This is a genomic window from Rhodococcus sp. NJ-530 (assembly GCF_003860625.1).
In the GTDB taxonomy this organism is placed as follows: Bacteria; Actinomycetota; Actinomycetes; order Mycobacteriales; family Mycobacteriaceae; genus Rhodococcus_F; species Rhodococcus_F qingshengii.
The window spans coordinates 1-57,671 of the sequence record NZ_CP034156.1; the positions used below are offsets into that span (position 1 = coordinate 1).

At 62.2% G+C, this 57,671-nt stretch carries 45 protein-coding genes and 8 pseudogenes (1 of these 53 running past the window's edge); 25 read left to right on the plus strand and 28 right to left on the minus strand.

Features of this window, described 5'->3' with window-relative positions; all coding sequences use genetic code 11:
- The 5 genes and pseudogenes from EHW12_RS35610 to EHW12_RS34850 form a co-directional block, all read right to left on the minus strand.
- Positions 1-176: hypothetical protein (locus EHW12_RS35610; RefSeq protein ID WP_241199261.1), on the minus strand; the 176-nt coding region annotated here is incomplete at its 3' end.
- A gap of 103 nt (positions 177-279) precedes the next feature.
- Positions 280-477, minus strand: a pseudogene (locus EHW12_RS36090) (hypothetical protein); the annotation flags it as partial.
- A pseudogene (locus EHW12_RS31580) lies at positions 455-1,508 on the minus strand (IS30 family transposase). The pseudogenes EHW12_RS36090 and EHW12_RS31580, both read right to left, overlap by 23 nt.
- Positions 1,509-1,639: 131 nt before the next feature.
- Positions 1,640-2,011, minus strand: coding sequence for a transposase (locus EHW12_RS31585; protein ID WP_125053162.1), 372 nt, complete (start codon positions 2,009-2,011; stop codon positions 1,640-1,642).
- An 11-nt stretch (positions 2,012-2,022) separates the two neighbouring features.
- Positions 2,023-2,187, minus strand: a complete 165-nt coding sequence (locus tag EHW12_RS34850) for a hypothetical protein (RefSeq protein WP_164490662.1) — start codon at positions 2,185-2,187, stop codon at positions 2,023-2,025.
- A gap of 908 nt (positions 2,188-3,095) precedes the next feature.
- Here EHW12_RS34850 and EHW12_RS31590 point away from each other — a divergent pair.
- Both EHW12_RS31590 and EHW12_RS31595 read left to right on the plus strand, forming a co-directional pair.
- The gene (locus EHW12_RS31590) at positions 3,096-3,683 is read left to right on the plus strand and encodes a hypothetical protein (protein WP_064444952.1); all 588 of its coding nucleotides are present in this window, start codon (positions 3,096-3,098) and stop codon (positions 3,681-3,683) included.
- 68 nt (positions 3,684-3,751) lie between these two features.
- A complete protein-coding gene (locus EHW12_RS31595) occupies positions 3,752-5,035 on the plus strand; it encodes an IS256 family transposase (RefSeq protein WP_075832375.1) in 1,284 nt (427 codons plus the stop codon).
- 118 nt (positions 5,036-5,153) lie between these two features.
- Here the strand turns inward: EHW12_RS31595 and arsA are convergent, their stop codons facing one another.
- From arsA to EHW12_RS31640, 9 genes are all read right to left on the minus strand, one after another.
- Positions 5,154-6,911 (minus strand): arsenical pump-driving ATPase, encoded by a 1,758-nt coding sequence (gene arsA, locus EHW12_RS31600; RefSeq protein ID WP_064444950.1) that lies wholly within the window; start codon positions 6,909-6,911, stop codon positions 5,154-5,156.
- A gap of 16 nt (positions 6,912-6,927) precedes the next feature.
- Complete coding sequence (gene arsD / locus EHW12_RS31605) at positions 6,928-7,335, minus strand: arsenite efflux transporter metallochaperone ArsD (RefSeq protein ID WP_125053164.1); 408 nt, start codon at positions 7,333-7,335, stop codon at positions 6,928-6,930.
- Between the two features lie 60 nt (positions 7,336-7,395).
- A complete protein-coding gene (locus EHW12_RS31610) occupies positions 7,396-7,806 on the minus strand; it encodes a low molecular weight phosphatase family protein (RefSeq protein WP_064444948.1) in 411 nt (136 codons plus the stop codon).
- A gap of 27 nt (positions 7,807-7,833) precedes the next feature.
- Positions 7,834-8,820 carry a thioredoxin-disulfide reductase gene (gene trxB / locus EHW12_RS31615; RefSeq protein ID WP_064444947.1) on the minus strand — a complete coding sequence of 329 codons (987 nt, stop codon included), beginning with the start codon at positions 8,818-8,820 and terminating at the stop codon, positions 7,834-7,836.
- Positions 8,821-8,861: 41 nt separating this feature from the next.
- Positions 8,862-9,278: an arsenate reductase ArsC gene (locus EHW12_RS31620; protein WP_064444946.1), complete on the minus strand. Its 417-nt coding sequence runs from the start codon at positions 9,276-9,278 to the stop codon at positions 8,862-8,864.
- Between the two features lie 41 nt (positions 9,279-9,319).
- On the minus strand, positions 9,320-9,973 hold the full coding sequence (locus EHW12_RS31625; protein WP_064444971.1) for an arsenate reductase ArsC: 654 nt from the start codon (positions 9,971-9,973) through the stop codon (positions 9,320-9,322).
- A 28-nt stretch (positions 9,974-10,001) separates the two neighbouring features.
- On the minus strand, positions 10,002-11,099 hold the full coding sequence (arsB, locus tag EHW12_RS31630) for an ACR3 family arsenite efflux transporter (protein ID WP_125053166.1): 1,098 nt from the start codon (positions 11,097-11,099) through the stop codon (positions 10,002-10,004).
- Complete coding sequence (locus tag EHW12_RS31635; protein ID WP_064444944.1) at positions 11,096-11,482, minus strand: metalloregulator ArsR/SmtB family transcription factor; 387 nt, start codon at positions 11,480-11,482, stop codon at positions 11,096-11,098. Before EHW12_RS31635 ends, arsB begins: the two co-directional genes overlap by 4 nt.
- A 528-nt stretch (positions 11,483-12,010) precedes the next feature.
- A complete protein-coding gene (locus EHW12_RS31640; RefSeq protein WP_064444942.1) occupies positions 12,011-12,469 on the minus strand; it encodes a heavy metal-responsive transcriptional regulator in 459 nt (152 codons plus the stop codon).
- Between the two features lie 302 nt (positions 12,470-12,771).
- Here EHW12_RS31640 and EHW12_RS31645 point away from each other — a divergent pair, with 302 nt between their 5' ends.
- The 6 genes from EHW12_RS31645 to EHW12_RS31670 all read left to right on the plus strand — a co-directional run bounded on the left by EHW12_RS31645 (position 12,772) and on the right by EHW12_RS31670 (position 18,420).
- Positions 12,772-13,152 (plus strand): metalloregulator ArsR/SmtB family transcription factor, encoded by a 381-nt coding sequence (locus EHW12_RS31645; protein ID WP_064444941.1) that lies wholly within the window; start codon positions 12,772-12,774, stop codon positions 13,150-13,152.
- Positions 13,145-15,103 (plus strand): cation-translocating P-type ATPase, encoded by a 1,959-nt coding sequence (locus tag EHW12_RS31650; RefSeq protein WP_064444970.1) that lies wholly within the window; start codon positions 13,145-13,147, stop codon positions 15,101-15,103. The genes EHW12_RS31645 and EHW12_RS31650 overlap by 8 nt, the downstream gene beginning before the upstream one ends.
- Positions 15,100-15,615 (plus strand): signal peptidase II, encoded by a 516-nt coding sequence (locus tag EHW12_RS31655; RefSeq protein ID WP_064444940.1) that lies wholly within the window; start codon positions 15,100-15,102, stop codon positions 15,613-15,615. Before EHW12_RS31650 ends, EHW12_RS31655 begins: the two co-directional genes overlap by 4 nt.
- On the plus strand, positions 15,615-16,049 hold the full coding sequence (locus EHW12_RS31660; protein WP_164490663.1) for a DUF3703 domain-containing protein: 435 nt from the start codon (positions 15,615-15,617) through the stop codon (positions 16,047-16,049). Before EHW12_RS31655 ends, EHW12_RS31660 begins: the two co-directional genes overlap by 1 nt.
- On the plus strand, positions 16,046-16,642 hold the full coding sequence (locus EHW12_RS31665; RefSeq protein ID WP_064444939.1) for a cadmium resistance transporter: 597 nt from the start codon (positions 16,046-16,048) through the stop codon (positions 16,640-16,642). Before EHW12_RS31660 ends, EHW12_RS31665 begins: the two co-directional genes overlap by 4 nt.
- A 752-nt stretch (positions 16,643-17,394) precedes the next feature.
- The gene (locus tag EHW12_RS31670; protein ID WP_064444937.1) at positions 17,395-18,420 is read left to right on the plus strand and encodes a bile acid:sodium symporter; all 1,026 of its coding nucleotides are present in this window, start codon (positions 17,395-17,397) and stop codon (positions 18,418-18,420) included.
- Between the two features lie 15 nt (positions 18,421-18,435).
- On the opposite strand, the gene EHW12_RS31675 is transcribed toward EHW12_RS31670, so the two are convergent.
- Positions 18,436-19,320 (minus strand): metalloregulator ArsR/SmtB family transcription factor, encoded by an 885-nt coding sequence (locus EHW12_RS31675; RefSeq protein ID WP_064444969.1) that lies wholly within the window; start codon positions 19,318-19,320, stop codon positions 18,436-18,438.
- Positions 19,321-19,419: 99 nt separating this feature from the next.
- Between EHW12_RS31675 and EHW12_RS31680 the strand changes: the two genes are divergently transcribed.
- Genes EHW12_RS31680 through EHW12_RS31690 form a run of 3 tightly spaced genes read left to right on the plus strand, consistent with a single transcriptional unit; the run spans position 19,420 to position 23,108 of the window.
- Positions 19,420-20,772 carry an NAD(P)-binding domain-containing protein gene (locus EHW12_RS31680; RefSeq protein WP_125053170.1) on the plus strand — a complete coding sequence of 451 codons (1,353 nt, stop codon included), beginning with the start codon at positions 19,420-19,422 and terminating at the stop codon, positions 20,770-20,772.
- Positions 20,773-20,782: 10 nt separating this feature from the next.
- The gene (locus EHW12_RS31685; protein ID WP_125053172.1) at positions 20,783-22,021 is read left to right on the plus strand and encodes an MFS transporter; all 1,239 of its coding nucleotides are present in this window, start codon (positions 20,783-20,785) and stop codon (positions 22,019-22,021) included.
- Between the two features lie 16 nt (positions 22,022-22,037).
- Positions 22,038-23,108 (plus strand): NAD(P)/FAD-dependent oxidoreductase, encoded by a 1,071-nt coding sequence (locus tag EHW12_RS31690; RefSeq protein WP_125053174.1) that lies wholly within the window; start codon positions 22,038-22,040, stop codon positions 23,106-23,108.
- A 619-nt stretch (positions 23,109-23,727) separates the two neighbouring features.
- On the opposite strand, the gene EHW12_RS31695 is transcribed toward EHW12_RS31690, so the two are convergent.
- Positions 23,728-24,714 (minus strand): DUF2971 domain-containing protein, encoded by a 987-nt coding sequence (locus EHW12_RS31695; RefSeq protein ID WP_125053176.1) that lies wholly within the window; start codon positions 24,712-24,714, stop codon positions 23,728-23,730.
- A 206-nt stretch (positions 24,715-24,920) separates the two neighbouring features.
- Between EHW12_RS31695 and EHW12_RS35620 the strand changes: the two are divergent.
- A pseudogene (locus tag EHW12_RS35620) lies at positions 24,921-25,849 on the plus strand (IS3 family transposase); the annotation flags it as partial.
- Between the two features lie 10 nt (positions 25,850-25,859).
- On the opposite strand, the gene EHW12_RS31710 reads toward EHW12_RS35620, so the two are convergent.
- Positions 25,860-27,209, minus strand: a complete 1,350-nt coding sequence (locus EHW12_RS31710) for an IS30 family transposase (RefSeq protein WP_231783878.1) — start codon at positions 27,207-27,209, stop codon at positions 25,860-25,862.
- 67 nt (positions 27,210-27,276) lie between these two features.
- On the opposite strand from EHW12_RS31710, the gene EHW12_RS31715 reads away from it, so the two are divergent.
- The 4 genes and pseudogenes from EHW12_RS31715 (at position 27,277) to EHW12_RS31730 (ending at position 30,696) form a co-directional block, all read left to right on the plus strand.
- Positions 27,277-27,624 carry a DUF305 domain-containing protein gene (locus tag EHW12_RS31715; RefSeq protein ID WP_082920757.1) on the plus strand — a complete coding sequence of 116 codons (348 nt, stop codon included), beginning with the start codon at positions 27,277-27,279 and terminating at the stop codon, positions 27,622-27,624.
- A 287-nt stretch (positions 27,625-27,911) separates the two neighbouring features.
- Positions 27,912-28,993, plus strand: a pseudogene (locus tag EHW12_RS31720) (Ig-like domain-containing protein).
- A gap of 399 nt (positions 28,994-29,392) precedes the next feature.
- Positions 29,393-29,752: a BlaI/MecI/CopY family transcriptional regulator gene (locus EHW12_RS31725; protein WP_019747377.1), complete on the plus strand. Its 360-nt coding sequence runs from the start codon at positions 29,393-29,395 to the stop codon at positions 29,750-29,752.
- Positions 29,749-30,696 carry a M56 family metallopeptidase gene (locus EHW12_RS31730; RefSeq protein WP_019747376.1) on the plus strand — a complete coding sequence of 316 codons (948 nt, stop codon included), beginning with the start codon at positions 29,749-29,751 and terminating at the stop codon, positions 30,694-30,696. The genes EHW12_RS31725 and EHW12_RS31730 overlap by 4 nt, the downstream gene beginning before the upstream one ends.
- A 239-nt stretch (positions 30,697-30,935) precedes the next feature.
- Here EHW12_RS31730 and EHW12_RS31735 read toward each other — a convergent pair whose 3' ends face one another.
- Positions 30,936-32,165 carry a prolipoprotein diacylglyceryl transferase family protein gene (locus EHW12_RS31735; protein WP_051720982.1) on the minus strand — a complete coding sequence of 410 codons (1,230 nt, stop codon included), beginning with the start codon at positions 32,163-32,165 and terminating at the stop codon, positions 30,936-30,938.
- A gap of 586 nt (positions 32,166-32,751) precedes the next feature.
- On the opposite strand from EHW12_RS31735, the gene EHW12_RS31740 reads away from it, so the two are divergent.
- Positions 32,752-33,516, plus strand: coding sequence for an acyl-ACP thioesterase domain-containing protein (locus EHW12_RS31740; RefSeq protein WP_030537783.1), 765 nt, complete (start codon positions 32,752-32,754; stop codon positions 33,514-33,516).
- A 149-nt stretch (positions 33,517-33,665) separates the two neighbouring features.
- On the opposite strand, the gene EHW12_RS31745 is transcribed toward EHW12_RS31740, so the two are convergent.
- Together EHW12_RS31745 and EHW12_RS31750 are read right to left on the minus strand one after the other, a co-directional pair.
- Positions 33,666-34,847, minus strand: a complete 1,182-nt coding sequence (locus tag EHW12_RS31745; RefSeq protein WP_030537784.1) for an ATP-binding protein — start codon at positions 34,845-34,847, stop codon at positions 33,666-33,668.
- A complete protein-coding gene (locus EHW12_RS31750; RefSeq protein WP_030537785.1) occupies positions 34,844-35,602 on the minus strand; it encodes a response regulator transcription factor in 759 nt (252 codons plus the stop codon). The genes EHW12_RS31745 and EHW12_RS31750 overlap by 4 nt, the downstream gene beginning before the upstream one ends.
- A 140-nt stretch (positions 35,603-35,742) precedes the next feature.
- Between EHW12_RS31750 and EHW12_RS31755 the strand changes: the two genes are divergently transcribed.
- The 6 genes and pseudogenes from EHW12_RS31755 (at position 35,743) to EHW12_RS31780 (ending at position 44,319) form a co-directional block, all read left to right on the plus strand.
- Entirely contained in the window at positions 35,743-36,012 is a 270-nt protein-coding gene (locus tag EHW12_RS31755; RefSeq protein ID WP_030537786.1) for a membrane protein, read from the plus strand.
- An 81-nt stretch (positions 36,013-36,093) separates the two neighbouring features.
- A pseudogene (locus EHW12_RS31760) lies at positions 36,094-37,676 on the plus strand (multicopper oxidase family protein).
- A 514-nt stretch (positions 37,677-38,190) separates the two neighbouring features.
- Positions 38,191-38,418 carry a heavy metal-associated domain-containing protein gene (locus EHW12_RS31765; RefSeq protein ID WP_030537788.1) on the plus strand — a complete coding sequence of 76 codons (228 nt, stop codon included), beginning with the start codon at positions 38,191-38,193 and terminating at the stop codon, positions 38,416-38,418.
- Positions 38,419-38,466: 48 nt separating this feature from the next.
- Entirely contained in the window at positions 38,467-40,770 is a 2,304-nt protein-coding gene (locus EHW12_RS31770) for a heavy metal translocating P-type ATPase (protein ID WP_047270630.1), read from the plus strand.
- Between the two features lie 363 nt (positions 40,771-41,133).
- Positions 41,134-43,599 carry a heavy metal translocating P-type ATPase gene (locus tag EHW12_RS31775; protein WP_064444886.1) on the plus strand — a complete coding sequence of 822 codons (2,466 nt, stop codon included), beginning with the start codon at positions 41,134-41,136 and terminating at the stop codon, positions 43,597-43,599.
- Between the two features lie 195 nt (positions 43,600-43,794).
- A complete protein-coding gene (locus EHW12_RS31780; protein ID WP_306294063.1) occupies positions 43,795-44,319 on the plus strand; it encodes a DUF305 domain-containing protein in 525 nt (174 codons plus the stop codon).
- Positions 44,320-44,917: 598 nt separating this feature from the next.
- Here EHW12_RS31780 and istB read toward each other — a convergent pair.
- From istB to lnt, 6 genes and pseudogenes are all read right to left on the minus strand, one after another.
- Positions 44,918-45,709, minus strand: a complete 792-nt coding sequence (istB, locus tag EHW12_RS31785) for an IS21-like element IS1415 family helper ATPase IstB (protein ID WP_003944771.1) — start codon at positions 45,707-45,709, stop codon at positions 44,918-44,920.
- Positions 45,709-47,250: an IS21-like element IS1415 family transposase gene (gene istA / locus EHW12_RS31790; protein WP_030538069.1), complete on the minus strand. Its 1,542-nt coding sequence runs from the start codon at positions 47,248-47,250 to the stop codon at positions 45,709-45,711. Before istA ends, istB begins: the two co-directional genes overlap by 1 nt.
- Positions 47,251-47,743: 493 nt before the next feature.
- A pseudogene (gene ccsA, locus EHW12_RS31795) lies at positions 47,744-48,191 on the minus strand (cytochrome c biogenesis protein CcsA); the annotation flags it as partial.
- A 194-nt stretch (positions 48,192-48,385) separates the two neighbouring features.
- Positions 48,386-49,027, minus strand: coding sequence for a TlpA disulfide reductase family protein (locus EHW12_RS31800; RefSeq protein ID WP_164490665.1), 642 nt, complete (start codon positions 49,025-49,027; stop codon positions 48,386-48,388).
- Positions 49,028-49,157: 130 nt separating this feature from the next.
- Positions 49,158-49,871 (minus strand): M23 family metallopeptidase, encoded by a 714-nt coding sequence (locus tag EHW12_RS31805; protein ID WP_084326704.1) that lies wholly within the window; start codon positions 49,869-49,871, stop codon positions 49,158-49,160.
- 249 nt (positions 49,872-50,120) lie between these two features.
- A pseudogene (gene lnt, locus EHW12_RS31810) lies at positions 50,121-51,643 on the minus strand (apolipoprotein N-acyltransferase).
- Between the two features lie 368 nt (positions 51,644-52,011).
- Here lnt and EHW12_RS31815 point away from each other — a divergent pair.
- Together EHW12_RS31815 and EHW12_RS31820 are read left to right on the plus strand one after the other, a co-directional pair.
- A pseudogene (locus EHW12_RS31815) lies at positions 52,012-54,184 on the plus strand (MMPL family transporter).
- Positions 54,185-54,313: 129 nt separating this feature from the next.
- Positions 54,314-56,098, plus strand: coding sequence for an N-acetylmuramoyl-L-alanine amidase (locus tag EHW12_RS31820; protein ID WP_125053184.1), 1,785 nt, complete (start codon positions 54,314-54,316; stop codon positions 56,096-56,098).
- Between the two features lie 168 nt (positions 56,099-56,266).
- Here the strand turns inward: EHW12_RS31820 and EHW12_RS31825 are convergent, their stop codons facing one another.
- On the minus strand, positions 56,267-56,743 hold the full coding sequence (locus EHW12_RS31825; RefSeq protein ID WP_125053186.1) for a hypothetical protein: 477 nt from the start codon (positions 56,741-56,743) through the stop codon (positions 56,267-56,269).
- Positions 56,744-57,365: 622 nt separating this feature from the next.
- On the minus strand, positions 57,366-57,671 hold the 3' end of the coding sequence (locus tag EHW12_RS31830) for an IS110 family transposase (protein WP_125053188.1). Its footprint extends 738 nt past the window's final position; only the last 306 of its 1,044 coding nucleotides appear in the window; its start codon lies beyond the right edge, outside the window — the gene reads right to left on this strand; it ends in the stop codon at positions 57,366-57,368.

Below are 57,671 nucleotides of genomic sequence, written 5' to 3' on the forward strand. Positions count from 1 at the left end.
TTCTGGGTCTTCAGTGGGGTAGCCGAGGAAGCTGCCGCCGGGGGTGAGACCGCCGAGTGCGTTGTACTTGTCGCGGAGGGGCCGTTGACGAGTGCGGATCCGACGGCGTTCTGGAAAGCGACGTAAATGACACCGTCTTGGAACTCTTGTCGCCGTCCGCCGTCCGGGAGGACGATCTCGTCGGTGGTCGGTAGTGAAGTCGTCCGGCTTCATAACCGTTGAGGCCCATCGATTCAGGAAGCTGTTCACGACCGGGTGAGCGCCCGTAGCAGCAGACCAATAGATCGGTCCGTTGATGAACTGCGTGCGCTTGCCCGTGTTGCCTGGGTTGGTCAATTCCGCTGTGGTCGGAAACGACAAGAAACCACCGGGGCCGCCGAGGCTGTTGTATTTGTCCCTGATCACACCGCACACCTCGAATCTTGTATTCCAGCAATCGTCGCAACACTCGTGGTTACGAGACTTCCAGTAAAGCACTCAGGCGCTCTGCAGGGGTGTCCCAGTCGAGTGATTTCCGGGGTCGATCGTTAAGCTCCTCCGCGACGGCCAAGAGTTTGTCGACGCTGTGCACTGCCAGGTCGGTTCCGCGCGGAAGTATTGGCGCAGTAGACCGTTGGTGTTCTCGTTGCTGCCGCGCTGCCAGGGAGCGCCCGCGTCTGCGAAGTAGACGTCGAAGTTGGTCGCGGCGGTGAACGCGCGGTGTTCGGCCATCTCGGCGCCTTGGTCCCAGGTCAGTGTTCCCCGCAGTGATGTGGGCAGGTGACGGACGGTGGTGATGAGGAGTCTCGGACGGCTTCGGCAGTCCGCTCGCGGCCGAGGTGGCCGAGCATCACGAAGCGGGAGGAGCGTTCGACTAGTGTCGCGATCGCCGATCCACCCAGCGCGCCGATGATGAGATCACCTTCCCAATGTCCTGGAACTTTTCGCGAGTCGACCTCCGCCGGCCGATTGCTGATGGAGTTCATCGGGTCGACGAACCGCGGCCGGCGGGCATCGGGCTGCTTGTGCGGTTTGCGTGCAATTCGACCGCGGCGCAGTTGCTTTCCGAGTTCCCGTGTGAGTTCGCCTCGGGCGTGGACGTAGATCGCTTGATAAATCGTCTCGGTGCTCGCACGCATCTGCGGAGTGGTCGGAAAGTCCTTGACCAGTCGGTGACTGATCTGTTGCGGCGACCACCTTTTCGCCAGTTTCCCCTGGACGTAGGAACGAAGCTCGGCATTGGCAACCAGCTTCGCCTGCCGCGGCCGGGCCCGATGCTTCACGGACAGCCGATGCGCCGTATGAGGCATATATCCCCTCACCGAGACGGTGTTGCGCTTGAGTTCTCGGCTGATCGTCGACGGTGCGCGTCGCATTTCTGACGCGATCGCCCGGATCGACAACCCTGCGCGCCGTAGATCCTGCAACTGCTCGCGTTCGAGCAGGCTGAGGTATCGGGGATGGATGATCTTCTCGACGACGTTGAGGTCGACGCTTCCGCCGATCGCGCGGGTTCTTCGTTCTGGCACACCGTCATTGTTCTTTACCGGGTACCGCACCACCCGGCCGTCGGGATAGACCCGACCTCGGTTGATGATCGTGATGCCCTTGTCCCAGTCGGTCGCCGATCGGGCATCGGCCCCGACGCGAGCTCTGGCCTCTACGCGCGTGAGTCCCGCCGCTCGCAGACGCAGGAATTCTTCGCGCCGCGGGTTGACTTTGCGTGCCTCGCTGGTTGATATTCCTGCTTTCCGCGCCCATGCATAGGCTGTTGGCCGGTGAATCCCCAGCTCATGAGCGACGGTCGAGATGATTTCTCGCTCGCGAACGAGCCGCAAGAACTCAGCTTTGAGTTCCGCGGGTAGGTGCGCGGCGCGGCCCGCGCCATGGTCAGCCCTGTTTTCCGTAACCAGTTGTAGCCGGCGTTTTCATGAACGCCGACTGCACGCGCTGCGGCGCGGACCGTGCCACCTCTGTCGAGTAATCGGAAGAATTCTTCCTTCTGCTGATCCGTGTACTTTTTGCCAGCCATTGCAACACCTTTCAGTAGGTGTTGCGACGATTGCTGGAATCCAAGAATGGTGAGGGCCAGTACACCTGGCAACCAGCCGTCAGGCGGGCAGTCGAGATCCGAGCTTCCATCGTCTCGGCCTTGTCTGCGTCTGCCTTGGTGAACGGTTCCGGAATTTCTTCTCGGTCTGAACGCATCTGTCCCGGAACGATTGTCGCCTGGGGTTCTCGGTCGGAGACCACTCACCAACGGGCGCCTTCTGCTGCGGAGCCGAGGACGTCGATGCCGTCTCAGAAGCGGGAGCGGAGGTCGTGGTGGTGGTGGGAGCGGTCGTTACGGCCGGGGTCTGCTGCGTCGGCACCGGAGTTGACGAAGGCGCGGGCTTGTCAGCCGATGGTTTACAGGGCACGGAAGTCGCAGTAGCGGCAGAGGTGCTGGTGGGTGTCGTCGTTGCGGTCGTTGTCGCGGTCGCCGTCGATGTGATCGGGTCACACGTGTCATCTGCCTCCGATGGCGAACTGTTGCCCGGTGAGTCCACTGGTTGCGCTACACCCGCAGCAATGGGTGTTGACACCAGAAACAGCGCCGTTGCAGAAATCGCCAGAGCGCGCGTGATGTTTCGTCTTCGAGTGAAACGTGGTGCAGATTTGAAGGCCATTCGTTACCCTCATCTACCTGCCAGTCGGCGCAGCACTAATTGCTCCGCTCAAAGCTGACGGATCGAAACGCCACCCGCACAACGATTCTGGGTAGATCCCGCGAACATCCTGTGAGGGTGGCGAACGCTGCTCACGCTAAAGAGTTACTCATGAGTTTCACAGGTTTCTCCCATATCGCTTTGGTAACGGAACCGCAGAGTTGGTTTAAATGGCTGGTCAGGCAGTTCGACGAAGAGAAAGTTAGTACTTTTGGTGGAGCCCAGCATGATTGGGCATTACGTCCCATATTCGACCCCTGCGTAAGGGACTTGTCCGGAGATGCAAAGATCTGGTCCTTCGAAACCCACGCCCTCCAACACCGCGGAACGGTCTCCAGGTTCCTAGTGCATTCGCGACGAGTGCCAACGGCCGAGACGAACAGCGATCGGCCGTCTAGTCTGCGTGGCATGCACCTGGTTCCGAATCCTGACGACGAAGACGATTACTACTACGACGACACTTTCGATCCGGATGCACCGACGTTGACCCCACGCCAGTCCTACGTTGTTTCGAAGGTAGCGACGGAGCTTGCGGATGCGGTGTTCGCCGACGCCCACCTACTCGGCGATCTTCCTGTCCAACCAGGGTCCGGCCGCGGGGTGCTGGCGGAACTGCCGGCATGCACCTGGACGCAGGATGCGACGTGGCGACGCTCCATGGCTCGCGCGTTCGACGATCTTTCCGCCGATGCGACCGCGACAGTCGATCCCGAACCTCGCTGTACCGGCGAGGAGATGGCGCTGCATTTGATCATCGGGCGCGCCCGCACCGCGATGCTGTCGGACCGATTCGCAGAAGAACTCACCGCTCTTCCCGCGCACGAGGATGACGACAACTGGGACGACCCGCTCGACTACCTGCTCCAAGACCACGATGTGCTGACACTGTTCTGGCCAGAACCCATCCCAGACGGAGTGAACCTCGACCCCGAAGATTGGTTCAACCCCTTCGAAACGGGCCTCCGACGCGACGACGCCCGCGGCTTCCGCAAATAGAGACCCGGCGATCGTCTCTCGCGGGACTGTAAGAACAACGGTGTAACTCTGAAAGGAGATACGCCACTATGACTGACGTGATTGAACGTGAGACAGAGACGAACTCGGCTCAGCCGGGTATCAGCGATGCGCGGCTCAAAGAGCTGGTCGAGCAGGCGCGAGCCGAAGGGCTGCAGTTGACCGGAGATGGTGGATTGCTGTCGAAGCTGACCAAGCTAGTCGTGGAGTCCGCGCTCGAAGGCGAGATGGACGACCACCTCGGATACGGCAAGAGCGACCCGGCAGGGAGGGGCAGCGGCAACTCCCGCAACGGCAGACGAGCCAAGAACGTGTTGACCGAGGCCGGCCCGGTCGAACTCGAGGTGCCCCGTGACCGGGATTCCTCCTTCGAACCGAAGATCGTGGCCAAGCGGCAGCGTCGGCTCTCAGGCGTGGAGGACATGGTGATCTCATTGTCGGCCAAGGGTTTGACGACCGGTGAGATCGCTGCACACCTGGCCGAGGTGTACGGAGCCGATGTGTCCAAGCAGACGATCTCGACGATCACCGAGCGGGTGATGGAAGGCATGGCCGAGTGGCAGAACCGGCCGTTGGATCCTGTGTACCCGGTGTTGTTCATCGACTGCATCCACGTCAAGATCCGCGAGGGCAACGTCGCCAACCGGCCGATCTACGTCGCGATGGGGGTGACTGTCGACGGCACCCGCGACATCCTCGGACTGTGGGTCGGTGAGCACGGCGACGGGGAGGGAGCGAAGTACTGGCTTCGGGTGTTGTCCGAGCTGAAAAACCGTGGTGTGCAAGATGTTCTGATCGTCGTGTGCGACGGTCTCAAGCATCTACCCGACTCGATCGAGCAAGTGTGGCCACAGACCATCGTGCAGACTTGTGTGGTCCATCTTCTCCGTAACACCTACGCCTATGCCTCCCGCAAGGACTGGTCCGAGATCGCCAAGGACCTCAAACCCGTCTACACGGCGCCGTCGGAGCAGGCCGCGCTCGACCGATTCGCAGAGTTCAGTGACAAATGGGAGAAACGCTATCCCGCGATCATCAGGCTCTGGACCAATGCCTGGGCTGAGTTCGTGCCGTTCCTACAATTCGACAACGCCATCCGGCAGGTCATCTACACGACCAACGCCATCGAAAGTGTCAACGCTCGAATCCGCAGGGCTGTCAAGGCCCGTGGACACTTTCCGACCGAGGCCGCGGCCTTGAAATGCGTGTATCTGGCCATCATGAGCCTCGATCCCAAAGGCACCGCCCGCAGGCGCTGGTCCAACCGATGGAAGGCAGCACTGAATGCCTTCGAGATAACGTTCGACGGACGGCTGTCTGCCGGACGAAAGTAGTTAGAAACCAATCAATTACACCGTTTTCTGGACAGACCCTCTCTCGCGTTTCACACCCACGCCCCGCTCGGCAGTTTCACCTTTGACCTGGACAGATGAAAATGCGGACGCAGAGTCGCTATGCCTTGCTCAGGGTTGCCAGGGCGGCTTCGCCGATGGGTTCTTCGGCGAACATCGGAACGACAGCGGTTCGTTGGCTGTATTGGTGTGTGATGGTGTCGATTTCGCTGACTTCACCGGCAGCACGCTGCTGCAGGAGCGGCGAGGTCGGTTCAGCGGCGGTGAGGGAGTTGTTGACCACCCACGCCCAAGGCTCGATTCCGGCTCGTTGCAGGTCGGCTTGCAAACCCACGGCTTCGAGTACGGGTGTGGTTTCAGCGAGGGTCACGAGTAGGACTTTCGTGGCGTCCGGGTCCTGCAGTCGCATGAGCGGGGTGGTGAAGTTCGTGTTCTCACCCATTTGTCGGGCGATTTCCCGGTGGTAGGAGCCTGTGGCGTCGAGCAACAACAAGGTGTGACCGGTCGGGGCCGTGTCCACTACGACGAATTTGCGACTCGATTCGTGAATCACCCGCGAAAACGCCTGAAAGACGGCCACTTCCTCGGTGCAGGGTGATCGGAGGTCTTCGGCGAGGTTCGCGCGTCCGCGGTCGTCGAGGTTCTTGCCTTTGGTGGTCAAGACGCGGGTGCGGTACTGCTCGGTGGCTTCGGCGGGGTCGATTCGGGAGACCTGGAGGTTGTCGAGTTCCCCGTTCAAGGTTTCTGTCAGATGTGCGGCCGGGTCGGTGGTCGTCAGGTGCACCTGGTGGCCGCGTTCGGCGAGGGCGACAGCGATGGCGGCGGCGATGGTGGTCTTGCCGACTCCGCCTTTGCCCATGCACATGATCAGGCCGTGATCGTCGGTGTCGAGTTCGTCGATCAGGGATGAGAGCGGAGAACTGGGCAGCTGCAGGGCCGAGTCCGCTGAGGCGGCGGATACCGGGCCGAGGTCGGGTGTGAAGAGGCTTTCGAGTGCGTCGATGCCGACGATATTGGTCGCTTTGAGCGGGACCTGATCGGTGGGCAGCTGCGCCAATTCGTCGGGCAGGGCGGCGATCGCGGCTTGTTCACGCCGGTAGATCGCGGTCGCGAGCGGATCTGTGTCGTCGGCCGGGTCCGGGAGGACACCATTGATCACGACATGCTGATGGGTCAGTCCGATGTCGGCGAGTTCGCGGTGCGTGCGGGTGATTTCGGTGAGCGTCGAACGCTGGGCGCGCGAGACCAGGACGAGGCGGGTCCGCTGCGGATCTGCGAGCGCGGCAACGGCGTCAGCGTAGACGGTGCGCTGCTTCTCGAGCCCGGACAGCGGCCCCAGGCACGATGCGTCGCCTTTGCCGTCGTCGAGGAACTCGGTCCACGATCCGGGGAGCTGCAGCAGCCGGATGGTGTGCCCGGTCGGAGCGGTGTCGAAGAGGACGTGGTCGAAGGTGGCGGTGATGTCGTCTTGGCCGGAGAGCAGTCCGGTGAACTCGTTGAACGACGCTATTTCGGTGGTGCAGGACCCAGAGAGCTGCTCGGCGATCGCCGCGATCTCCTTCTCGGGGAGCAGTCCGCGCACGGGGCCGATGATCCGCTCGCGATAGGCGGCGGCGGCTAGTTCCGGGTCGATCTCGAGTGCCGACAGCCCCGCCGCGGCGGGGATCGGGGTGATGGTGTTGCCGATGCTCACACCGAAGACCTGCCCGACGTTGGAGGCGGGATCGGTGCTCACGAGCAGCACTTTCTTCCCAGCGCGGGCGAGGGTGATCGCGCTCGCGCACGCGATGGACGTCTTTCCGACACCGCCTTTGCCGGTGAAGAACAGGAATCGGGGCGCATCATTCAGGAACTTCATTGCGTTGTAGGTGCTTTCAGCAGCAGGTGGTGGAGTCGGCGTCGTCGGTGGAGCAGCATGCCGAGGTGTCGGAGAGTCCGAGCATGGTGATCCCGGCCGGCGCCTCAGCCGTTCCGGCTTCGGTGATGCCGGCCCATTTCGCGAGCTGGTTGCGGGTGGGATAGGTGCCGGTCAGGACGGTGACTCCGTCGACGATCGCCAGCGGGAGTCCTTCGGAACCGGAGATTTTGAGGAACGCTGCCACCGTGTCGTTGCCGGCGAAGGCAAGCGGGTCGTTGGCGAGGTTGTGGCGCGTGATGGTGCCGCCGTTGCTCGCGACCCAGTCGAGGTCGGCGGTGAAGGTGATCAGCGCTTGGTCGACGTCGTCGCCGCAGACGCCGGTGTTGCAGCACAGGGCGGGTTCGAATACTTCGATGGTGCTCATGGTGATGTCCTCTTTCTTACTTCGCGGGTCTTTTCGATTGCGCGGCTAGCGGTTCCGATATCAGCGGACCCCTAGACGGGCAGCAAGGGCGTCGACGTGGGAGGCGATGTCGTCGCGGACCAGGCGCATTCGTTCGATTCCGTCGATGCCGCGTTCGGACGGCTCGTCGGTGTCCCAGTTCTCGAAGTCGGTGCCGGCGACGGGATCGACCTTCGCTTCGCTGCCCAGGGTGACGACGAGGTCGACGTCGCGCACCAGTTGCGGATCGATCAACGTCGGAGTCTGTCCGGAGATGTCCACCCCGACTTCGAGGAGGGTTTCGGCGGACAGGGCGTTGACCGCGTCGCCGGGTTTGGTGCCGGCGGAGTACACGTTGACCTGGTCGCCGGCGGCTTTGCGCATGAGGCCGGCGGCCATCTGGGATTTTCCGCCGTTCTTGACGCACACGAACAGCACTGAAGGCTTGCTCATCGAAGTTCCTTTCGCTGGGTGTGGGGGTCAGGCGGCGTCGACGGTGTGGCCGGCTGCGTCGAGCGTGTTGGCGGTGATGTCGCCGCGGTCGGCCAGCCAGCGTTCGGCGTCGATTGCTGCGGAGCATCCGGTGCCGGCAGCGGTGATCGCCTGACGGTACGTGTGATCGACCAGGTCACCGGCAGCGAAGACGCCGTCGACGGAGGTCGCGGTGGAACCGGGAGCGACGCGCACGTATCCGGCGTCGTCGAGATCGACCTGGCCCTTGACGAGTTCACTGCGCGGGTCGTGGCCGATGGCGACGAACATGCCGGTGATCTCGAGTGTGGAAGTTTCACCGGTGACGGTGTCGCGCACCACGAGGCCGGTGACGCTGTTCTCACCGAGCACCTCGACGGGCTCGGCATTGGTCAGGAAGCGGATCTTCTCGTTGGCCTTGGCGCGCTCGAGCATGATCCGTGAGGCGCGGAACTCCTCGCGGCGGTGCACCAGGGTGACCGAGCGAGCGAAGCGGGTGAGGAAGGTTGCTTCTTCCATCGCGGAATCGCCGCCGCCGACCACGACGATGTCCTGGTCACGGAAGAAGAAGCCGTCGCAGGTGGCGCAGGCGCTGACGCCGCGGCCGAGGAGGCGTTCTTCACCGGGAATGCCCAGGTAGCGGGCTGCTGCGCCCATGGCGAGGATGATCGCGTGCGCGGCGTAGGTTTCGCCGTTCGCGACGACGGTCTTGATCGGGCCGCTGAGATCGATCTCCTCGACGTCCTCGGTGCGGATGTCGGTGTCGAAGCGCAGTGCCTGCTCGCGCATCTGTTCCATCAGATCGGGGCCCATGATTCCTTCGCGGAATCCGGGGAAGTTCTCGACCTCGGTGGTGGTCATGAGGGCGCCACCGAACTGGGTTCCCTCGAAGAGCAGGGGCGCGAGCTCAGCGCGCGCGGTGTAGACACCAGCGGTGTAGCCGGCCGGTCCGGAACCGACAATGATGACGTCATGGACCGCGGACGGGATGGTCATAGTGTCTCTTTCACGGGATCGAATACGGGAAGCGTGAGTGGTCAGCGCGATACCGACGGGGCGGTGAGTTCGCTGATCAGGGCTTGGACGCGGGTTTTGATCTCGTCGCGGATCGGGCGAACCGCGTCGATGCCTTGGCCGGCCGGATCGTCGAGGACCCAGTCGCGGTAGCTCTTGCCGGGGAAGATCGGGCAGGTGTCGCCGCAGCCCATCGTGATCACGACATCCGAATCCTGCACGGCGTCGGTGGTGAGGATCTTCGGGGTCTGGGCGGAGATGTCGATTCCGAGCTCTGCCATCGCTTCGACTGCGGCGGAGTTGATGGTCTCCGCGGGTGCGGATCCGGCGGAGCGGACCTCGATGGCATCGCCGGCGAGGTGGCTGAGGAATCCGGCGGCCATCTGCGATCGGCCGGCGTTGTGGACACAGACGAACAGGACGCTGGGCTTGTCGGACATGAGAAAGAAGGTTCCCTTCGAAGACGGAAGTAAGAGGTCGGTCAGACGGCGACGGGTGTGGTCAGTTCGGTGAGCAGTGCGATCACCCGGGCATCGAGGTCGTCGCGGATTGCCCGCACCACCTCGAGGGGTTGCCCGTCCGGGTCGTCGAGAGCCCAGTCGAGGTACCGCTTCCCGAGGTAGACGACGCACGCGTCGCCGCAGCCCATCGAGACGACGCAGTCCGCTGCGGCGACCACGTCATCGGTGAGCGGTTTCGGGAACTCGTCGGCCAGGTCGATCCCGATCTCGGCCATCGCCGCGATGACGGCGGGGTTGATCTCGTGGACCGGCGCGGACCCTGCCGAGCGCACATGAACGCGGCCGCGGGCGTGGTGATCGAGCAGTGCCGCCGCCATCTGCGACCGGCCGGCGTTGTGCACACACACGAACAGAACTTCGGGCACGTCCTTGGCGAGTGCGCCGCTGGACTGGGCCAAAGCGGTGAGGCGGTCGGCGGCGAACCGCGCCGCGAGCGAGGTGAGATGGGTGTGGATCTTCGCGGTCCGGCGCAGCGCCGTGTAGGACTCGAAGACATAGCGTTCGACGGTTTGCGGGGAAAAGACTCCGACATACTTCGCTGCCAGGTCGTGCGCGGTGCGCGAGAGAACGGCCTGCGGTGAGAGGAGATCGGGCTGGGCGCGGTGCTCGTTCATCATGACTCCCGAAGAGTGTGTAGGTGACTTACGTAGCGGTGGGTGCGGGTGAAATCTCTTTGACGGCAAAGCGTTTACGCAGGGCGAGGGAGACGTAGACCAGTCCGACGAGCACCGGTACCTCGATGAGCGGGCCGACTACGCCGGCGAGGGCTTGGCCGGAGGTGGCGCCGTAGGTGGCGATGGCTACGGCGATCGCGAGTTCGAAGTTGTTGCCCGCGGCGGTGAACGCCAGGGTCGTCGTGCGTTCGTAGCCCAATCCGATTGCGGCGCCGAGGATGTAGCCTCCGCCCCACATGAGTGCGAAGTACGCGAACAAGGGCAGCGCGATGCGGACGACGTCCCAGGGCTGGGAGGTGATCTGTTCGCCCTGCATCGAGAAGAGCACGACGATGGTGAAGAGCAGACCGTAGAGCGCCCAAGGGCTGATCTTGGGGATGAACTTGGTGTCGTACCAGTCGCGGTCTTTGGCGCGTTCACCGAAGAAGCGGGACAGAAAACCTGCCAGCAGCGGGATACCGAGGAAGATCAGGACCGATTTCGCAATCTGCCAGGGCGAGGTGTCGATGGTGGTCTGTTCGAGGCCGAGCCACCCGGGCAGGACCGAGAGGTAGAACCAACCGAGCACGGCGAACATGATCACCTGGAACACCGAGTTGATGGCGACCAGCACCGCGGCGGCTTCGCGGTCTCCGCAGGCCAGGTCGTTCCAGATGATCACCATCGCGATGCAGCGAGCGATGCCGACGATGATCAAACCGGTTCGGTATTCCGGCAGGTCAGGCAGAAACAGCCAGGCGAGGGCGAACATCAGCGCCGGGCCGAGAACCCAGTTCAGGAACAGGGAGCCGGCGAGGAGTTTCTTGTCCCCGGTGACAGTGTCGAGGCGGTCGTAGCGGACCTTCGCCAACACCGGGTACATCATGATCAGCAGGCCGAGGGCGATCGGCAGGGAGATGCCGTCGATCTGCACCTTCTCCAGGGCAGTGTTCACGCCGGGGATCCAGCGTCCAACCAGCAGGCCGACGACCATGGCCACGCCGATCCAGACCGCCAGATAGCGGTCGAGGGTGGAGAGTTTTCCGACGACTGCGGGGTGTTCGGTGGTGGCAGCGGTGTTGCTCATGCGGTGACCTCTGCGCATGCGTCCGCTGCGGTCACGGTGGAGCCTTCGACCAGGAGCACGGCCGAGAGTTGCTGCAGCGCAGCCGGAATAACCCAGTAGTACACCCAGGTGCCGCGTCGTTCACAGTCGAGCAACCCGGCCTGACGCAACACCTTGAGATGATGCGAGATCGTCGGCTGGGACAGATCGAAGGTATCCGAGATGTCGCAGACGCAGGCTTCACCGCCCTCATGGCTGGCCACCAGGCTCAGCAGGCGGAGGCGAACCGGATCGCCGAGGGCTTTGAACATCCGGGCCAGGTCGCCGGCCCAATCCTCGGTCAACGGCTCACGCACCAGCGGGGAGCAGCAGGCGCCGGGCTCCGCAACATCTTGATTCGACATACTTCGATATTGACAGTTTTCGAAACAACACGCAACCAACCGGAGATGAACATCCGCCTCCGCGATTGCCGATGCGGCACTGATTCGAAACCCCACAATCGACGATCGGACCGAACGATGGCCAGCAAGCCCGATGTAGAACAGCGCCACCTGACGAGGCTCTCCGCTTTCGTGCTGCGCGCACGGCGGGTCAAAGCGAACTCGCTCTACAAGGAACTTCGAACCGCTCGAACGGATCGGCACCGTGCCTTTCGAGTTCGGGAACAGGGGCAAGTGCACATGGCTCCTGCGGGAACGACAGTTCCAGAATCGCTCAATGGTGACCTCAGCCCCCAGTGGCGGCGCCTGACAATTCCCGCACCCGGAGAATCCGCCGAATCGATGTTCCCGACAGATCCCGACGCCGCTACTTCTGTACCGGACTGATCAATACACCGAGAAACACCACTACCACCGCTTCGCTCAACTCATCACATTGCAGAGCGCCGAACCTGCTGAAACAGGAGGGGTGCACCGCCGCAATCAATTTCACGATTCGGCAACAACTTCCTGAGACTCAGATTCCAGGACCCAGCACACACCGACATCGTCGGTTTCCGGCGGAATCCCACTTTCCGCTCGACCCAGCAGCGCAACAAGGTTTGTTTCGAGGGTGGCAAGTTCGCGGATCTTGCCACGAACCTGGGAGAGATGCTCCGAGAGCATCTCCACGACCTGCTCACAAGGAGCCGCCCCGCGGTCATGGGTGGTGAGGATCTCGCGAATCTCTCGCAAGGTGAGACCTGCAGATTGGGCGCTCCGGACGAACCGCAAACGCGCAAGAGATTCCGGACCGAAATCCCGGTAGCCGTTGGACTTTCGGACCGGGACGGGAATCACCCCACTGTCCTCGTAGAAACGCAGCGTCTTCGGGGCAACGCCACTCCGAGCGGCCAGTTCACCAATTTTCACGAGATCCTTGACCTTCCATCGCACTGGAATGTCCATTATGGATGACGTCCGGGAACCGCAGGTGACTCGGACCGCTCGTCGTCGCGCTGACGGCGAACACTCAGAAGGAGGTGTGAAATGAATCCACTGGAGATGTTGTGCGACTGGCTGTGTCGAGCAATGGGTCCTTGCTGTCCCCCATGTGATGCCGGGGCGAGCAACTCGCAATCTACCGATGTCACTTCGCCGTTCCTGGTGAGGTACGTCGGCCGGCCACCGTTCGGCTGGCGTACCGCATCCACTTACAAGTCCGGTGCATCACCCTTCCTCAAATCGCCCTACATTGCTATCATCGTTTTATGACGATGAATAACGAGTCTGGATGCCTCGCTGCAACCGGCAGCGGGTCGAGTCTGGATGCGGCAGTGGCACTGTTCCACAGTCTCTCGGATGGCACCCGGTTGTCGATCGTGCGCCGTCTCGCCGAAGGAGAAGCGCGGGTTGCGGATTTGATCGGTGAACTCGGCCTCGCCCAGTCGACGGTGTCCGCACATGTCGCATGCCTACGTGATTGCGGCCTGGTCGACGGCAGACCGGAAGGTCGGCAGGTGTTCTACTCGCTGGCCCGACCGGAGTTGATGGACCTACTCGCTTCGGCGGAGACGCTGCTTGCCGCGACAGGGAACGCGGTTGCCCTGTGCCCGAATTACGGCACCGACATCGGAGATGACCGTGAGTGACGCGTGCGGCTGCGGCCACGACGAACCCCGCGCCGAGGGCGAGGAAGAACACGGGCTCGAAAAGTGGTGGCAGGTTACCGAGATCCGGGCGGCTGCAGCGGCGGGCGTGCTGCTGATCGCGGCCCTGACAGTCCGGCTGGCCGGTTGGCCTGATGCTCTCGGGATCGGCTTCGAAGCGGGCGCGCTGATCATTGCCGGCTACACCTTCGTCCCGTCCACTCTCAGACGCCTGGCCAAGGGCAAAATCGGGGTCGGCACCCTGATGACGATCGCGGCCGTCGGCGCGGTATTGCTCGGCGAGGTCGGCGAAGCAGCCATGCTCGCGTTCTTGTTCGCGATCAGCGAGGGACTCGAAGAGTATGCCGTCACCCGCACTCGGCGTGGCTTGCGCGCCCTGCTGTCCCTGGTCCCGGAAACTGCGACAGTTGTGCGCGGCGGCAAGGAGGAAACTGTCCCACCCTCGGACCTCGAGCTCGGTGAGGTCATGATCGTCAAGCCCGGAGAGCGGATCGCCACCGACGGCATCATTCGCGCCGGGCGCACTGCCCTGGATACCTCCGCGATCACCGGAGAGTCGATGCCGGTCGAAGCCGGTCCCGGTGACGAGGTGTTCGCCGGATCGATCAACGGCACCGGCGTCCTCGAAGTCGAGGTCACCGCAGATGCGCAGGACAATTCGTTGGCCAAGATCGTGCGGATCGTCGAGGCCGAGCAGTCTCGCAAGGGCGAGGCGCAACGCCTCGCCGACAAGATCGCCAAGCCGCTGGTTCCAGGCGTGATGATCGTCGCCGCGGCTATCGCCGCGGTCGGCAGCATGCTCGGTGATCCGCTGGTGTGGATCGAACGAGCCCTGGTGGTACTGGTCGCCGCGTCGCCGTGCGCGCTGGCCATCGCGATCCCCGTCACTGTCGTCGCCGCAATCGGCGCAGCATCCAAGCTCGGCGTCCTGGTCAAGGGCGGCGCTGCCCTCGAAGCGCTCGGCCGGATCCGCACCGTCGCGTTGGACAAGACCGGCACCCTTACCCGCAACCAACCTGCCGTGATCGACGTGGCAACCGCGAACGGCGCCGACCGCGAGGACGTTCTCGCGGTGGCCGCAGCGTTGGAAGCGCGTAGCGAGCACCCTCTCGCTCGCGCGATTCTCGCCGCCGTCGAGGACTATGTGCCTGCCGACGACGCGGAAGCGGTCACCGGCGCGGGCTTGACCGGCTACATCGACGGCATACCCGTGCGACTCGGTCGGCCAGGCTGGATCGCCCCGGGGCCATTGGCTGGAGATATCGAGCGAATGCAGCAGGCGGGCGCCACCGGGGTCCTGGTCGAACGCGGCGGAACCGTCATCGGGGCAGTGGCCGTCCGTGACGAGCTCCGTCCGGAAGCACGCGAAGTGGTCACCGAGCTACGCCGCGGCGGCTACACCGTCGCGATGCTCACCGGCGACAACGAACGCACCGCCCGTGCGCTGGCCGCCGATGTCGGTATCGACGACGTGCACGCCGACCTGCGCCCGGAGGACAAGGCGCGGATCGTGGAAACCTTGCGTGCGAGCCGCCCGACCGCGATGGTCGGGGACGGTGTCAACGACGCCCCCGCCCTTGCCACCGCCGACTTGGGTATCGCGATGGGCGCGATGGGTTCCGACGTGGCCATCGAGACCGCCGATGTCGCTCTGATGGGCGAGGACCTGCGGCACCTTCCGCAGGCTCTGCAGCACGCGCGACGATCGCGGTCGATCATGCTGCAGAACGTCGGCCTCTCTTTGGCGATCATCACCGTTCTGATGCCTCTGGCTCTGTTCGGTGTGCTCGGCTTGGCCGCGGTCGTGCTCGTCCACGAGGTCGCCGAGATCGTCGTCATCGGCAACGGGGTGCGCGCCGGGCGTACCCGAAGTCTGGCCGCCGCGCCACAGTCGACGAAGGTGCCCGAGTCGGCCGTGGGAGTACAGCGATGACATCTTCCGGCAGCTCCGGGCCGTCGCCGATAGCCGCCGGAGTGCGGCGCGGCGGGGGCCGGGCTGTTCTCGTCACACTCGTGGGCGCCTTGGTTGCGGTCGCGGTACTCCTCGACCCGGTGGCACGAGGCGCGCTGTCCGGTGGGCGGACGATCGATTTCGGAATTCTGCAACTTCGCTTGGCCTACAACAGCGGCGTCGCATTCAACCTCGGTGACCAGCTCCCAGCAACTGTTATCCTCGCCGGCACCGCGGCCCTGACCACCGCGATCGCGGTGTTCGCCTGGCGCACTGCACCTGAGCGTCCCGTGCTCCAGACCATCGGACTGGCCGCGATCACGGCCGGTGCCGCCGCCAACGTGATCGACCGCTTTCTGGACGGCAAAGTCACCGACTACTTCCATACCGGATGGTGGCCCACCTTCAACCTCGCCGACACCTACATCACCGGCGGCGTTGTCCTCATCATCGGTGCACTACTCCTCGAATCCGCCGGCAAGGAACACAGCTGATGAACCAAATGCCCGCACAGCTGCGCAGCACCAGGCGTTGGCAGTATCTCGAACGCGCACATATCATCTCCCATCCCTATTTATGGCCACGCACCCACAACCTCCTCCCCATGCTCCCCCCTACCCCACGTCAGCGTGACCGCCGCGGAGCACTCGGACAAATCCGTCACATCTCCGCCGCCGCACCACGATCCACCCGGGGCCGCTGCCCGAGAAACAACACCCGCCGAACTCACGCCGAACTCACGACGTCGATCCCAACACCAGCTGTGCCCGACAGCCGCCCTGCCCGATACGAGATCGTCGATCCGCACCTGACTCGGTTACTGGCGTTCTGGGCAGATCGAACCTTCACGGTCAACGAGAACAACTCCTGCCTTGTCCCCATCTATTCGGTGCGAGGCAGCTACGCTGCAGGGGTGCGGGCGGCATGATCGCGTCCTCAGCTCTGCAGGCGATCGGTCTGTTCATTGCTACCAATATCGACGACATCATCGTTCTTTCGCTCTTCTTCGCCCGCGGCGCGGGCCAGCGTGGGACCACCGCCCGCGTCCTCGGTGGCCAATATCTTGGGTTCGCCGGCATCCTCGGCGCTGCTGTACTCGTCTCCCTGGGTTCGGGGGCGTTCTTGCCCCCGGAGGTGATCCCTTACTTCGGACTGATCCCCCTGGGACTGGGGCTGTGGGCGGCGTGGCGGGCCAGGCGTGGAGACGATGACGATGACGACGCGAAGATCGAAGGTAAGAACGTCGCCGTGTGGACCGTAGCCGGAGTAACCTTCGCCAACGGTGGAGACAACATCGGCGTCTACGTTCCGGTCTTTCTCACTCTGGATCCAGGAGCCGTGGTCGCCTACTGCATCGTTTTCCTGGTGCTGATAGCAGGACTGGTTGCCCTGGCCAAGTTCGTCGCCACACGCCGGCCGATCGCTGAGGTCCTGGAACGCTGGGAGCACATCCTGTTCCCGATCGTCCTGATCGGGCTGGGCGTCTTCATCCTGATCAGCGGGGGAGCATTCGGACTCTAATGTCCACGCTATCCTGACGTGTCGGTTCGGGTGCCAACCTCATATATACGTGTGCGGTGAATCGTGCCTCTATCGCCCACGGCATGTGCCGAAGGTTCGTCTAGCGCCAGTCGACGAATCCGAAGGCGGCCTTTCCGATCCTCGTCGGTGATGGCCCTGGATCAGCCTTCGCCGTTTCGAAGCAAAAGCACGACTCTGACACGACTTACGCCGAGATGCTCGTGGAGGCGGCTGCGGTTGGCACACCGCTCGACGCCAGCTCGTCTCCGACGGATCGACCACTCTGCGGAAGGGCACGCCCTCGGACCGGGAGCGCATCCCTGAAGCATTACCGACGAGACCTTCCGCAAGTCGGGCTTACCGGTCTTTATCGCCAAGCTGGTAACCCGGGCAGGCTCTTCCAACTCCGTAAACATATATCCCCTCGATACTCAAGGTGTTTCTTTCGTCTCTCAACGGGAGCGCCGCAATGCAAAGATTATGAGTCACAGCGGTTTACATCCCGAATCCTTCGCGACGAAAAGCCACATGCGACCGGTCGGGAGATCACTCAACCGCCTTCGTGAATTTCGATCCTTCGCGGGCTCTCGCGACACCAGCCCAGAAACCTCCGAGGCCTGCAGACCCCACTGCCCTGCTCGATTTCTCGTCGAGAAGACTGTCGAACTCGGACGCTACTACCGTTGAGCCCTGCGCCGAGTCGATCATGTCGTTGTCCCCGCCGAATCCGACCAATAAGGACGCCGCCACTCATGACAGCCCAACGTGTTACTCGTCTGGTCGAATTCCTCGAACGCCACCAGATCCCGCTCTACCTCCTGGCCCTGCTGATCGGCGGCCTTGTGGGGATCCTTGCGCCCGACACCGCTCCAGGTTTCGAACATGCGATCAACCCCGTTCTGATCACCTTGCTCTACTCCACCTTCCTCGCGGTGCCGTTCTCCTCGATCCGGAAATCGTTGAAGGACGGTCGATTCCTCACTGCACTGCTCGGTGTGAACTTCGTTCTGGTGCCGATCGTCGTGTTCGCTCTCTCGCGTTTCGTCGCCGACGATCAAGCAGTTCTGCTCGGCGCGCTGTTGGTGCTGTTGGCGCCGTGTATCGACTACGTCATCGTCTTCAGCGGGTTGGCCGGCGCCGCATCAGAACGTCTCCTCGCTGCAGCACCTTTGCTGATGTTGCTGCAGATGGCGCTTCTTCCGGTCTACTTGTGGTTGTTCGTCGGGTCCGAACTTGTCGACGTCATCGACGTCGCTCCGTTCGTGGAGGCTTTCCTGCTTCTGATCGTGGTGCCGCTAGTTCTCGCGGCCCTCACCCAAGCCGCCGCTCGACGCCATGCGGCCGGTCGCATCGTGATGGAGGTGATGGCCTCGATCATGGTTCCGGTGATGATGGCGACCCTCGCGGTGGTCGTCGCCTCCCAGATCGAATCCGTCCGCACACAACTGAGTTCGCTGATCGTAGTGATTCCGATTTTCGCCGCGTTCCTGGTGATCATGGCATTCGTCGGTCAAGGTGTCGGCAAGGCAGCACGCCTGGAACCAGCCGCGACGAGAGCGCTGATATTTTCCGGTGCCACCCGCAATTCCCTCGTCGTATTGCCGCTCGCACTGGCACTTCCGCCCGCGTTGTCACTGGCTGCCGTGGTCGTGGTGACCCAGACCCTCGTCGAGCTCGTCGGCATGGTGATCTACGTCCGCCTGATCCCTCGGCTCGTCCCCATGCCCATCACTGAGATCACGAGCGATTCGGCCGCGAAAACCGAGCCCGCAACCTGACATCACCGCGCAATCTCATGCAGGTGTTGTCGCCGAGCGCCGTTCCAGGAGAACGGTGTCGCGCCACACTCCGTCGAGTTGGGCGATCTTCTCTCGGATGCCGATGGTGCGAAAACCTGCCGAATGGTGCAAGGAGACGGAGGCACGGTTTTCGGGGAAGATCGATGTCTGCAGCGTCCAGAGACCATCGGCGTCGGCTGCCATGACTTGCTTGCGCAGCAACGCTTTTCCGACACCTCGCCCGCGCATGCCGTCGGCGACGTAGACGGAGTTTTCGGCGACTCCGCGGTAGCAGTCTCGCCCGGAGGTCGGACTCAGGGCAGCCCAGCCGACGACGACGTCGTCGATGGCGGCGACCCAGCGATGATTCGGCAGCCACTGCGCATCGAGGTACTCCCGGTTGGGGACTTCGGTGGTGAAGGTGGCGTTGCGCGTGGCGATGCCTTCGCCGTAGATCCGCAGAACGGCGTCCCAGTCGTCATCGGACATGGCTCGGACGGCGACATCGTCGGGTAGGTCGCTCGGGCAGCACGGCCGCGGCGCGAGAACTCCCATCACGATGTCGGCGGCCTGCGGCAACGCGACGCAGCACGTCGGATTCATCGCGACAACGGTGCTGGTTCCCTCTTTGCGCAGGCTGACGAATCCCACGTCGGCGAGCTTGCGCACATGGTGGGAGACCGTGGGCTGCCCGATCCCCAGTGCCTCGGCGAGGGCCCCGATCGTGATTCCGCCAGCAGCGCTCGCGACGCGGTGCAGCAGGCGCACCCGCATCGGTTCGGCCAGGCACGCGAACCACTGTGCGTAGGTGTCGGCGTCAGCTTGCTCGAGCACGTTGGAGTCGACCGCACCTTGGTCCGAATCGCCGACGCGCACCGTCGGGGTCTGCAGCGATGTCATGCACACACTATATCGACCTTCGTCGATGGTTGCATTCATCGACTGATGTCGATACAGTTCGAATTAAAGATCGATCATTGTCGATGAAAGGAATGTGTGATGACCGAACTACCCGTTGTCGTGATCGGAGCCGGACCGATCGGCCTCGCCGCCGCCGCGCAACTGCGTGAACGAGGACTCACGTCGCTGGTGTTCGAGCGCGGCGCCGTCGCCGGTGCCGCGATCGCCGAATGGAATCATGTCCGACTCTTCTCCCGCTGGTCAGAGCTGGTCGATCCGGCTGCCCGCCTCCTTCTCGAGCAGAACGGGTGGAGCGCTCCCGACGGCGAGACGTATCCGACCGGACAGCAGTGGCGTCAGCACTACCTCGAACCCCTCGCCGCCGCCCTCGGTGATGCAGTGCAGTTCGACACCGAGGTGGTCGGCGTCGCTCGACGTGGCCGCGACCTGGTCGTCGACGCCGGCCGCGAGACCGAACCTCTCTCCATTCACCTGCGCCGCCCAGGCGGCAGCGAGGACCGCGTCTTCGCTCAGGCCGTCGTCGATGCGTCCGGCACTTGGGGCACCCCGAACCCGCTCGGCGGGGAAGGACTGCCCGCCCTCGGCGAGAAGGCTGCCGGATCCGCGATCACCTACCGTGTGCCCGATCTCGACGACGAGGCGATCCGTGCTCGGTTCGCCGACAAGCACACAGTCATCGCAGGCAGCGGCCATTCCGCACTGACTGCCATCGTCGCGTTGGCCGGCCTCGAGGCAGACGCCCCCGGTACGCGGATCACGTGGGCGGTTCGCCGCGGCGCTATCGGTTCCGCGTTCGGCGGCGGCGAATCGGACGAGCTGCCCGCCCGCGGCGCCCTCGGACTCCGTGCGAAGAAGTCCGTCGACGACGGACTTCTCACCGTGGTCACCGGTTTCCGCACCGCAGCTGTCGAATCCGCCGACAAGGGTCAGCTCGCACTGGTGTCCGATACCGGCGCCCGGATCGAGAACGTCGACAACGTCGTCACCTTGACCGGATTCCGCCCCCACCTGTCCTGGCTCTCGGAAATCCGACTCGGCCTCGACCCCATCCTGCAGGCACCGACACAGCTGGCGCCTCTGATCGACCCGAACGTCCACTCCTGCGGCACGGTCTATCCACACGGCGCGAAAGAACTTCGCCACCCCGAGCCCGGCGTGTACCTGGCGGGGATGAAGAGCTACGGGCGTGCGCCGACGTTCCTGGCGATGACCGGCTACGAGCAGGTCCGCAGCATCGCCGCAGAACTCACCGGTGACCACGAGGCCGCTGCTCGGGTGGAGTTGATCCTCCCGGAAACCGGAGTCTGCGGCGGCGCAGGTGTTTTCGACGAACCCGACACCGCGGAATCCGAGGGCGGCTGCTGCGCCGCACCTGCTCCGGAGCTGATTTCACTGTCCAGCCCCTCCGGTAGTTCCAACTCCTGCGGATAAGGCACAGCCGATGACGACCATCGAGGATCCGCCGCAGCGCCCCGTCAGCCTCGACCCGTCGGGGCTGCGGCGGGTCCTGGTGGCGTTGTGTCTGACCGAAATCACCAGCTGGGGAATCCTGTACTACGCGTTTCCTGTTCTGTCGGTAGCCATTTCCCGCGATACCGGGTGGTCGACCTCGGTGATTGTGGCGGCGTTCTCGGTCAGCCAACTCGTCGCCGCCGTCGTCGGCATCCCTGTCGGACGGATCCTCGATCGCCACGGGCCCCGCTGGATCATGACCGCCGGATCCGTCCTCGCTGTACCCGCACTGGTGCTCATCGCGACAGCTCGCACCCTCCCCCTGTTTTTCGCAGGGTGGGTGTTCGCCGGCATCGCGATGGGCGCGGTGCTGTATCCACCGGCATTCGCCGCCCTGACCCGCTGGTACGGCGACAACTACGTCAAAGCACTGATGATTCTCACCCTCGCCGCGGGTCTGGCCAGCACGGTGTTCGCGCCACTGTCTGTCGCTCTGGCCGATCGATTCGATTGGCGCACAACCTACCTGGTGCTCGCCGCCATACTGGCTGTGATCACCATCCCCGGACACATCTGGGGTTTGCGTGGCGGGTGGCCCGACCCCATCCGCCTGCCCCACGCGCAGCCCGGCGACTACCACCGCACCTCACGCAGCCTCCCATTCCTTGCTCTGATCGTCGCCCTCGCGGCAGCCGCTTTCGCCGCATCCGCCGGCGTCTTCAACCTCGTACCGCTACTGATCGAACGCGGTTTCAGTCCCAGCCTCGCCGCACTCACGCTCGGGCTGGGCGGCGCCGGCCAGGTCATCGGCCGCATCTTCTACCTACCACTCGCAGCGAAGACCAGTGTCCGCGTACGCACGGTATCGGTCATCGCCGTTGCCGGTCTGAGCACCGTGTGGTTAGGTCTGGCGAGCTCTACGGCGGCGTTGATCGGCATCGCCATCGGCGCCGGACTGGTCCGCGGCATCTTCACCCTGATCCAGGCCACCGCCATCACCGACCGCTGGGGCGGCGAACACTACGGGCGCCTCAACGGGCTGATGTCCGCACCGATCGTCATCGTCATGGCCCTGGCTCCGTGGGCCGGCACCGTGCTCTCCACCTGGACCGGAAGCTACGCCCACGCCTACCTCGTCCTCGGAGCGATTGCCCTCGTCGGCGCCGTGATCAGCGCAGCAACCATCCCCGCCCTCCGCACCACCACAACGATTCCGATCACTTCCTGACCGAAAGACAATTCTCATGACGTACTACGACGCGATTGTCGTCGGTGGCGGTCAGTCCGGCCTGGCCGCAGCCCATCATCTGCGCCGCCAGCGGCTCGACACCGCGATCATCGAAGCGGGTAGCGAACCCGTCGGCTCCTGGCCGCAGTACTACGACAGCCTCACTTTGTTCTCACCAGCAAAGTACAGCTCCCTCCCCGGTCTACCGTTCGGCGGCGACGGTGACCGCTATCCCGGACGCGACGAAGTCGTCGACTACCTCCGCCGCTACGCAAAGACCCTCGATGTGGACATTCACGTCAACGAACGAGCCGATACCGTCACCACCAGCGGCGGCCAGTTCACCGTCCGGACCGACAGCGGATCCGCCTTCACCGCACCTCGAATCATTGCCGCCACAGGAGGATTCGAAACTCCACACAGTCCCGCACTGAAAGGGTTGGATGCCTTCACCGGGACTGTTGTGCACGCCGCCGACTACCGCGAACCCACCGCCTACGCCGGGCAGAACGTCATCGTGGTCGGAGCCGGGAACTCCGCAGTACAGATCGCTGCCGAGCTCGCCGAAACAGCCGATGTGATCCTGGCCAGCCGAAACCCCGTGACATTCGCGCCGCAACGACCCCTACGCCGAGACATGCACTTCTGGTTCAAGTACACCGGAATCGACGCCCTCCCGATCGGGCATCTTCTCTCGCGGCCACCGACGTCGCCGGTGTTCGACACCGGCCGCTACCGCGCCGCGCTCACCGCCGGCACACCGCAACGCCGCGCCATGTTCACCAAACTCGAAGGAAACCAAGCCTTCTGGCCCGGCGGCACCACAACAACCGTCGACGCGGTCATCCTCGCCACGGGATACACCCCCAACCTGGACTACCTCGCAGAACTCGGGGCACTCACCGACACTGGCCATCCCCGCCACCGGAAGGGCCTGTCCACCACCCACCCGGGGCTCGGGTACGTGGGACTGGAATGGCAACGAAGCCTCTCGTCCGCATCCCTACGTGGGGTAGGCCGCGATGCGCACTACGTGGTCCGGCGGCTCACTCCTGCTGACGCTGCTCGGTTGCATCCGACCGAATAATGCCCGGTCTGCTCTTGTTTGCGTAGCGCCCGCACAGCCTGATCTCCTCGTAGTCGGTTCCTGTCCCATTGAACAGCGTGGGTCCGACTTCCTCGTCAAACGGCGCGTGATGATCTGTGCGAGTCCGTTGTCGACTGTCGCGAAAGGGGAAGTGCGATCACCAGTCCTCGGCCGGCGCCTGCCGATGTCGCGTTGGGGACCGTGGCCGCCACAGTTCTCGGTGTCGCTGTCGGGGTTCTCCTGGCCGGTGTCGCGGTCGGAGCCGGTACCGCTGTGGTGTTCCGTTTCGTGTTGCGGACGATCATCTCCCGAAAATGATCGACTGCGCTGGTCAGCGGCGTGGAATACCTTTCTCAGGTGTTCGATTCTTTGCATCCCAGAAATTCCGCTTCGAGCGCACACTTGCCGAGAGCCGCAATACGGGCACCGCCGATTTGTGGTGCACAAATGAGAATCAGGTCGCCACGTGTGACCGAGCTGCAAGGGTTGTTGCAGTTCAGGACTTCGGCTTTCGCTTCGGTCTGGTCAGTGTGGCGACCTGAGGCTCGTCGCGGGTTCAAGAATAGTTCGGGGACCCGACATGTTCGGCGGCGATGGACGCCGCCGGTCAGTCGAGGGTTCAACCCCGGTACGGCACTTTTGATCTCTCTAGATCAACCTCGCCGATCGCATATCCGTTGGCTTCCAACATCTGACGAACTGCTCTCTCTCGTAGATCTGGCGCATTACCTGGCCCGATCACAACCTTCACAATGGCGTCACGGGGAAAACCGATCTCGATGTACGGAACCACGCCTCCAGTACCGTAGCTTCCCTGCCGGAAATTCAGTCGCGCGGACGCCTCTGCGAACATAGCGATAAGTCGCCATTCTTTCTCAGCTTGGAATGATTCATCTTTCAGAGTCATGCACAACCGACCGGCGGCGTTGAACATCTCCGTGACAAAGTTGAAGTAGTTAACCGCAGCTGGCTTTTCAGAAATACGTGAACGGAGGAAGTTTTGAACCAAATTCAAGTTTTCGGCCCGCGCCTCGTCACCATAGAAGATGGGTCGCGGCCCAGGGATCGGAGCATCAACCCAACCTCTTCCGTCCGGTTCCATTCGGTTTCCTGCTTTGTAATCCCAGCATTGGTAGGTCAGCTCCGCTAGCTTCGCCCGATCGAAACCTACGGCGAAACCATCACCACCTGCATATCCACGCCACTGCCCGAGCGAGTCACGTTCGGTAGTAAAGCAAGTGACATACCCGTTCGCCCATTTCCAATCGTATGGCATCTGCGGCTGTGACTCGTCTACGAGAGCCGCAAGCGACCAGGCGGCGGCTCGAAGTGCATGTTTCTTTGGTCCAAGGTACGACGGATCTCGATGGTCGGGCCCCTCGGTCGTGAAGAAGTCACCACACTCCCTCCGCTCTTCCTCTGTAAGGTCAGGTAGTTCCTGAGCCAAGGAGTGAAAGATCTCGGCCATCAACCCGGCACTGTATTTGAGTTCCTGAGCATCATTTAGATACTTTATATCGGTTCCCCAGAGCTTTTGACTTTTGATGATGCCGGAGAATCCTCCGAAGTTTGTGTAGTGATAGAGGATGTCATTCTCGTCGGTCACGATTTTGATAGTACTGCAGTCACCTGACAACTTTTTGCAGGAGGATCCCACTAACACTCACGCCCCCTCGTTCCAATCCAGTCAACAGGCTTGCAAAAAAAGCCGCCCTGAGCAGCGCGGAACTTAGCATCGACGGGCCTTGACCCCGCGGGTTGGACACGCTTGATCCTGGTCTCAGACCAGGGAAAGCGAGAAGATCTAACCCGATGGCAAAGAAAAATTACTCCGAAGAGTTCCGCCGCGACGCAGTCGAGCTGTACCGCGACACCGGCGGCGCGACCGTAGCCGGGATCGCCGCCGATCTCGGCGTATCCCACGGCTCCCTGACCGCATGGCTGAGAAATGCGGGTATCCCGATCCGCAGACCCGCCGCCACCGCTCCGGGGCCCGGCACCGGCGAGACACCCGAGCAGGAAGCCGCCAGGCTCCGCGCCGAGGTCGCACACCTACGCGCGGAGAAAACCAAGCTCGAAACTGAGCGAGACATCCTGCGGTCGGCGGCCAAATATTTCGCCGGAGAGACGAATTGGTGAACCGCTTCCAGTTCGTTGCAGACCACTCCGACACCTACCCGGTGAAGCGGTTGTGCCAGGTCATCGATATCGCCCGCTCGTCGTACTACGCATGGATCAACGCCGCCGAGAAACGAGCCGCCCGGGCCGCAGCCGACGCTGAACTCGCCGACAAGATCCGCGCCGTCCACACGGTGGACAACACCTACGGGCGGCCCCGGATCACCGCCGAGATCAATCACGGACAACCCGCCGACCAGCGGATCAATCACAAACGGATCGCACGGATCATGCGCGCCAACAACATCGAGGGCCTGCGACTGCGCCGAAAACACCGCACCACCATCGCCGAACCAGCCGACACTCCGTCGCCGGACCTGCTCAACCGTGATTTCACCGCGATCGCACCGAACACCAGATACGTCGGTGACATCACGTATCTGCCATGCGGGGACAATGAGTTCTTGTATTTGGCCACGGTGATCGACTGCTTCTCCCGCCGCCTGGTGGGCTGGTCGATCGCCGAGCACATGCGTACCGAACTCGTCGAAGATGCCTTAGGTGCCGCAGCACTGACCCGCGGCGGTCTTGCCGGTGCAGTGTTCCACGCCGATCGCGGAAGTCAAGGCGTATTCAACCGGTCGAAGCAACACGTTGCTGTTGAATTGATCGTAGGTGTTCGTCCCAAGCTTCAGCGGGGGTTCGCCATTGGAGTCGTTTCCGTGGTCGCGTGTTGAGAGCGTGGGCGACTGCCGCGAGATCGTCTGGGTTCCATCGCGAGAGATCAGTTCCCTTCGGAAAGTATTGGCGCAGTAGTCCATTCGTGTTCTCGTTGGTGCCTCGTTGCCACGGGCTGTGCGGGTCGGCGAAGTAGACCTTCAGCCCGGTGTCGATGGTGAACTGGGCGAGTGCGGACATCTCTTTCCCGCGGTCCCAGGTCAGCGAGCGTTTGAGTTCGGTGGGCATCGACGCCAGTGCCTGTGTCAACGCTCTGTTCATCGACACCGCTCCGTATCCCGACAGTGCCGGCCCGTTCTTGGTGATCGGTTGCTGTCGCCACCCACGCTCCCGTGGCAGGTGCACGAGGGTGGTGTATCCGGTTGTGCGCTCGACGACGGTTCCGATTGCGGACCTGTCCGTACCGATGATGAGGTCACCCTCGTGGTGCCCGGGGATCGCACGGTCGTCGGCTTCTTCGGGACGCTCGCTGATCAGTACGTCCGGGCTCACGTGAGCCCAGGCAGCACGCTTTGCTCTTGCCCGCGGCATGCGCAGAGCACGGCCGGTGCGCAGGCACAAGATGAGTTCGCGGCGCAGGCCGCCGCGGCCCTCGATGAACAGGGACTGGTAGATGGCTTCGTGGCTGATTCTCATGCTCAGATCATCCGGGAAATCGATTGGTAGCCGGTTCGAAATCTGCTCGGGGCTCCACGCTTTCACCCATCGGCGGTCCTGACGATGGGGCTTGTTCAAGCCTTTCCATTGCCGTTCGAGCGGTCCGGCGACAGCATCGCCGCCCGGCTTGGTGATCCGGCCCGAGAGTCGGTCCTCAACATAGTGCCGTAACCGATCGTTGGCCGTGAGCTTGGCGGTCTTCGGGCGGCGGGCAAACAACTCGGCTTTCCAGTGCGCCACGCTGGCGCGGTATTCGAGCGTGCCTCCACGCGTGGCAGCGTTACGCCGCAGCTCCCGCGAGATCGTCGACGGGCTCCTTCCGATGGCACTCGCGATCGCGCGCACTCCGTGGCCGGTGGCGTGCAGGATCGCGATTTCCTCACGCTCTGCCAAAGAAAGGTACCTGCCTGCCGGCGCGGGCCATAAATACGGCGTCATCCCGCCAGCGTGCCGGAACCACCGCTGACCAACCGCTTGCGCCACGCCGACAGCGTCAGCTGCCTCACGAGGAAGCTTGCCTGTGGCGATCTGGTCCCAAAACTGCCGTTCCTTCGACCGAGGATGGCCCGGTGCTCCCGGTGACCTCATCGGAGCCCTGCCCGTTACTTCCCGCACCCAATCCGATGGACGACCCACAACACCCTCCTGACCTCGAATGTTGCGTCCACCGATTGAGCCCAATCAATACACCTCAAAGGGTTTCGCGATGATCTGCGCGAAGTTGGGTGTTGCGCAATCGATGGGAGCGGTGGGCACGAGCGCGGACAATGCCTCAGGAATGATGTCCCAGCAGCAGATCGCTCAATTGGAGGGGCTGCGCGATGGGGACTTCGACACCGCGTGGCTGAAGATGATGATCGAACATCACTCCGGCGCGATCGCGACGGCCCAATCGGAACTATCCGATGGCGACAACGCCGACGCCAAGCAATTGGCTACCGATATCATCGCCGCACAGCAGTCCGAGATCACCGCGATGCAAGCACTTTTGCAACAGAACTGATCCGGAAACTGGCGAGTGGCTAGGCCTGTCCGTCGAAGCCTCTCTTCTCGTTGTCCGCTCTGATCTTCCATCTGATTACTTGCGTCCCTTGCGAATCACTGTCTTCGTCGGCGCTCCCCACCCACTGACGTGAAGGAACAATTATGGCCTCAACACGGCATACAGGGTTAGTCGTCCTTGTCCTTATGGTCGCAACGCTGACAGGATGCACCTCCACAGCACCGCAGTCCGCACCGAGTGACACGGGTGCGCCCGCCGAGAACGACTCTCCTGTCTCCGCGCTGGTGATGACTCCTTCCGGGGGACAGATACCGTCAACCCCCTTGATCCGGTCACGGTGGAATCTGTTGGCGGGAGGCTCGACTCGGTAGTGCTCACCGAAGTGGGCGGGGCTGTGGTCGATGGCATCTTCACCCCTGACCGGCAGGTGTGGAAACCCGGCGCGTCCTTGGACTACGGGAAGACCTACACGATGACAGCGTCAGCCACCCAAAACGATGGCTCACGTCTCGATCAGTCCAGCACCTTCTCCACAGTCAAGCCGCGGAACCTGACCAAACCATCCTTCGTGACGGCCGGGGGTAACCTCCTCACAGATGGTGGCACTTTCGGGGTAGGGATCGTTATTGTCACGCATTTCGACGAGCCGATCCTCGATCGTGCAGCGGCGGAGAAAAGCCTGACTGTGCAAACGTCGGTGCCGCTCGAAGGCTCGTGGTACTGGGTGGATGACCAGAATGTTCACTGGCGACCTCGTGCGTACTATCCCCCCGGCACCGAGGTCACGGTCCGGGCTGCGGTCTTCGGCGTCCCGCTCGGTGGCGGACTGTTCGGACAGGAAGACGCCACGACTGCATTCACCATCGGCGACTCGCATATCGCCGTCGCCGACGATACGACCAAGCAAGTGACGGTCACGAGCAACGGCAAAACTGTGCGCACTATGCCGACATCGATGGGCATGGGAGGAACCGAGCTCGTCAACGGCCAAACGATCTCCTTCTGGACCCAACCAGGCATTTACACCGTCCTCGATCAGGCCAACCCCGTGATCATGGACTCGTCGACCTACGGACTTCCCGTCAATTCCCGGCTGGGGTACAAGGAAAAAATCAACTACGCCACCCGAATAAGCACCGACGGAATTTACCTTCACGAACTCGAAGACACAGTCTGGGCGCAAGGCAATACCAATGTTTCACACGGCTGCTTGAACCTCAGTCGCGCCAATGCTCAATGGTTCTATGATTTTTCGCTTCCCGGAGATGTCGTGGAGATACGCAATACCGGCGGCGCCCCTCTCGAATTGTGGCAGAACGGCGACTGGAGTGTGCCGTGGGACCGATGGTCGGAAGGCAGCGCGCTGTAAGACCTGTCGCCCTGCCGGCAAACGATGCTGAATCGCAAACAGAAGCTCCGCGCGAGACGTTCTCCCGTAGTCGACGCGAAAGTGCTGGATAAACCTTTTGACACTGTCAGAGCTGACAGGGGTTCGGCAGATCGTCACGGGAGGAGGTCGCCAGACACCGCCGCCGTATCGGGGCGGCGACGGGAAGCAGAACAGATAGTATTTCTACAGGGCTTCGGTTCGCCGTCTCGGCAACCTCCAGCGTGCAGAGTCGACACGACACCCTCATCGAGCGGTCCCACATCACTGTGACCGACGAATCACCGACAGCGCTGGTTGGGCCCCGTACGAAAGCGACGGAGGTTGCAGGTTGGGCACTCGCACGGTGCGGTGACGAATGCAGCTCTACGAGGAGGAAAAATGCAAGGTCTGGGAGAGCTCGAGGCGCTGGTGATGGATGTGCTGTGGCGCTCCACCGAACCGGTCCGTGTGCGCGACGTCATCGACGGCCTCGATGACGACCGTGAACCGGCGTACACGACGGTGATGACCGTCATGGACAATCTTCATCGCAAAGGTTGGGTGCATCGTCAGCGAAACGGGCGCGCGTACTGGTACGAAGCCACGCGAAGCCGCGAGGAAGCGGCAGCTGACGGGTTGCGCGCACTTCTCGAATCCACCGGAGACCCGACCGGGGTCCTGTTGCATTTTGTTCGCGGGACATCCGACGTCGAATCGAAGATCCTGGCGCGTGGATTGCGTGAACGAGGCAAGAAGTGACAGCCGTCCTCGCGTGGGCGGTCGGTGGCCTTCTCGTTGCCGCACTCTCCCCGCTGTTCCTCGGATCGATGATGCGTCGCGGCGTTGATCCGCATGTCGTCCTCGTCTTGTGGGGCGCTCTGGCACTCGGAACTGTAGTGAGTATCAGTGTCCCGGTGATCTTGAGCCTTTTACCCAGTCACGGTGGTGTCTCGTCGCTGATCGAATTCGCCCACAGCTGTTGGCTCGCCCTTCACGACGACGCGCCGGCCAGGCTCGAGACGGCGGTGGGTGTACTCGGTGGGTCAGCCCTGGTCATCGGGGCGGTGCGAGGCACCGTCCATCTGTTCAGCTTCTCCCGCACTCGCCGCGAGCTACACCAGCAGCACCTCGGGTTGCTGCGCATTCTGGGGGGTGCACGGTCCTCGTCACTGCTCTGGCTCCCGGTTTCTGTGCCCTTCGCCTACAGTATCGCTGGGCGCCCCGCGCTTGTAGTTGCGAGCGACGGATTGAGAGATCAACTCGACACCGAGGCTCTTGCTGCAGTACTCGCACATGAACGAGCACACATCACGGGGCGGCACCATCTGCTCGTCAGCGCAGCTCAAACGCTCGCCTACGCGTTTCCGTGGCTTCCGATCATGCGATCTTCGCCCCCATTGGTCCGTGCGTTGGTGGAAATCGAAGCCGACTCCCGAGCCGTTCGTCAGCATGGGCGCGAATCCGTGCACCGCGCACTCTGCAGTATGACACCTCACGAGGTGCCCGTGGCGGCTCTGGGAATAGCGCAGGATTGCCTGGCGTTGCGACTTGATCGTCTGTCCTCCCACCGCACCCACCACCCGGCGCCCATTCGCTACCTCCGCACCCTTGCTGCCTGCGGAACGGCGATCGTCCTACCTGCGGCGCCTCTTCTGGCGCTACTGGGTGCGATGGCGATGGCTTCATGCGCAGCAGGTGCTTGAAACAGTGCGAAACCGGGTCGTGGACGAACAAGGAGTCCGGCCCGCAGGGGGCCAGTGCTCAAGGCCGGTTCACCCCCTCCTCGAACTGAACCGGCCTCATGCACCGAACGCGGCGCCAATCGAATTGGCCAGATCCCGCGCGAAACTTGATTCGTGGCCATCCCAATTTTCGTGAGACTCACCTTCTGCGCACGTGGCATCGGCAGAAAAGCGCAAAAGGCTACTACTCTGGGTCACGATCACACCACGCCCAGCAGAATCGTCGCGACGATGACAATTCCGCATGCCGCGCTGGTCAGAAGCCGCCCGCGCCGTGTATGAGGGTCCGCACGATAGGGGAACAACCCTTGACGGACCCACGTGTAGATAGCCGCGGCGACAACGAATACTGCTCCGTCATAGGGCGTTTCGGTGCCGTAGAGGACGAAAATCAGTGTCGCGAGGCCGATGATCAAGCCTGCGAACGCTTCGATCAGTTGCACGGGGATTCGGCGCACCGCGAGAGTCCGGTCCGAAGCCCACATTCCCCATCTCGACCTGGTAGGTCGACCCGAACAGCATCCTGTCAAAAAGCATCCCGGGCGCCCGATCGCAATCCCGAGAAACAACCCGGGCGTTGTCATGTCCAGTAACACACCGACGCCCAGACCGAAGGCTGCTCCGCCGAGCACCAATACCGCGAGCGACACCACCAAAAATCCTTGTATGCATGCGCCGGCAGAGACGAATTTTCGAAGGCTCTGGCGGTGAAGTGCCAAGTACCAGAGCTTCGCACCCACGTAGCCGAGAAGGCAGCCGAGGATCGAAATGAGAACTGCCGCAGTGGCGTTCTCGCTCATACGGGTCAAGAGCAGTGCCTGCATGACGATGGCGAACACTGCACCCAAACCGACCAACAGCGGCCACGTCCAGAGTCGCACGCCGGGCCCGTGCACCAATGGCGCTGCGGTAGTCCAGGCCGTGGCGGTCTGCGGAGCTGCGATGTCGAACTGCCCGGTGGTGTCGTCCGGAGTTTCGATGCGCTCGGCACTGACAGTCCAACTACCAGTGGCGATTCCGCGGATTCTCGCAGTCACCGCGAAGCGTTCCCCCGCTGGAACACCGTTGACGTGGGTGACCCTCTCGAAACGTTCCGGTTCGCTGCCCGGGCTGTTGCGGGCTCCTCGGAACAGAATCGACAGATCGGAAGTAACCTCGGGCGATTCTCCCCAGTACGTTGCTGCGAGCCCCTGTGGTTCTATCTGCGTGAACGCTTCAGCGCACCCACCGCCGGGCGCAGCGAGTTCCGTTGCAGCGGTCGACTCGTCGTCACCCAATGGCCGGGCAACGCGTTCAGTGCCCGATGGCTTGGTGGGCATCGCCTTTTCGGCGATGGCCGGCGCCGGCGGTGCTTGAGCCAAGGCCGAGGCTGGCGTCGGCGCTGCTTTACTCAGATACGCCGCTGCGGCCGCTGCGGCCAGTTCTTCCACGGCACTACCGGCCGGACTGGGCCTAGCACGGGGTGTTGTGCCGACTTCGTCGTGCGGTCGTGAAGTGGGGTTCCGCTTCGGTGACGTGGCGCGTCGGGCTCGACTCTGCGTCGTAGACCGCTGTTTCGCGCGGGTTTTGGTTGATTTTTTGCTCACCGTCGCCCCAATCTCTCGGTTGGCGCGGATGCCCACCGAACTACTAAGGTCGATAGTAGCTGAACTACGAACCTGGATAGTAGGTAGAGGTCGAGCGCGAACGCGCGGGTGGGCACTGCGGCGAGACGAGGCGCTTCGAGGCCGAGCCGAGGAATATGGGAATTCCATGGTGCCGCAACGATCTTGGGCACACTCAAGAAGGACCTGGAAAGGACATCGAACGTCAACCGGCAATCGCGCGGACAGTGTAGTAGTTTGCGAGACTGGATAGGCTCCTTGTTCACCATGTTCGGAGACCGGGCACGGACTACTGGGTACGACTGCGGCAGACCCGGCGGCTGATGCGGGACTGGGCGTAGGGATCGCACTACGTTGCAGCAAGGGTGTGCAAAGTATCGAAGCGAACAATCACATCTAAGGGATCTGCAAAATGGAAGCTGACGCGATGCGCAACCACCGCCTGGTGGATTTGCCGACCAATGGCGCGGTGTTCGAAACCTCTCGGCCGGTACGGACGGGAGATATCGACGTCTCCGGGACGGTGCGACTCGATGGCGTTGCACGTTATCTGCAGGACATCGGTTTCGACGATCTCGATGCGAGCGGCGCAGCGGCTGCCCACCCGGTGTGGGTCGTGCGCCGCACAGTCATCGATGTCATTCGTCCGGTCAGCTGGCCGGCTCGTGTGCGCATGCGCAGATGGTGCTCGGGGTTGTCGAGCAGGTGGTGCACGATGCGTGTCCGCATCGAATCCGACGGCGGCGGCTTGATCGAGACCGAAGGATTCTGGATAAATCTCAATCCGGTCAACGGGATGCCTTCCAGGATCGAAGAGAGTTTCATGGCCGGACTCGGTTCGACCGCCAACGATCACCGATTGAAGTGGAAACCCTGGCACACCGCTCATCCGGGCGATGGGGAGGAAACGACATTCGTCTTACGATCGAGCGATATCGATCCGTTCAACCACGTCAACAACGCCACGTATTGGCAGCCTGTCGAAGACCTGATCAGAGATTGGGCCGGACCCCGAAATCCACTCCCCTACCGAGCGATTCTCGAATATCGCTCTCCCATCACCGCGGGAAACGACGTGACCGTGCGGTATCACAGTTCAGGGGAGAGCCTGAGTAGTTGGTTCCTGGTCTCGGGTTCGGTGTGCGCGAGTGCCTACGTCACAGCGATCGAAGTGTAAGTCCCCGGGCCGGGTCACCTCTGCGCTCTGGTCTCTTGAATCGTCATTGATCGGTTCACCTCACGAGTTCTTGACCAGGTGTGCCGGTAGCGGCGGGGTGAGTGGGTGTTCCCGGAGCGTTTCCATTACCTCGAATGTCGCGTCGAATGTCACGCATCGACAGTTCCCCGGCAGTCGATGTGCCGCCCTTTCGGACGATGTACTGGCAACGCGATAACGAAGGTGGTGCCTTGCCCGGCTCCGTCACTCGCGGCGGTGATCTGTCCACCGTGTGCTTCGACGAGTGCTTTCGCGATGGACAGTCCGATCCCTGCCCCTCCGTGAGCACGATCGCGTGCTGCGTCGGCGCGATAGAAACGCTCGAACAGATAGGGGAGGTGCTCGGCGGCGACTCCATCGCCTTCGTCGGTGAGTGTGAGGATGAACCGATCCCCTTTCACCCGTCCCCGCACCTTCACTGTGCTCTGTGATCGACTGTGGCGCAGTGCGTTGTCGAGCAGATTGCTCAACACTTGCCCTATGCGCTCCGGGTCCAGCCACACCGACGGCAGATTTCCGGGGACGTCCACGCTCAGAATGACTGCTTTCGTGTCGTATCGTTCTTCGTGCGCCGCTACCGCTGAGCTCACCAGTACCTCAGGTCTGGTCCATGTCGGTTCGATTGCAGCTCGATTCGTCTCGGCATCGGACAGCGCCGAGACGTCGCCGGAAAACCGTGCCAGACGTCGGGTCTGATCTCTGAGCATCGCAATGGTGTGATCATCGAGAGCTTCCACTCCGTCTTCGAGCGCTTCCATGAATGCTTCGAGAACAGCTACCGGCGTCCGGATCTCGTGCGCGAGATCTGCCAGCAACCGTCGACGCATCGACTCGGCAGACTCGAGACGGACCGCCATTTCGTTGAAGGCCGTCGCAAGTGCGTCGAAGTCGTCACCGAGCTGCGGCGGCGGGACTCTGGCCGCGTAGTTTCCCGCCGAGACTGCCGTGGCGGCAGTTGACACCGCAGTCACCGACCGCTGCAGCCGACGACTGAGATACCAGGTCACAGCCAGCGCGCACAACGCAGCTGCGCCGATCGCCACGGACAACGAGACCGCAGTTGCCGAGCGATATGCCTGCTCGGCATGCATTTGCTCCTCAGACATCGGAGGCACGCCCGCGCGGCGCAGATGCTCGCGGAACAAACTCGGACCGACAGTGACTGCAACGACCCATGAGGTGGCCGCTCCTGCCACCAAGACCAGCGTTTGGGCCATCAACAAACGCACGCCGACACCGAGTCCTCGGCGGGTACGCCCCTGATGAGACGAAAGTTCTTCCAGGGTAGTCATTTTCCGGAACCCATTCGGTACCCGATGCCGCGCACGGTATTGACATACAAAGGCGCGGCGGGATCATCGCCGAGTTTGCGGCGCAGATGACCGATATGAACATCGACAAGATGTTCGTTCCCCGTCCACGCAGGACCCCACACTGCTTCGATCAGTTGCCGACGGCTGAACGCCATCCCCGGCCGAGCGGCCAATGCCGCCAACACGTCGAATTCCGTCCGAGTCAGCAGAACCGGTTTCTCGGCGACCGAGACCTCTCGCCCGGCAACGTCGATCCTGAGCACCCCGAACGTCATTGGCGGACTCTCCTCGTCTCGGGTTACCGCTCTCGCAGTTGTACCGTGCGCGACTCCGCTGCGGGGTCTGCGCATCATCGCGCGGATCCTCGCTACCAACTCTCGGGGGCTGAACGGCTTGCTCATGTAATCATCGGCACCGACAGAAAGCCCGACGATGGTGTCCACTTCCTCACTGCGAGCAGTCAGCATCACCACGTATGCATCCGAAAATGTACGAAGTTCCCGGCATACCTCGATGCCGTCGATACCGGGCAACCCGAGATCGAGGACCACCACATCAGGATCGACCTCACGTGCCAGGGCGAGAGCGTCGAAACCGTTGTAGGCCACACTCACCTCGAATGACTCTCGTTCGAGGTAACTCGAGATGATCGAGGCCAGTGGGCGTTCGTCGTCGACGACCAGTGCCCGAAAACCTGCGTACCCGTCGGTTGACCGTGTTGACGTACTGTCCATGCCACCATCGTGGACTGCTCAGTCGCCGCTGCGCACGCGATACACGGTATGCGGTCACCTCTTCAGCGAATCTTCATAGAAAGCACACCGATCCCAGAGGGTTCGGCGAGCACTGTCGAAGGTGAGGAGAGTGAACGGACATGATGTGGTGGAGCGAGAATTCGGGTTATGGAATGGGTTGGGTCAGCTGGATTCTGATGGCGCTGGCGATGATCGCATTTTGGGGGTTGGTCATTGCGGCCCTACTTGCTTTGTTTCGTCCCAGGCGCAGTACCCGCAGCGAACTCCGTGGTACGAATGCGCAGCATCTGTTGGATGAGCGCTACGCCCGCGGCGAGATCGACGATGACGAGTATCGCTCCCGCAGTGAAGCTTTGGATCGATCCTCTCGTCGACACGAGAGTCGTTGACCTCTGCCGCACGCGCGCCCCGGGCTCGGTGGCGTATCAGTTCCGTTTCTCCACAACGACTAGACAAGGACAATCACAATCATGGCTATTGCGCCGTTCACAGGATCGGCTTTCAGTCGACGTACGTTTCTCGCCGCCACGGCGGCGGGGGCGGGTGGCCTGGCGTTGACCGCATGCACCACCAGCGGATCGTCCAACCCGAACCCCCCGCCGTTCGACAAGAATGCCATCACGTCCGCTGAGGCAGCGCGCCCGCATACCGGTCGCACCGTGGACTACACGCTCAATCCGCAGGGTGCCGATATCGATCTCGGCGGCATCACGGTGCGCACTCTGGCATACGGCGACAGTGTTCCCGGTCCGTTGATTCGCGCGAATGTCGGTGACGAGTTGGCGATCACCGTCAACAACGGACTCGATCATCAGACATCGGTGCATTGGCACGGCATCGCGCTTCGCAACGACATGGACGGCGCCATGCCGGCAAGCCCGAACATCGAATCGGGGCAGAACTTCACATACCGGTTCTCAGTACCTCATTCGGGAACGTATTGGGCTCACCCGCATGTCGGTCTCGACACCGACTACGGCCTGTATCTCCCCATCGTCGTCGACGACCCCCGCGAGCCCGTCGACTACGACGCCGAATGGATCGTGGTTCTCGACGACTGGACGGATGGAGTCGGCACGAGTCCGCAACAGATCCTCTCCGACCTTCAGTCCGGAAACGGCATGGGTTCGATGGGCGGATCCGGGATGGGCAACATGCCTGGCATGGGTGGAATGAACCACGGGTCGGCCGAAACCACGCTGCCCGCCACCTCGGGTGGCCCTAACTCGGTAGAATCAAGCGCTCTGCTCGGTGGGGACGCGGGTGACGTCAGCTATCCGTACTATCTGATCAACGGGCGGATAGCTTCTGCACCGACAACTTTCTCGGCCGCTCCCGGTCAGCGTGTGCGTATTCGCATCATCAACGCGGGTGCGGATACCGCTTTTCGAGTCGCCCTTGCCGATCACGTGATGTCCGTGACCCATACGGACGGTTTTCCGGTCGTACCGACAGAAGTCGATGCGCTTCTCCTCGGCATGGGTGAGCGCTACGACGTGATCGTCACGGTCAAGGACGGTGTATTCCCGCTCGTCGCCGCGGCCGAGGGTAAGAACGCTCAGGCTCGGACGCTGCTGCGTACAGGCTCGGGCGCTGCGCCCGACGCGTCGTTCCTCCCTCGGGAATTGGCAGGTCGAGTGGGCACGGTCGAGTCGTTCACTGCAGCCGAAAGTGTCGTTCTGCCGCGAAGCGATGGCACCGGTGTCGATCTCGTGGCAGACCTCGGGGGGACATGATGAGCTACCAATGGACGATCAACGGTCGGAACTACGACCAAACCGAACCTCTGACCGTCAAAGAAGGGGACCGAGCCCGACTCACGTTCACCAACATGACGATGATGTGGCATCCCATGCATCTGCACGGGCATACGTTCCAAGTGGTCAAAGGTGACGGCGGTGTCGGCCCTCGTAAGGACACAGTCATCGTTCGTCCGATGGAATCTGTCGCTGTCGATCTCATCGCCGACAACCCGGGCGACTGGATGCTCCACTGCCACAACGGATATCACCAGGAGTCGGGTATGATGACCCGCTTGGGCTACATCGTCTGACACGTGGAGACGTCCGAACACACGATCACACCAGCACGGGAGGCGCGACCTGATTGGGCCGGCATCTCATTCGATGCCTCTTCCTACCCCGTTCGGCGAGGTGAGATTGTGGCCGCCCCGGCATCGGGTCAGCGTCCCGGAATCCCCGGCCTCTGCCCTGCCGCTGGACTGGGATCGAAATCCCGCGAACGGCGCAACTGCCCATGGCTCCGGTGTACACCTGGCGACACTCCACGGGCGCTCGAAATTCGACGTTCTCTGCGCGGGCGAATACACGAGGGAGAATCCGACCAAATGTCCGACGGAAGTAGTCGAGGCGCAGCCTTGACTCACCTTCTCCTAACGCGAGTATAGTAGAAACAGGTACCCCCCTGGGGTACCAGACGGGAAGGGAATCATGAGCGGTCAGACTAACTCGCAGCCGAATCTACTCGATAAGACGCAACGCGGCTGTGGATGCAACTCGACGAAGAAATCACCCACGACATCCGCGCCCACCCCTACGGAGGACATCATGTCTGCAACCAACAACACGTTCGCGGTCACCGGCCTCACCTGCGGGCATTGCGTCGGCGCCGTCACGGACGAGCTGCGCGCCCTCCCCGGAGTGAGCGAGGTCGAGATCGATCTCGTCGCCGGAGGAGTCTCCACCGTGACCGTCACAGCTTCAGCGCCACTGACCGAGGAACAAGTAACTGCCGCGCTCGACGAAGCCGGCAACTATCATCTCGCGAACATCTGACCGGGCGCCCACACCGCCAGCGTAGGCAGGTCAGGAGAGGTACATCTGATGAGCACCCTGGACAACACGACCGTCGCTGCCGAGTCCGCACACAGTGTCGAACTGGTCATCGGCGGCATGACCTGCGCCTCCTGCGCCGCGCGAATCGAAAAGAAGCTCAACAAGATCGACGGCGTCACCGCGACAGTGAACTACGCGACCGAAAAGGCGAAGGTCGATTTCACGGGTGCGGTAGCACCTGAAGACTTGATCTCCACCGTCGAGGCAACGGGATACACCGCCACCTTGCCTGCCCCCAAGGGCTCGTCCGGGGAGGTCGGCACTACCGACGGGGTGGACGCCCGAATCCAGGACGAGGCTTCGCAACTGCGGACCCGACTGCTCGTCTCGCTCGCATTGACTGTGCCTGTGGTCGCATTGTCGATGATCCCGCCATTGCAGTTCACGAACTGGCAGTGGCTGGCCTTGACGCTCGCATCTCCCGTCGTCGTCTGGGGCGCACTCCCCTTCCACCGCGCTGCACTGACGAATGCCCGACACGGCGCGGCAACAATGGACACTCTGATCTCGGTGGGGGTGTCGGCGGCCTACCTGTGGTCACTGTGGGCGTTGTTCTTCGGTCATGCCGGAATGGCCGGCATGAAGATGGAGTTCAGCCTGTTCCCACAGCAGGAGGGCGGAGCGGACCACATCTATCTGGAAGTCGCTGCTGCGGTCACCGTCTTCATACTGGCGGGGCGATATTTCGAAGCCCGCGCCAAGAAGCAGTCGGGTGCAGCCCTACGCGCACTGATGGACATGGGAGCCAAAGACGTAGCGGTGTTGAGGGAACACACCGAGATCCGAATTCCCACCGAACAATTGGTGGTCGGTGACATCTTCGTCGTACGCCCCGGCGAAAAGATCGCGACCGACGGCATCGTCACCGACGGCACATCTGCGGTGGACGCCTCCATGCTGACCGGCGAATCCGTGCCAGTCGAAGTGCGCCCTGGCGACGCCGTTGTCGGCGCCACCGTCAACGCTGGAGGGCGACTCCTCGTTCGAGCAACTCGTATCGGCGCCGACACTCAGCTCGCTCAGATGGCACGACTGGTCGAAGATGCACAGAACGGCAAGGCTCAGGTCCAACGTCTCGCCGACCGCATCTCCGGAATCTTCGTCCCGGTCGTCATCGTTCTCTCACTGATGACGTTGGGTGCGTGGCTTTTGACCGGTCACTCGATGGTGACGGCGTTCACCGCCGCCGTTGCCGTGCTGATCATCGCGTGCCCCTGTGCATTGGGGTTGGCAACACCGACGGCGCTGATGGTCGGAACGGGCCGCGGCGCCCAGTTGGGGATTCTCATCAAAGGCCCCCAGGTTCTCGAATCCACCCGTCAGGTCGACACCATCGTGCTCGACAAGACCGGGACCGTCACCACCGGGCGCATGAGTGTCGATTCGACAGTCGGCGCAGATGGCGAGAATATCGACGAATTACTTTTTGTCGCAGGAGCGTTGGAGGACGGCTCCGAACACCCGATCGCGCAGGCCATCACTCTTGCAGCTCGGGCTGACGGCCGGCCGTTGCCGAGAATCGAAGGTTTCTCCAACCACGACGGCCGAGGCGTCTCCGGTGTCGTAGACGGCCGAGCCGTTGCTATAGGTCGGCGAACCTGGTTAGAGCAGGACTGGTCTCTCGTCGCACCCAAGAATCTGGAAGTGGCCGCACACGACGCGGAAGCCGACGGAAAGTCCCCGGTGTGGGTTGCGTGGGACGGTTCGATCCGCGGAATCGTGGTCGTTTCGGACACTGTCAAGGACACCTCGAAAGAGGCCATCACTGCATTCCGAACCTTGGGACTACGTCCCATCCTGTTGACCGGCGATAATGCTCGCGCCGCCGTCGCCGTCGCAAAACAAGTGGGGATCGAAGCCGCCGATGTCATCGCCGAAGTCTTGCCCGCGGACAAAGTAAGCGCCGTCAAAGACCTCCAAAGCCGTGGGTATACAGTCGCTATGGTCGGTGACGGTGTCAACGACGCCGCTGCTCTGGCACAAGCAGACTTAGGTCTGGCCATGGGCACCGGCAGCGATGTCGCCATCGAAGCCTCCGATCTCACCCTTGTCCGAGGCGACCTGCGCTCCGCCGCAGATGCGATCCGTCTGTCGCGCTCGACGTTGAAAACCATCAAAGGGAACCTTTTCTGGGCCTTCGCCTACAACGTGGCGGCGTTGCCTCTGGCGGCGCTGGGGTTGTTGAACCCGCTGATCGCCGGCGCTGCCATGGCTTTCAGCTCCATCTTCGTCGTCACGAACAGTTTGCGCCTACGACGATTCACCAGTCATGCCACAAGCTCCGATCACTGATTTGATCCCGAATTCGACTGCCCCGATGACCTTCCGTCTGCCCTGAACTCTTCGGACGCGATGTGCGGGAGAGGTCCCACTGTCCACCCGCAACGAATCCAAAGGTTTCACTTCACGACGACCACCATCACGGACGAGGGCAGTCGTCGACTGCTTGGGACACCATGGTCCTTCATCGAATCTTCACCAAACATCTAACCAAGGCATATCCGCCACCGGCAGGCTCAGTATTGAGACACACGTGGACCCCACAACATCACGCCCCAGAGGTGCCGACGATCTGCCACAACACGGGAACATGCCACCGAGGTATCCGCACAGTCGCTGCCGCAAGAATGGCGGTCACAACGAGAGGGCGCAGAGATGAATCGAACCACCGTTCTCGAAGTACAAGGATTGCAGTGGGCGACATCGAAAGCCGCAGTCGAATCAACTCTCCTTCGCCGACGTGGCGTCGTCTCTGCTGAGGCCAACGTCCTCAACCAAACTGCCACGGTCACCTACGACCCGGCTGCAACCTCGATACCCGAACTGTCCCAATGGATCCGGGACTGCGGCTATCACTGCGCAGGGCGATCAGTGCCCTCCCACAGCTGCGACCCCCTCTCCGAACCAAACGACAGCACCAGCGCCACGCCCTCTGAATACCACGTTCATTCAGACCACGCCGACACATCAACCGACGCACCGGTCGAACACCCCGGCGAATCTCCTCACGGCGAACACACAGCGCACGAACCACATGCTCAACACTCTGCACAGGACATGATGGGGCACGGAGGCGCCCACGCCGGAATGTCGATGGACGACATGGTCCGGGACATGCGAAATCGCTTTCTCGTCGCTCTCGTTCTGTCCATTCCGATCATGCTGTGGTCCCCGATGGGGCGCGACATGTTCGGATTCACAGTTCCCGCCCCGTTCGGACTCCGCGACGACGTATTCACCCTGATACTGAGCTTGCCAGTGGTGTTCTACTCGGCCTGGATCTTTTTCGACGGCGCTTATCGGGCTCTGAAGGCCCGCACCCTCGACATGATGGTCCTCGTTGCCGTCGCCGTCGGGGCGGGTTGGCTCTACAGCGTCGCCGTCACCTTCACCGGCGGCGGCGAGGTCTTCTACGAGGCCGCGTCGGTGCTGACGGCTTTCGTCCTGCTCGGACATTGGTTCGAGATGCGAGCCAGAGGTGGAGCCAACGACGCGATTCGCACACTGCTCGAACTGACCCCGCCATTGGCAATCGTGTTGAGAGACGGCGAACCCGTCGAAGTTCCCACCGCCGACGTTGTCGTCGGAGACCTGTTACTGATCCGACCAGGCGGCAAAGTCCCTGTCGATGGAACGGTCGAGAGCGGAACTTCCGAAGTCGACGAGTCAATGGTGACCGGGGAAAGCCTTCCCGTATCCAAAGAACCGGGATCCGCAGTCATCGGGGCTTCCATCAACACGACGGGCACACTTCGCGTCCGAGCAACCAAAGTCGGTGCCGACACCGCCCTGTCCCAAATAGTGGCGTTGGTCCAGGAAGCGCAGAACTCGAAAGCGCCGGGGCAACGGTTCGCTGATCGGGCCGCGTTCTGGCTCGTCCTTGTTGCTCTGATCGGCGGCACCGGCACCTTCCTTGTCTGGTGGGCGGCGGGTGCAGGAGTGCAGACCGCGCTTCTGTTCGCAATCACCGTCGTTGTCATCACCTGCCCCGACGCTCTCGGTTTGGCCACGCCCACCGCCATCATGGTCGGCACCGGACTCGGAGCTCAACGAGGAGTGTTGTTCAAAAATGCCACCGCGCTGGAATCCTCGGCGCGCATCGAGACGGTAGTGATGGACAAGACCGGCACCCTCACCAAAGGCGAACCCGAAGTCACCGACGTCGTCGTCGACGGTATCGGCACCGATGAACTCCTTTCCCTTGTGGCCGCGGTCGAACGCGAGTCCGAACACCCCCTCGCCGGCGCGATCGTCCGCTACGCGGCCGAACGCGGCGCCCCGGAAGTTCCACTCACAAATTTCCGTAATGTGCCAGGTCACGGTGCGGCTGCGGAGGTGGACGGTCGTCGAGTGGCGGTAGGCAACCGCAAACTGATGATCGCCGAAAACGTCGACTTCGGCACATTGATGGGCACACGCGACGACCTCGCAGCCAGCGGGCGAACAGCAGTACTCGTCGCCGTCGACGGACACGGCGTCGGGGTGATCGCACTCGCCGACGCTGTCCGAGAGACTTCCGCCGCCGCAGTGGCGGCGCTGCACGACTTGGGCGTCGAAGTCGTCATGCTCAGCGGCGACAACGAAGCCACCGCACAGCGCATCGCGGGCCAGCTCGGTATCGATACCGTCATCGCGGAAGTGCTCCCCGGCGACAAAGCCGCCAAGATCGTCGAGCTGCAAAATGCCGGCAAAAAGGTTGCGATGGTCGGGGACGGAGTCAACGATGCTCCTGCGCTCGCACAAGCGGACCTCGGTATCGCCATCGGCGCAGGTACCGACGTCGCAATCGAAACAGCGGACCTCGTGCTGATGCGGTCGGACCCACTCGACGTACCGGTCGCACTACAAATCGGGCGAGGCACCCTCCGCAAGATGCGACAGAACCTCGGATGGGCCGTCGGGTACAACGTCATCGCCCTCCCCATCGCCGCTGGAGTCTTCGAACCCTCCCTCGGACTCGTACTTCGCCCAGAGATCGCAGCGCTCTCGATGTCCGGATCCAGCTTCATCGTCGCAGTCAACGCACTACTGCTGAAGCGACTGCGCCTCCCCTCTCCCCCAGATCAACACCGGCCTTCACCAAGCACAACCCCGAAGTCCACCTCACAGAACGCCTCATGACCGGACAACCATCTCCCAACGAAAGGGATTCCCGATATGAAGAAAGTCCTCGCAATCAGCGCTGCAGCAACTGCAGCACTATTCGTCCTCACCGCATGTAACAGTTCCAATTCCGATGGAACCACCTCCACACCGATGTCAATGAGTGTCGAGTCCAGTAGCTCGGCGGACGCGAGCACTCATAATCAGGCAGATGTGACATTTGCCGAGCAGATGATCCCTCACCACAGTCAAGCCGTCGAGATGAGCGACATGCTCCTCTCCAAAGACGGTATCGACCCCCGAGTGACAGCGTTGGCAGAACAGATCAAAGCGGCGCAAGGCCCAGAAATCGAGCAGCTGCAGGCCTGGTTGACCAGCTGGGGACAAAGTTCGTCCTCCTCGGGCATGAACATGCCGACCACCTCCCACAACATGGAAGGCATGACACCCTCCACCAGCATGAACATGCCCATGCCCTCCGAAAGCATGGGAACGATGCCCGGCATGGAGGGGATGATGTCCGCCGACGACATGACCGCGCTGCAGAATGCACAGGGAACTGACGCCGCGAAACTGTTCCTCACTCAGATGATCGACCATCACCGCGGAGCAGTCGCGATGGCGCAAACTGAAGTTGATTCCGGACAGTATCCCGAAGCTATCTCCATGGCGCAGACCATCATCAGCACGCAAAACGAGGAAATCACCACGATGGAAGGCATTCTCGCCACGCTGTGATCACGACTTCCGGCGTTCGTCGCTCGGATTTCAATCGGATGTGAGCACACGCGGCTCGGTGTCTCTGCTCGACAATTGATCTCGGCAGAGGCACCGAGCCCTTCTATGTGACAGGTCAACATCCCCGGAGGACGCCGAACGCAATGTCGGCAACCTCATTTGTCGAGGAGTTTGGTAATCACACCCGCCGATATCCTGGGACCAGCGCGCGGCGTCTGCGTGCGCGGTCACATTCATCGACTGCCGGGGAGGAGAGAAAACGGGTGCACAAAAACCCGACGCCTGAACCGACCCGAATCGATCTGTTGCATCAATCAGGTCCAGGCGCAAACCGAGCCCATCGATTAACGAGGGACTGGCCGGGTACGCAAACGAGAACAGACGACGTGGAGGTCATGATGCAGGACGTTCGGAGGGGGACGACCGACTCCGAGTTGATCGCGGAGGCGTACCGACTCGAAAGCCAGCCGGTATTGAGCAGGTGTGTCAATGGCCACGAAGTTCTCCCCGTAGGCGGCCAGTAGTTCTCCCCGCTGGTGGCCACGGGTTCTCCCCGGTGGCGGCCAGTTGTTTTTCCCCACCCGCTTTCTGATTTGGGTTAGCTGAAGGGCTTCACCCCCTTGCCGGTGGTGGCTTCGGTGAGGCGGAAGGAGTCGCCGTCGGTGACGACGACGTGCGCATGGTGCAGGAGCCGGTCAACGGTGGCGGTGGCCAATGTTTTGGGCATGATCTCGTCGAAGCCGGAGGGGTGCAGGTTGCTTGAGACGGCAATCGCTCGGCGTTCGTAGGCAGCGTCGACGAGGCGATAGAATCCTTCGGCGGCGTCTTCAGAGACCGGGAGCAGACCGATGTCGTCGACGATGATCAGGTCGGAGCGGATGATCCTCGTCAGGGCTCGGGCGATGGAGTCGTCGGCACGGTGCCGGCGGACCAGGGCACCGAGGTCTTCGATGGTGAACCAAGACACCGCCAGCCCAGCTTCGACTGCGGCCTGCCCGAGTGCCTCGGTGAAGTGAGACTTGCCAGTTCCCGAAGGCCCACAGACGCAGAAACATTCACGCCGCCCGACCCACTCCAGGGTGCGGAGCGCGTCCTGGGTGGCGCGGGGAATCGACGATTTCGTTTCGTCCCAGTCGCCGAAGGTCTTGCCGGTAGGGAAACCCGCGCGTTTGCGGCGAGTGTGCAGGTTCGCCCGGTCCCGGCCGGCGGCTTCCTCAGCGAGGAGAACCCGCACGACTTCGGCGGGGTCCCAGCGTTGGGCTTTCGCGGTCGGGATGATATCGCTCAAGGACCTGCGGATATGGGGCAGTTTCAGGCGTTTAGTCAGGTCGATCGCCTCGGCCAACGGGTCGCCGTTAGCGCTGGTAACAGTGCGCAAAGGGGTGCTCATCAGGCGTCATCGCTTTCATCGTCAGTAGTGGCTGGGCTGGCCGGCGCTGGTGTCTGGCCGAAGGTGGACCAGGCGGCGGTGCCCGGTTGCAGAGTGTGGTTCTCGCTGCGACGGACCGGATCAGCGTGTTCGTGGGTGACTTGGTAGTCGAGGATCGAGATCAGGTCCCGATCGGCGAACCGGCCGGTCATCGCCGCCGTCCCCAACGCTCTGTCGACTGCGTCCGGGGAGTGCAGCTTCGAAAGGTCCACGGCCTCGGCCATCTTCGCCCTGATGCGGCGCGCTCCCGCGGCGGCAGCCTCGACCAGCCAGCTGTTGGCACCCTGGCCCAACTGTAGGAAGGCGAGCTCGGCGGCGGTACGAGGCTTGGGCACCCGGTCGGCGGCGTCGCGGTCTGGGCGGGGTGGGTAGTGGTCGTTGTCGAGGACCGGTGAACCGGGTTGGCCGCGGCGGTGCCGCGCGACTTCGACTGCACCGCCATCATTGTCGACGGCGGTCACGATCAGCTCCTCACCATGGAAGCGGGCCCAGACCCGAGTGTCGATCAACGTGTGCGGCACCGAATACCGCACCCCTTCCACCGAGATCGTCGACTCCCAGTTCACCCGCCGGGTAGTGCCGAACACCGCGGTGAACGGAGATTTCGGCAGCGGATGCAGCCGCTGCAACTCTTCGGCCAGCCGCTCGACCGGCCGCCGCCGAGTAGAGCTGTGGACGCGGGTGTTGACGTCGGTGCAGAACTGCCGGCAAGCCGACTCGAGCTCACCGAAAGAGTGATACTGCTCGCGCAGGTTCACCTCCTTCGGCAACAGGTCGGCTTTGGCGATCCGCACCGTCGCCTCACTTCCTCCCTTCGACTCCGGATCAGCAGGTAAACACGTCCGCAGCGTCGTGCCGTAATGCCGTGCCACCTCCACGATCTCCGGATTGCGGACCGCGATCCCGGCCACGTGATCGATCGTCGCGGTCTTCTCGTTGTCGGTGAGGACATAGACCGGAACCCCGCCCAAGCGGCGGAATGTCGCATCCAAACACGCCGCCACCGTCGGCAATGTCTTGTCCCAGATCGGGATCACCACCCGAAATCGCGACCACGCCAACCATGCGCAGAACAACGTCGTCTTCCGGCCGGAAATCGTTGGCCCGTCACCGAAGTCGTACTGTAACCACAGCCCAGGTTCGGTTACCCACGGCCGATACACTCGCCGCCGACCAGCCCGAAACTGGGCCTTCGCCTCCGCGACCGTCCGGCGCGTGGTCCGCTCACCGCCGGTGAACCCCAGCGCGACGATCCGTTCGTGGATGACATCCGCGCGGACCTTGCCCTGCGAGCGGACCACCAACTCCTCGATCTTCGGCAGAAAGTCGTCGATCGCCCGCGCTCGATGCCGCCGGCGGTCCGGCGGCTGCCCCGCAGCGCGCATCTGCACATACCGGGCCACCGTGTGGTGATCACACCCAGCCAGCTCCGCCGCCGCCCGATAACTACCCGTGAGGTCGTACGCCTCCAAAATTTCCATGATCTCCCTGCTCGATTTCATCCACCCAGCGTTGCCGGGACCGAATCTGACTCACAGCAGGTGGGGAACTATCTGGCCGTACGCGGGGAGAAACCATGGCCACAAAATGCGCCATAAATGGCCGCCAGTGGGGAGCTTACGATGGCCGTCGACACAGGTGTGACCACATCAGGTTGACACTGATACACGATGAACTCGAGTGTCGGCGCAGGATCTCGGGCAAAGATACTCCCTGACGCGCCGCCCACAACGGCTTCCGCCTTGTAAGGGCAGGAAGTGCGCATGATTGACAGTTTGATCCACCACGTTCCCACACTCATGTCAGAATGGGTGCGCCACTCTCCCGGTTGCGCAGTTCGGGCACGGTCGGTCACCGACGGTCTCAAATAGTCGTTGTGCCGCGGGTTTCACTCGAATATACCCAGCCTGAGCCACCGCGGGACGTATCGGCTCCGTGCAGGTGCGGGCTCCCCCCTGATCCGTATGCCCCGCGCCACTTTTCACTCGCTCGCCCTCAGTTGAGCCCCGCGTACGAATGGAGGCCGGAGACGACCATGTTGATGATGAAGAGATTGAACAGCATCGCGACGAAACCGGCAACGTGTATCCAGGCGGCACGGGTATCACGCCAACCAGAAGTGGCACGCGCGTGCAGATAGGCGGCGTAGATCACCCAAGCGATGAACGAGACCGTTTCTTTGGGGTCCCACCCCCAGAACCTACCCCAGGCCGCTTCCGCCCAGAACCACGCCTGCTCCGAAGAGCGGAAAGGCGAAGATCGTTGTCTTGTAAGCTAATCGATCCAACACGTCTGCCTCGGGTAGACGATGCAACCATCTGCCGAGCTTCGAGTCGACACCACGGTCGTCACATCGGACTCTGAGCAGAAACAACATGCTCGATACACCCGAGATCAGGAAGACCCCACTACCGATCGAGACGATCGAGACGTGGATCGGAAGCTCTGGCGACTCGCTCCTTCAGCAGCCTGACGAACGTGCACCCATCCCCACGACCGAGCTGCCGTCCCGCATCCGTCCCCGACTTTCGGGAGCTGGTCAGAAACTACAGTCAGTCCGACAACGATCGACGAATGCCCGATCGGACGCAGTTCCGGTTCGGTTCAGGGGCCGCTTTTTCGTTCTCCCCCAACGCATTACCGCACCATGCGCGCAACTGCGTCGCGAATTTGCTGGGTATTGCGGAAGACCGGAGGATCGGTAACCCGCTCGACACTGCCGTCGCGTTGCACGACGAAACTCAGGGGCAGAACTGGAGGTGCGACAAGTGTTCCTTGAACCGCGTCGGCGTCGCCATAGGAGGGGTAGTGCACTCCGAGGTCGGCGAGCAGCGCCAAGGCTGACGATTGACTGTCCTGTACGTTGACGCCGACGACCCTCACTGAATCGGGTTCCTCAGCATAAGCCCCCAGAATGGGGATTTCCTCTCGGCAGGGTGCACACCACGACGCCCAGAGATTGATCAATGTCGGTTCGCCGGCGAGGGCGTCTCCTACATCGAATTTTTCCCGGGACCCGAGGCATGAAACATTCACGCCGGACAGCTGTCCCGAGGCGGACCGTTGCGGATCAGGCAGGGGGCATGGACGCAGTGCCGCCGCGACGGCAAGTGCAGCGAGCGAAGCGCCGTCGGCCGTGGCAGATCCCCCGGCATGAGAGGCAGTGGCAGCGGGTGGTTGCGCAACTTCAGTCGATTCGCGTCCCCGTGGCCACATCGCTGCTATGAGCAGGGCGACGACCGCAAGAGCAAATACCGTCCACCGCCATTGAGTGCGCATCTGATCATCTTTCATCCCTGTCGGTACCTGGCGGGTACCGACCTTCTCGTCGACTCAAATCCGAAAGCGTTGTTAAAAACATGAAGTCTCGGCGTCACGTTGGAGCCTGGTGGGTGCACCTGGCCGTAGTTCAGGAACTGGTGTAGTCCGTAACTTCCACACCCCGAGACGCAAGCCACTGCTTGGGATCTACCTTTTGCCCCGAGGGGTCTGCAATCTCGAAGTGCAGGTGCGGCCCGGTGGATTGACCGCGGTTTCCCACTGTCGCGATCTGTTCGCCCACGCGTACCTGCTGCCCGACGCTGACGAGGGTTTCGTTGATATGGCCGTAGGTGCTGATCGAACCGTCGTCATGTTGGAGCCGAACCCATAACCCGAATCCGGAAGCTGGCCCGGAATCGATGACGGTCCCGTCTGCGACAGCGTAGATCGGAGTCCCGATCTCGTTCGCGATGTCGAGACCTGTGTGCGTGGTTCCCCATCGAGGTCCGAAATCTGAAGTGAGAGTGCCTGATACGGGCTTGATCGTGCTCGCCGCCGATCCGGTGGATACAGATCCCGTCGAGATGGGGATCGAGACCGCGGATTCGAGCGCGTCCCGTTGTTCCGCCAGCCATGCACCCTTGGCAAGCTGATCGACCATCTCGCCGGCACCGGCCGTGGTCGGAGAAATGAGTGCTTGCGGCGGAGCTGCATCCGCAACAGTGTCGGACGCCGGATCGGGTGTTGCACGAGACTGGTCGGACTCGTCGTGAACCGTGTGTGCATTTGCCAGGGCGGGGCCGGAGATCTGGGTTCCCGCGGCGATCAGCGCTCCTGCCGCGACTGCCATCGTGGCTGCCACGACCGCATTGTCTCCATGGCGCGTAATCGTGCGATGTCTCCCACGAACGGCGACCTGGCAGTTTCCCGACCCGACGGATATTGCAACGAGCTCACTGACGTGCCGGGATTTGGCGCCGGCTTCCTTACGGTGACGGGACAAAACTGCACTCCTCCGGGTTGTCGTACCACGCATGTTTTTGCGATGTGGACCACCCGCGTTGAGCAGCGCCTCCATCCGAATGTAACGAAACGATATACGAAACCGCTCTCAATTACTATTCATCTTAGTAGGTGGAGCGGCGCGGGTAACCCGAAAAGTCACGCTCACCAGCAGCGCTCCGAGCGCGAGCAGTGAGATCACGATTTCGGCCACAGGACCGATCCGTGTCGCCAGAGTCATGTCCGAGCGCAGTTGAACATCGCCTACCAGTACGTCGTCGGTGAAGATTCCGCTTTGCTGAAGTACGGCGCCATTGGACTCGATGATCGCACTGACACCGCTCGTCGCGGCCACAAGCACGGGGCGCCCGTGTTCGACCGCCCGAACCCGTGACATCGCGAGTTGTTGGTACGTCATATCGGTACGCCCAAATGTCGCGTTATTTGTTGGGACGGTGATGACTTGGGCACCGCTTCGCACCGAGTCCCGCACCAGGTCGTCGAATGCGACCTCATAGCATGTGGCCACGGCAGTGGGAGTGCCGTTGAGAGTAACGACACCGTTTCCGTCACCCGGCACAAACTTTCCCGCTCGAGCGGCATACGAGGACAGCGCATTCATCACACCGGGTAGCGGCAGATATTCACCGAACGGGACGAGCTTTCGTTTGACGTGCTGCTCCCCGGGCCCGGAAGCAGGGTCCCATACGATCGCGCTGTTCAAGGTCGTTCCGTCCTCGCGCGTCAGCACCGCACCGACCAAAATGGGCACACCAACCGCTCGCGCAGCATCGGTGATGCTCGTTGCCGCATCACCGTTACGTAACGGGTCGATATCCGAGGCATTCTCCGGCCAGATCACCAACTGCGGCCGAGGGAGCCGTCCCGCGTCGACATCCCTGGCCAATTCCTTTGTTTTTGCGACGTGGTTGTCCAACACCGCGCGGCGTTGGGAGTTGAAATCCAGACCAAGCCGTGGGACGTTTCCTTGAACGAGGGCAACTGTGCTCATCGCCGCAGGTGCGGGCGTAGGACGTGCGGAAAGCAGCATCGCCGATATCAGCGGAACGGTCACAATCGCCATGCATGCGAACATTCGCATCCAGTGCCGACCGCTCAACGCTGTTATCAGCCCCGCAAGTCCACAGCCCAGGAGCGCGACGGCGAAACTCAGGCCGGGGGCTCCACAGCTACGCCGGCCAGGGGCAACAGCACACCGTCCGCCTGACCGAATGCCAGACGCCCCCAAGGAAAGCCGCCAAAGGGAAGTCGCGAGCGAACCCCTTCGAGGAGCACCCACACCGAGGCGATCCACACTACCGAACACGGCAGTCGACTCAGCGCCGCCGCCGTCGCCCCGAAGAGCCCGATCGACAATGCTTCGATCGCCGCAAGAACCAGCCAAGGGAGCGCTCCGACGTAGACACCTACCCAGGGCAGCAGTGGGACGAAGAACGCCAATCCGGCGAGATACCCGTACCCGAAGCCAGCTCTCACCGATCGGCCGCGAAGGACCAGCACCAGAAGAGCAAACCCGACGGGAGCCAGATACCACGCTGAATACGGAGGGAAACTCAGATACAGCGCTCCACCCGCCGTCACTGCGCCCACGGCCCGCCCGCTCACCTGCATCCACCCTCGACGAGGTGGTTGCTCTACCGGAGTTCGACGGGGGACGTTTTCGACGAGATCGACCATCGTGATTGATGCCTTTCGTGATGTATCGGAATCCGCATCGCACGCGACATGTACTACTATGCATCATAGTAGTACATGTGGTTTGATTCTCCGGGCGCACCGTACAACGCTCGGCATCCGACAGACCGTGCGTCACCGTCGACCGTTCATCACTGAACTCGGTCGTAAGTTCCTGCACAGCAACGCCATACCGTCAAGAAGACAGTATGGACAAGACCGGTTGCGCATCGGCGTCGTCGGGGTCTTGCCGCAGGGAACAGTCTCGATCCAATCCACCGTCCCGCTCGATATCACGGAGAAAAATGGCACGTTGGGCATTGTTCGTCGTCTCCCGCCCCTGGTGGATTCTCGGTGTCATCATGGTGACAGTCGCCGCCAGCGGGATATGGGGCATCGGAGTCTTCCGCGAGATGGGGCAGAGCGGATTCACCGATCCGGGTAGCGATTCCGCCGAAGTCGCGCGTACCGTCGAGGCCAATTTCGGGCCACAAACCCCGACATCGTCGCGATCTACACCCCGCGGCAGGTGTTGAACTCACCGATCTCACGAGCGGGGCAACGGAGATGCTCGACAAGTTCACCGCATCGGTACCCACTCATTCGGTGAAGTCGTATTGGTCATCGACCCCACCCGAACAACTTCTTCTGCGTTCGACAGACGGAGCCAAAGCCGCCATCGCAATCACTCTCGCTCCAGGACCTCGAGGTCAAGAAGCGAACACTGCAGAGATGCTGCCCCTACTCGAACTCCAGGGAGCGCAAGCGGAATTCGCTGGGGGGTCGATAGTCGGGACGGCCTTCAACCACCGGCTGCAGTCCGACCTCGTCCGGGCGGAATCGATTGCACTGCCCATCACACTTATTCTGTTGATTTTCATCTTCGGTGGGTTGGTCGCTGCAGCGGTTCCCGTCTTGGTCGGGATCTTCGCGATCATCATCTCCCTTGCAGCTCTACGACTTCTGACTCTACTCACCGAAGTGAATTCGTTCGCCCTCAATGTTGCCTCTCTCATCGGGCTCGGACTCGCGATCGACTACGGGCTTTTCATCGTCAGCCGTTTCCGTGAAGAACTCACCGCATCCGGAGGCGACGCTCGCGAAGCGGCACTCCGGACGACCATGACGGCCGGGAGAACGGTCATGTTCTCCGGCTTGCTGCTCGTTTGCGCATTCGCGGGCATGCTGGTTTTTCCTCAAGCCGTGATTCGATCGTTGGGCTTCGGGGCAATCGCCGCGGTCGCCAGTGCCGCGATCTTGTCCGTCGCGGCGGTCCCCGCCGTCCTCGCCGTCCTCGGAAGCCGAATCAACGCGCTCACCTGGCGTAAACACGCCGTGCACTCAGGAGAAGCCAGAGCTCGCCGTTTCTGGGGCACGGTCGTGGCATGGGTCATGAAACGTCCTGTCATCGTCGCAGTCACCATAGGGACGGGCTTGATGCTCATGGCCACGCCCTTGGCCAGCGCCTCACTCGGAGAGGCGACCTTCACCGCCCTCCCCACAGACGACCCGGCACGCTCGGCGGCACAGACCTTGGTTGAGGAATTTCCCTCCACCGGAGACGGAGCGACCCTCCTCTTCCGAAGCCTGAGCGGAGCCATCCCCGATGCCGGAGAGGTCAACGCAGTCGTATCGGCTGCTGCCCGAATCGACGGAATCGCCCAAGCATTCGTCGTCGCATCGAGGGACGACACCATCATTGCCCAAGCGCTTTTCGCGGAGATCCCCTCCGACCAAGCCAGTGCCGTGATTACGAATCTACGGGCACTACCTGCACCTGCAGATACGGAATATCTGGTCGGGGGAAGCCAAGCAACCTTCGACGACGGAAACTCTGCGATCAAGCGCTGGCTTCCGGTGATGGTGTCCATCATGATCGCCTCGACGCTGGCGCTCTTACTTCTTGCATTCGGCTCGATCGTCCTGCCCCTCAAGGCTGTGGCGATGGCATGCCTGAGTCTGGCGGCAACTTTCGGAGCGTTGACATGGATCTTCCAGTTGGGCAACGGAGCCCAGTGGATTGGCGTCACACCGGCACCCCTCGAAGCGACGTTCGTGGTCCTCATTCTCGCAGTCGTGTTCGGTCTGTCCACCGACTACGAAGTGTTCCTCATGGCACGAATGTCAGAAGCCCACAGCGCAGGAGCAACGACGGAAGAGTCAGTCCGTATCGGTGCCGAGCGCACAGGCAGGGTGATCACCGCGGCGGCGCTTCTGCTGATCGTCGTGACCGGAGCCTTCACATTGTCCGGACTGTCGATCATGAGGTTCTTGGGTGTCGGAATGATTCTGGCATTGGTTCTCGATGCCACCCTCGTACGGATGCTCCTGGTCCCGGCGCTGGTGAAACTGATGGGAGACGCCAATTGGTGGGCGCCTCAATGGTTGTCGCGCATCCATTCACAGATCGGCATCGGCGGCCGTCCCATGACCGCGCCACCACCTGCCGAACACATCCACGTCACAACTCTCAAGTAACAGTCGAGACTTTATGGCAGAATGACGATGCCGGGCCTCATCCGACCCTCCCGGTCGACACCGGACCTCAACGGTCGACGTCGGTGTGCGAATCGCCGAAAACTCCCGCATCACAGGAAGTTCTGCCATATGCCCCAACGACGACGATCGAAATTCTCGCTGGTCCTCGGCTCCGTCGCAGCCCTCGCAGTCGCCAGCCCCTTCGTCTCCCATGTCACAACGGACACCTCACTCGAAGTCCGCTCCGCACAATCTTCGTCGGCCTCCGAATCTGCGGCGCAGATAGCCGACGTTGCCCTTGCGAGCATTCCTGATCTCTCGATACCACTCAAAGAGTTGACAGGCATCGACCTCTCAGCCTTGCTCAGGCTGGGATTGAACGTCCTTGCCGAAGTCGCCGGCACTGATCTGCCCACTGATGATCCACGTTCGAGACCGAAGGTCGATTCCGAACCGTCGACGAGTCAGGAGATCCCTTCGGAGATGTCGGTCAAGGAGATCACCCGGGAAGATCCGTTTCGAATGGTCGCATTGACGTCGAATGGCCCCACGGCGCCGGCAGCGGCCGTACGAGCGCGTCAAACGGACGGAGGCTGGGGCCCATGGCTTTCAACCGCGCCAGCCGACACATCAGCGGGCGGGCACGTGCAAGGCACCGACCCGGTATTCGTCGGAACCACGAATACCGTTCAACTCCTCGTCCCCTCCATCCAGAATCCAGCCGTGTCGAGTGAGCAACCACGCCCACCGCTTCCCGTCGCCGCGCCTCCCGCTACTGCCTATACCCCTGCGGCCCTGGCACAGCCATTGGTCCGCTCCCCAGCGCAAGAAGGTGATCTCTCGGCCGTACTCATCGAGCCCGGCAGCGGTCCCTCATCTCCCCTGAAATCAGCTGACGCAAATGCAAGTCCGGGATTCTCTGTGATCACCCGTGCGCAATGGGGAGCCGACGAGTCCCTTCGATGCGAGGAACCCGTCTACGACGAGTTCCTCGGGGGAGCTGTCGTTCACCACACCGCCGGAAGCAACGAGTATTCCAAGGAAGAATCCGCCGACATCGTGCGTGGTATTTATGCCTACCACGCACAAACGCTCGGATGGTGCGACATCGGCTACAACGCTCTTGTCGACAAATACGGTCAAATCTTCGAAGGTCGAGCCGGCGGTCTGGACAAGCCTGTTCAGGGAGCACACACCGGCGGATTCAATGAAAACACAGTAGGCGTGGCAATGATGGGCGACTACACGTCAACCCAGCCGACCTCGTCCGAAATCAACACCGTGGGAACCTTTCTGGGGTGGCGACTGAAACTGGCCGGTCTGGACCCCCTAGGACGCACGACCATGTACTCGGAAGGAACTGAATTCACGTCCTTCCCGGAAGGGGCCACTGTCGACATCCCGATCATTTCTGCGCACCGCGACCTCGGCAACACCGCCGATCCCGGCGAACAGGGGTACGCACAAATGGATACCATTCGAACTATTGCGGCCTCATACGGCGACGGTTCCGATCCGACACCACAGGCCACCACCCCCTCCGGCAACACGGACCTGAAAACTCCTGTCAGCACAACACATTCGAACCAACAAGAGTCCGCAACCGCGACGAAGTGGGTCGCCTCAGGCGCCCAGGACGGGCCCCTGGGAGGTCCGGGCGAAACCGATTCGACCATCCCCGGGGGTCTCATCCGAACCAATTATCAAAATGGCGCTATCTACGAAATCGCCGGCAATGCATGGGTAGTGCTCGGCCGAATCTACGAGGCATGGAAAGCCGCAGGCGCGGAGAACAGCTCGCTCGGCCTCCCCATCAGCGATGAGTACAACACCGTGAACGGCCCACGCTCCGATTTCGTGGGTGGGTCACTACTGTTCGACCCACATACAGGAGCGGTTTCTCGGCTACCGTGACATCGCCGAGAGAGTCAAGGACGGCACGAGTCCTTCTCTCGCAGAAACGGACTCAATTGAACGCCCACCGCAAAGAGTGGAGTTCTCACTCCCGAATCCCTCGCAGGATTCGGGAGTGAGACAGGCTTCTCGGGGCTCACTCGGGACATCGCAACTTTCAATGTCGTCCTAGGACCGTTCGGGGACCGCAGTTCCGATCGAGTCTTTCGACACAGGAAGGCGCACTCTGCAGGCGCGCTCACCTTTCAACCGCTGCCGAAACGCGCCCGCCGTCAAAGCCAGTGAAATCAGCCCCAAGACCGGTTGTATCGGTGCCCACAGATTCAACGCGCCTGTCACACCGACAGTCATGATCACCAATTTGTTGCACACCGGACAGCCGACGGCCAACAGAGCCAGCGCATTGCTGCCAATGCCCACGCGCGAGGGTGCTGCAGAACTGGATTGAGTGCGCACGTACGTCGCGAGTATCAATCCACTCAATATCGCGGTCGCGATCCACACCGGATAGTTCCACCACAGCACCGGAGTCATCCGCTGGTAGAACGAGGTCGGTACTATCCCGGAGGGGACGCCCACGATGAGCGCTGCAACCACCGCCCCTGCCGACGCCGTGATCCAGCGCCAGAGCGACCAATTCGTCATCGCCGATGCCCCCTCGAAGTGAACTACTAAAAGAGATAGTAGTTCACTGTATGAGAAGACCGGAAACGGCAATCCTTCACATCGACGTGCATCCCACCCGAGGCGGGGTATCACCTGACGTTCAGGTCGCATCACTCGTAGATCTCCACCATATTCAGTGCACCTCTCGTCGGTCTATCGACCGCCGCACGCGCTGGACACACCGATGACGAACGTCATTTCATCCCGTCGTCGGGCGCACAATGGGATGACCTGATCGTTGCACGGTCACACCCCTCACAGACCTTGCACATTCGTGGACTGCGCCGCCTCACGTGAACAGGAGGGCTACCGATGGAGCTCACCATTACAATCGCTACCGCTGCGCCGTCAAACCCGGTCACCCATCCACTTGTGCGGGCCGATTCGCCCACGACGGCGCTGTTCTGGGCCGAGCCGGTCTCTGCTGGTGTCTCGCTATCGCGCCGCGGATCCGCGTCGGGGTCAGGAAACACCCCCCGATGACCGGCTCATCCGGTGACAGCGGGTTCACTGCGCCATTCACACATCGCCCGGCACGACTACGCATGTTCTGGATCACTGCTTCTCTCGGAGCCTGTTGGGTCTATCTCTAGCTCCTCTGTCAAGCAGCAGCGGTTTCGACGCTCGCAGCGAGGTCGGTTCGTAGGGCCGCGTAGACGACGTCAGAGAGTCGCCGTTTGAGTACACGCAATGCCTCCATGCCGCTGTCACCGCCGGCCTTGCGGCGTTTCATCATCTGTTTTGCTGGTTCATGCCAGTGCGCCTGGGTCAGCGCGATCCGGTGCAGGGCCGCATTGAGTTGGCGATTCCCGGTACGGCTGAGCCGGTGGCGCGCCCTGTTGGAGGACCAGACCGGCATCGGCGCGGTGCCGTTATGACGGGCGTAGGCGTCCTTGGATCGGAACCG

Bases quoted from the DNA above. Each gene is read 5' to 3' on its own strand.
- EHW12_RS31775 (WP_064444886.1), top strand. From the start codon at position 41,134: ATGAATCGAACCACCGTTCTCGAAGTACAAGGATTGCAGTGGGCGACA.
- EHW12_RS31610 (WP_064444948.1), bottom strand. From the start codon at position 7,806: ATGAGCAAGCCTTCAGTGCTGTTCGTGTGCGTCAAGAACGGCGGAAAA.
- istA (WP_030538069.1), bottom strand. From the start codon at position 47,250: ATGAAATCGAGCAGGGAGATCATGGAAATTTTGGAGGCGTACGACCTC.
- EHW12_RS31660 (WP_164490663.1), top strand. From the start codon at position 15,615: ATGAACCAAATGCCCGCACAGCTGCGCAGCACCAGGCGTTGGCAGTAT.
- EHW12_RS31625 (WP_064444971.1), bottom strand. From the start codon at position 9,973: ATGAACGAGCACCGCGCCCAGCCCGATCTCCTCTCACCGCAGGCCGTT.
- EHW12_RS31595 (WP_075832375.1), top strand. From the start codon at position 3,752: ATGACTGACGTGATTGAACGTGAGACAGAGACGAACTCGGCTCAGCCG.
- EHW12_RS31640 (WP_064444942.1), bottom strand. From the start codon at position 12,469: ATGGACATTCCAGTGCGATGGAAGGTCAAGGATCTCGTGAAAATTGGT.
- EHW12_RS34850 (WP_164490662.1), bottom strand. From the start codon at position 2,187: ATGCGTTCAGACCGAGAAGAAATTCCGGAACCGTTCACCAAGGCAGAC.
- istB (WP_003944771.1), bottom strand. From the start codon at position 45,709: ATGAGCACCCCTTTGCGCACTGTTACCAGCGCTAACGGCGACCCGTTG.
- EHW12_RS31655 (WP_064444940.1), top strand. From the start codon at position 15,100: ATGACATCTTCCGGCAGCTCCGGGCCGTCGCCGATAGCCGCCGGAGTG.
- EHW12_RS31825 (WP_125053186.1), bottom strand. From the start codon at position 56,743: ATGACGAATTGGTCGCTCTGGCGCTGGATCACGGCGTCGGCAGGGGCG.
- EHW12_RS31765 (WP_030537788.1), top strand. From the start codon at position 38,191: ATGTCTGCAACCAACAACACGTTCGCGGTCACCGGCCTCACCTGCGGG.
- EHW12_RS31690 (WP_125053174.1), top strand. From the start codon at position 22,038: ATGACGTACTACGACGCGATTGTCGTCGGTGGCGGTCAGTCCGGCCTG.
- EHW12_RS31800 (WP_164490665.1), bottom strand. From the start codon at position 49,027: ATGCGCACTCAATGGCGGTGGACGGTATTTGCTCTTGCGGTCGTCGCC.
- EHW12_RS31770 (WP_047270630.1), top strand. From the start codon at position 38,467: ATGAGCACCCTGGACAACACGACCGTCGCTGCCGAGTCCGCACACAGT.
- trxB (WP_064444947.1), bottom strand. From the start codon at position 8,820: ATGACCATCCCGTCCGCGGTCCATGACGTCATCATTGTCGGTTCCGGA.
- EHW12_RS31645 (WP_064444941.1), top strand. From the start codon at position 12,772: ATGACGATGAATAACGAGTCTGGATGCCTCGCTGCAACCGGCAGCGGG.
- EHW12_RS31590 (WP_064444952.1), top strand. From the start codon at position 3,096: ATGCACCTGGTTCCGAATCCTGACGACGAAGACGATTACTACTACGAC.
- arsD (WP_125053164.1), bottom strand. From the start codon at position 7,335: ATGAGCACCATCGAAGTATTCGAACCCGCCCTGTGCTGCAACACCGGC.
- arsA (WP_064444950.1), bottom strand. From the start codon at position 6,911: ATGAAGTTCCTGAATGATGCGCCCCGATTCCTGTTCTTCACCGGCAAA.
- EHW12_RS31715 (WP_082920757.1), top strand. From the start codon at position 27,277: ATGTTGCGTCCACCGATTGAGCCCAATCAATACACCTCAAAGGGTTTC.
- EHW12_RS31675 (WP_064444969.1), bottom strand. From the start codon at position 19,320: ATGACATCGCTGCAGACCCCGACGGTGCGCGTCGGCGATTCGGACCAA.
- EHW12_RS31685 (WP_125053172.1), top strand. From the start codon at position 20,783: ATGACGACCATCGAGGATCCGCCGCAGCGCCCCGTCAGCCTCGACCCG.
- EHW12_RS31680 (WP_125053170.1), top strand. From the start codon at position 19,420: ATGACCGAACTACCCGTTGTCGTGATCGGAGCCGGACCGATCGGCCTC.
- EHW12_RS31755 (WP_030537786.1), top strand. From the start codon at position 35,743: ATGATGTGGTGGAGCGAGAATTCGGGTTATGGAATGGGTTGGGTCAGC.
- EHW12_RS31745 (WP_030537784.1), bottom strand. From the start codon at position 34,847: ATGACTACCCTGGAAGAACTTTCGTCTCATCAGGGGCGTACCCGCCGA.
- arsB (WP_125053166.1), bottom strand. From the start codon at position 11,099: ATGAGCAACACCGCTGCCACCACCGAACACCCCGCAGTCGTCGGAAAA.
- EHW12_RS31665 (WP_064444939.1), top strand. From the start codon at position 16,046: ATGATCGCGTCCTCAGCTCTGCAGGCGATCGGTCTGTTCATTGCTACC.
- EHW12_RS31585 (WP_125053162.1), bottom strand. From the start codon at position 2,011: ATGGCTGGCAAAAAGTACACGGATCAGCAGAAGGAAGAATTCTTCCGA.
- EHW12_RS31820 (WP_125053184.1), top strand. From the start codon at position 54,314: ATGCCCCAACGACGACGATCGAAATTCTCGCTGGTCCTCGGCTCCGTC.
- EHW12_RS31635 (WP_064444944.1), bottom strand. From the start codon at position 11,482: ATGTCGAATCAAGATGTTGCGGAGCCCGGCGCCTGCTGCTCCCCGCTG.
- EHW12_RS31750 (WP_030537785.1), bottom strand. From the start codon at position 35,602: ATGGACAGTACGTCAACACGGTCAACCGACGGGTACGCAGGTTTTCGG.
- EHW12_RS31740 (WP_030537783.1), top strand. From the start codon at position 32,752: ATGGAAGCTGACGCGATGCGCAACCACCGCCTGGTGGATTTGCCGACC.
- EHW12_RS31710 (WP_231783878.1), bottom strand. From the start codon at position 27,209: ATGAGGTCACCGGGAGCACCGGGCCATCCTCGGTCGAAGGAACGGCAG.
- EHW12_RS31620 (WP_064444946.1), bottom strand. From the start codon at position 9,278: ATGTCCGACAAGCCCAGCGTCCTGTTCGTCTGTGTCCACAACGCCGGC.
- EHW12_RS31725 (WP_019747377.1), top strand. From the start codon at position 29,393: ATGCAAGGTCTGGGAGAGCTCGAGGCGCTGGTGATGGATGTGCTGTGG.
- EHW12_RS31670 (WP_064444937.1), top strand. From the start codon at position 17,395: ATGACAGCCCAACGTGTTACTCGTCTGGTCGAATTCCTCGAACGCCAC.